Source organism: Bradyrhizobium sp. LeoA1Lang (assembly GCF_055413685.1).
Window position 1 is genome coordinate 111,252 of the sequence record NZ_JBVAPG010000002.1, and the last position, 46,582, is coordinate 157,833.

Sequence of the window (46,582 nt, forward strand, 5' to 3'; positions counted from 1 at the left end):
GATCGGGAACCGATGGCAAAACTACCTCTGTACAAGCCCTTGATGCCGCAGCTCCCGCTGTTGCCGCCCAAGGGGTTCCACTGTTAGAAAATGATACGACGCGTCGGACAAGGCTGCCGGGAGCCCTCGCCGCGTCGCTCTCTCACAAGCGGCAGCGCATGGATTATTTCGCCCAGCAACTCATCAACGGTCTCGTGCTCGGCTCGATCTACGGGCTGATCGCGATCGGCTACACCATGGTCTATGGCATCGTCGGCATGATCAATTTCGCCCATGGCGACATCTTCATGATCGGCGGTTTCATCGCGCTGATCTCATTTTTGGTGCTGGTCTCGCTCGGCCTCACCGCGATCCCGCTGGTGCTGTTCGTCGTGCTGCTGGTGTCGATGGCGATCACCGCGCTCTATGGCTGGACGGTGGAGCGCATCGCCTACCGGCCGTTGCGGCATTCGTTCCGCCTGGCGCCGATGCTCTCAGCCATCGGCATGTCCTTCGTGCTGACGAATTTCTCGCAAGTCGCGCAAGGCGCGCGCGTCAAACCGGTGCCGCCGATCATCACCGGCGGCTACACGCTGCATGAGGGCGCAAGCGGCTTCGTGGTGCAGCTCTCGAATATCCAGATCATCGTCGTGCTCGCCACCGTGGTGCTGCTCGCGCTGTTCACCTGGCTGGTGTCGCGCACGCGGCTCGGGCGCGACATGCGCGCCTGCGAGCAGGACCAGACCATGGCGGCGCTGCTCGGCGTCGACGTCGACCGCACCATCTCCATGACCTTCGTGATCGGCGCCGCGCTCGCCGCCGTCGCCGGCATGATGTACCTGCTCTATTACGGCCTGGTCGATTTCTTCATGGGCTTCGTCGCCGGCATCAAGGCCTTCACCGCCGCGGTCCTCGGCGGCATCGGCTCGCTGCCCGGCGCGATGCTGGGGGGACTTGCGATCGGGCTGATCGAGACGTTCTGGTCGGCCTATTTCTCGGTCGAGTACAAAGACGTCGCCGCCTTTTCGATCCTGATCGTGGTCTTGATCTTCCTTCCGACCGGCCTGCTCGGCCGGCCTGAAGTCGAAAAAGTCTGACGGGCAGCCGCGTGGCCGCGTCAACGCTCGAGAAGAAACCGGCGTCGCGCGCGAGCGGCGCCGCCTTCATCCTCAAGAAGGCCACGATCAGCGCTCTCGTCGCGCTGGTGCTGTTCTCGCTGATGATCGGCGTCCGCACCGAGGCCGGCCCGCAGGGCGGGCTGATCTACTGGACGCGGTTCGGCGATCTCGCCGCCATCGTCGCCGCCGTGTTCGGCGGCAGCATCGTCATCGAGCTGCTGCGGCAATGGTGGGGCCCCGCCGACAAGGTCCGTGTCGTTCCACCAGCGGTGCAACATGCGCTGTCGCTCGCCGGACGTCTGATCGCGCCGGCGCTGCTGATCTTCACCTTCATGGTGCCGGTGATCTTCTATGATCAGCGCTACATCCTCGATCTCGCGATCCTCGTGCTCACCTATGTGATGCTCGGATGGGGATTGAACGTGGTCGTCGGCCTCGCCGGCCTGCTCGATCTCGGCTATGTCGCCTTCTACGCCGTCGGCGCCTATTCCTACGCGCTGCTCGCCACCAATTTCGGACTGTCGTTCTGGGTCTGCCTGCCGCTCGCCGGCATCCTCGCGGCGTTCTGGGGCGTGCTGCTCGGCTTTCCCGTGCTCAGATTGCGCGGCGACTATCTCGCGATCGTGACGCTGGCCTTCGGCGAAATCATCCGCCTCGTCATCATCAATTGGCAAAGCCTGACGGGAGGACCGAACGGCGTCTCCGGCATCCCGCGGCCGACCTTGTTCGGCATTCCGCTCACGCCAGGTGAAGACGGGCTGGCGGCGCGGCTTGGCATCGAGTTCTCGCCGACGCACCGCATCGTCTTCCTGTTCTACGTGATCCTGGCGATGGCGCTGCTGACCAACTGGGTGACGATCCGACTGCGCCGCCTGCCGATCGGCCGCGCCTGGGAGGCGTTGCGCGAGGACGAAGTCGCCTGCCGCGCGCTCGGCATCAACACCACCACGACCAAGCTCACGGCCTTTGCGACCGGCGCGATGTTCGGTGGCTTTGCCGGCGCGTTCTTTGCGACGCGCCAGGGCTTCATCAGCCCGGAATCCTTCACCTTCCAGGAATCCGCGCTGGTGCTCGCCATCGTCGTGCTCGGCGGCATGGGCTCGCAGCTCGGCGTGGCGCTGGCTGCGCTGGCGATGATCGGCGGCTTCGAGCTGTTCCGCGGCCTCGACCAGTACCGCATGCTCGTGTTCGGGATGGCGATGGTGCTGTTGATGATCTGGCGGCCGCGCGGACTGATCGGCCATCGCGCGCCGACCGTCTATCTCGAGCGCAACCAGGCGATCTCCTCCGACCTCGTCAAGGAGGGGCATGGATGACCATCCTCTCCGTCAACGGCCTGTCGATGCGGTTCGGCGGCATCGTCGCCGTGAACAATCTCTCCTTCGATGCCGGACGGCGCAAGATCACCGCGCTGATCGGTCCGAACGGCGCCGGCAAGACCACCGTCTTCAACTGCATCACCGGTTTCTACAGGCCGAGCGGCGGCTCGATCGCCCTCACCCATGACGACGGCAAGACGATCCAGCTCGAACGTCTCAACGATTTCCGCATCTCCAAGCAGGCGCGTGTGGCGCGCACCTTCCAGAACATCCGCCTGTTCCCCGGCATGACTGCGCTGGAGAATCTGATGGTGGCGCAGCACAACGCACTGATGCGCGCCTCCGGCCTGACCTTCCTCGGCCTGATCGGCGCACCATCCTGGCGCAGCGCGGAAGCACGCGCGATCGAGCTGGCGCGCACCTGGCTTGTGCGCATCGGCCTGCTCGACCGCGCCGACGATGCCGCCGGCAACCTCCCCTACGGCGACCAGCGCCGGCTCGAGATCGCGCGCGCGATGTGCACGGAGCCTGCGCTGCTCTGCCTCGACGAGCCGGCCGCCGGCCTCAATGCGCGCGAGAGCGCCGCGCTAAGCGAGCTGCTGCTCTCGATCCGCTCGGAACTCGGCACCTCGATCCTCTTGATCGAGCACGACATGTCCGTGGTGATGGAGATTTCCGACCACGTCGTGGTGATGGATTACGGCGTCAAGATCGCCGAGGGAACCCCAGCGGCCGTGCGCGACGATCCCAAGGTGATCGCCGCCTATCTCGGCGCCGACGAGGAAGAAGCCATCGCCGTCATGGAGAGCGGCACGTGATCGCGCGTTCCGATAGAACCTCGCCCTGCAAAGTGCCCGTGGCCGATTGTTCTCTCTCCCCGTCATGCCCGGGCTTGTCCCGGGCATCCACGCAGTTTCTACGGCGCGGCCAGAAGAACGTGGATGGCCGGGACCCGGCTACGCCACGGCTTCGCCGGGTACTCGAGTGTTGGTCCGGCGAAGCGATAGCGAAGACGGGCAAGCCCGGCCATGACGGTTGCGAGGGCATCCGATGAGTTCCACGACTCCCCTCCTCGCGATCCGCGGCCTGCGCGCCGCGTACGGCAAGATCGAAGCCCTCAAGGGCGTCGATCTTGAGATCAATGCCGGCGAGATCGTTGCGCTGATCGGCGCCAATGGTGCCGGCAAGTCGACGCTGATGATGACGATCTTCGGCAAGCCGCGCGCCCGCGCCGGCGCGATCGAGTTCGATGGCGATGACATCACCGGCGTGCCGACGCACGAGATCGCGCGGCTTAGGATCGCACAGTCGCCCGAGGGACGCCGGATCTTTCCGCGCATGAGCGTCGCGGAAAACCTGCAGATGGGCGCTGACGTGACCGAGTGCAGCGAAGCGGAACGCGCGGCCGCGCTGGAACGCGTGTTCACGCTGTTCCCCCGGCTTAAGGAACGCGTCAACCAGCGTGGCGGCACGCTCTCCGGCGGTGAGCAGCAGATGCTGGCGATCGGCCGCGCGCTGATGAGCCGTCCGCGCCTGTTGATGCTGGATGAGCCTTCGCTCGGCCTCGCGCCGCTGATCGCACGCCAGATCTTCGACGCGATCCGCACCCTGAACCGCCAGGATGGCCTGACCGTCCTGATCGTCGAGCAGAACGCCAACCACGCGCTGAAACTCGCCCATCGCGGCTACGTCATGGTCAACGGCCTGATCACGCTGTCCGGAACCGGCAGCGAGCTGTTGCAGCGGCCGGAGATCCGCGCTGCCTATCTGGAAGGCGGACGGCGGGGCTAAGCCTTTTGGACCCCATCCTGCGGCAAGATGCTGCGAAGGGACCGTGCATTTGCCTGAAAAATGCCGATGACTTCACGGCAAATTCAGTCGACAATGCCTTCGGTTTCGCATCCGGCGGCGCGCCGGATGCCTCCCTTAAGCGATGACCACGGGGACTCCAGATGAAATCACTCAAGCTGATCGGCCTGGCATTCGGCGCATCGCTCGCACTGTCGGCGAGCGCATTCGCGCAGGACATCACCATCGCAGTGGCGGGCCCGATGACCGGCTCCGAATCCGCGTTCGGCCGGCAGATGAAGAACGGCGCCGAACAGGCGGTTTCCGATCTCAATGCCGCGGGCGGCGTGCTCGGCAAGAAGCTCAAGCTCGAGGTCGGCGACGATGCCTGCGATCCCAAGCAGGCGCGCTCGGTTGCCGAGAAGCTTTCCAGCGCGCGCATTCCCTTCGTCGCCGGTCATTTCTGCTCGTCGTCGTCGATCCCGGCCTCCGAGGCCTATGCCGACGGCAACACGCTGCAGATCACGCCAGCCTCGACCAACCCGCTGTTCACCGAACGCAAGCTCTGGAACGTCGCACGCGTCTGCGGCCGTGACGACCAGCAGGGCCTGGTCGCCGCCGAATACATCATCAAGAATTTCAAGGGCAAGAACGTCGCGATCTTGAACGACAAGACCACCTACGGCAAGGGCCTCGCGGACGAGACCAAGAAGGCGCTGAACAAGGCCGGCTTCCAGGAGAAGATGTTCGAGTCCTACAACAAGGGCGACAAGGATTTTAACTCCATCGTCTCGCGGTTGAAGCGCGACAATATCGATCTCGTCTATGTCGGCGGCTACCACCAGGAGGCCGGCCTGATCCTGCGCCAGATGCGCGACCAGGGCCTGCAAACGGTGCTGATGGCGGGCGATGCCATGAACGACAAGGAGTTCGCCTCGATCACCGGCCCCGCCGCCGAAGGCACGCTGTTCACCTTCGGCCCCGATCCCCGCAACAAGCCGACCGCGAAAGCCATCGTCGAGAAGTTCAAGGCCAAGAACATCGATCCCGAAGGCTACACGCTCTACACCTATGCCGCGATGCAGGTGTGGTCGCAAGCGGTCGCCAAGGTCGGCTCGACCGATCCGAAGAAAGTGATGGACGCGATCAAGGCCGGCGAGTGGGACACCGTGCTCGGCAAGATGGCCTTCGACGCCAAGGGCGACATCAAGGCGATCGACTACGTCGTCTACAAGTGGGACGCCAAGGGCAACTACACCGAAGTCAACCCGAAGGGGTCGTAGGGCTCACGGACTGCTCGCCGCAACTACCGCCGTCATTCCGGGGGCGCGTAGCGCGAGCCCGGAATCCATCGGGCAGCATGCGCAAGTGGCAAAATGGATTCCGGGCTCGTCCTTCGGACGCCCCGGAATGACAATGCGCATAATGCCCGAGCCATGCAAAAATTGCCCGTCGTGCAAATCACCAAAAGTCTGTCCAGCCCTCGCGCAAAAAACATTCCGCTTTCGCCGTCGGGCAAATCAGTGATTTAACTCCGCGCGTCTCACGGCGGATGAGGGGCGGCTCGCGATCGTCACGAACGTTGCGGTGAGATGCGGTGGACGCGATGCGTGCGACTGACGAGCGCATGTGACGCGGACGGCGAAGTCGTGTGGTCCTGGCGCCCCGACGCTGGCGCTAAGTTTTTCGTGCGAACTTTCTTCGCGCGAGAAGTGACGGTGGCAAAAGAGCCCGGTCACCGGGGGAGAGCACGAAGTAAGCCGTAACACCATCGCGCAGGGAAAGCCGGAATGCTTCGGTTGAACCTGTGGTCCTACCCCCGTGCTTTTTGTTGCACGGGACCCACGGGTGCAACCAGCACCCGGCTTTCCCTGTGCCCTCTTGTTCGATGAGAGGGCGGAAAGTAACGCAAAGCTCGGACGCAATGCGCCGCGAGAACGCGGACTCGTATCTCTCACCATACTCCACTGTCATGCCCGCGAAGGCGGGCATCCAGTATCCGGCGGCCTCTCGGCTTAAGCACCGCCGCCTCTGGAATACTGGATCGTCCGCCTTCGCGGACGATGACAGCGGAGACGCTGTTTGACATTTAAATCGGAACTCTCCGCCCGTCATTGCGAGGCGCGCAGCGCCGCGGCAATCCATTGCCTCAGCAAGTGGCGAGATGGATTGCTTCGCTCCGCTCGCAATGACGCCACGAAAACCGGCCCGATCAAACCGCCGCGCGCACCGCAACGGCAGCAACCGCCTGCCGCGCGTTCTCGATGGCGCGCATCAGGTCGTTCGGACGGAACGGCTTCTGCAGGCAGACCACGTTCGACAGGTCCGGCGCTTCAGCGACGAAATCCAGCGCCGTCATGCCGGAGATCGCGACGATGGGGAAATCCGGCTGGCGGTCACGCATCATCGACATGAGGTCGAGACCGCTCTTGCCCTGCAGGAAGATGTCGATGATCGCAAGATCGAATTTGGCCGTTTCGAACGCCTTGATTCCCTCCGCGGCGGATGCCGCCTCGACAATCTCGAAACGATTGACGCGCAGCACAATCGCGATCATCGCGCGCACGTCGGATTGGTCGTCGACAACGAGAACTCGGGCCATGAAAACCCCCGGGACCGGCTGCGGGAAGCCTAATCGTGGAAAACGCTATGCAGTAGGTGATCAGGCGAATTATCTATCCTGTCAGTAAAGAGGTGGTTACCTCAATTGGATACGGGCGCCCGGTTCAATTCCCTGCCGGTAGCAGATAACCTTGGATCGATTTCGAGCGATTGGTTTTGTCGCACCAAAGCGACGCATAGCGGGTCTATCGGACTTTGATTTCTGCCTTCCCCAGGCCAGTGGCGACAGCCTCCCTCCCCACCGGCACGGATGGAGCGGCCGGATGTTCCACTTTGTGTGGACAGCCCGCGCGCGGGTTTGACGTGATCCCCTGTCTTGCGTTCGATACCGCCTTCCAGGAGACCATCAGTGCTCAAGGGTAACGACCGCAGCTTCTTCCTTTCGACCATGCCGGCCTCGCGCGGCGACCGCAACGTGGCGCTGGCGGTGGTCGTCGTCTCGGCCGTGCTGTTCGCTATTGCGATACCATTCGCCGGGATGCCGCTGACGCCGGTGCCGGCCTTCGTGGCGAGCTACCAGTCCGCGCTGGCGATCAACGATCTCATCACGGCGGTGTTGCTGTTTTCGCAGTTCGCCATCCTGCGCTGGCGGGCGATGCTGCTGCTCGCGAGCGGGTATCTCTTCACCGCCGCGGCCGCGGTCACCCACGCGCTGACCTTTCCGGGCCTGTTTGCGCCGGCGGGCCTGTTCGGCGCCGGTTCGCAGACCACGGTCTGGCTCTTCATGGTCTGGCACGGCTTCTTCCCGCTGATGGTGCTCGGCTACGCGCTTTCGAAGGGAGACGACGGCGCCCGGATCCGCGGCTCGACGATGTCGGCGATCATGGGCAGCGTCGCGGCGGTTGTCGTCGCGATGGCACTGTTCGCCTGGATCGTCACCGCCCAGCACGACCGCCTCCCCGTCCTCTTGAGCGGCGGACACTACACGCCGGTCATGATCGGCGTGGTCTCGACGGTGCTGTTCCTCTGTGCCGCCGCGATTGGCGCGCTGTGGTTCCGGAAACCGCATTCCGTCATCGACATCTGGCTCATGGTCGTGCTGTGCGCCTGGCTGTTCGACATCGCGCTGTCGGCCATGCTCAACGTGGCGAGATTCGATCTCGGTTTCTATGCCGGGCGCATCTACGGATTGTGCGCCGCCAGTTTCGTGCTCGCAGTGTTGTTGATCGATAATGTCGCGCTGCAGGCGCAGATGTCGCGGCTTTTGGGTGTGGTCCGCCGCCAGGCCGCCACCGAACGCGACCACCATGCCGAACGCGAGCGGCTGTTCAGCGCGGTCGTGGAATCCTCCAACGACGCCATCATCACCAAGTCGCTCGACGGCACCATCACCGCCTGGAATCCGGCTGCGGAGCGCCTGTTCGGCTATCCGGCAGCCACGGCGGTCGGCCAGCATATCGATATCATCGTGCCGCCCGACCGTCGCGGCGAAATCGACGACATCCTCACGCGGATCGGGAGCGGCGAAAAGCTGGCGCACTATGAGACGCAGCGGCTGCACAAGAGCGGCAAGCCGATCGACGTCTCGCTCAGTGTCTCACCACTGCTGTCGGCGACGGGCGAGATCGTCGGCGCGTCCAAGATCGCGCACGACATCACCGAAAGCAGGCGGACGCAGAAGGCGCTCAACCAGGAGATCGAAGAGCGGCAGCGCATCTTCGAGACCTCGCAGGATTTCCTGTCGGTGACCGACAAGCAGGGCAATTTCGTCCAGGTCAGTCCGAGCGCCAAGACCATTGTGGGCTACGATCCTGCCGAGATGGTCGGACGTTCCGCGGTCGAGTTTGTTCATCCGGACGATCTCGAAAATACCCGCAACGAGATGCGCGCCGGCCGGCGCGGCCAGAGCAAGCGCGGTTTCGAGACACGCCTGATCCGCAAGGACGGCGAAGTGGTGTCGCTCAACTGGTCCGCAACCTATTCGGAGCCGGTCAAGCGCTATTTCTTCATCGGCCGTGATCTCACCGAGAAGCAGGCCGCCGAAGCGCAGATCCGGCAGGTGCAGAAGATGGACGCGGTCGGCCAGCTTACCGGCGGCGTCGCCCATGACTTCAACAACATCCTGACCGTCATCACCGGCACCATCGGCATCCTGGAAGAAGCGGTCTCCGACCGGCCCGACCTCGTCGCCATCGCCCGGCTGATCGACGAAGCCGCCGAGCGCGGCGCCAACCTGACCAAGCACCTGCTCGCCTTCGCCCGCAAGCAGCCGCTGCAGCCGGTCGATGTCGATATCAATGCGCTGATCCTGGAGGCGGCGAAGCTGCTGCGTCCGACGCTCGGCGAGCATATCGAGGTCACGCCGATGCTGGCCGAGGACGCCTGGACGGCAATGGTCGATCCGAACCAGCTCACCGCGGCAATCCTCAATCTCGCGCTGAATGCGCGCGATGCCATGCCCCGCGGCGGCAAGCTGGCGCTCGAAAGCCGCAACGTCTATCTCGACGAGGGCTATGCCAGCATGCACAGCGAGGTCACGGTCGGCCATTACGTCATGGTCGCCGTCAGCGACAGCGGCACCGGCATTCCCACCCATCTTCTGGAAAAAGTGTTCGATCCCTTCTTCACCACCAAGGAAGTCGGCAAGGGCACCGGGCTCGGCCTTTCAATGGTGTTCGGCTTCGTCAAGCAGTCGGGCGGGCACATCAAGATCTATAGCGAGGAACGCCACGGCACCTCGGTCAAGATGTATCTGCCGCGCGCGACCGGCCTCGCCCAGACCGTCGTGGAAGCGCAGCAGTCCGCCAATGTCCAGGGCGGAAATGAAGTCATCCTGGTGGTCGAGGACGACGCGCTGGTGCGCAAATATGTCGTGACCCAGATCACAAGCCTCGGCTACGCGACGCTCGAGGCGGCCAATGCCGCCGAGGCGCTCAACATCATCGATACCGGCGCGCCGATCGACCTCCTGTTCACCGACGTCATCATGCCCGGCGCCATGAACGGACGTCAGCTCGTCGACGAGGCGCTGAAGCGGCGGCCTGGGCTCAAGACGCTGTACACGTCGGGCTACACAGAGAACGCGATCGTCCATCACGGGCGGCTCGATTCCGGCGTGCTCTTGCTGGCGAAACCCTACCGCAAGTCGGAGCTTGCCAAGATGATCCGGCTCGCGCTCGGCAGTTGATGCGTCATGCCTGGCCGCTATATCAATCAATAGGACGAGAAGAGGACGCGCGCTTTGAAAAATCTCCTCACCGACATCGCAGGCGTCCGTGTCGGCCATGCCGACGACGCCTCGATCGCCTCCGGCGTCACCGCGATCATCTTTGACAAGCCTGCCGTGGCGTCGATCGACGTGCGCGGCGGCGGCCCCGGCACGCGCGACGACGCACTGCTGCAGCCGCACAATACCGTCGATGCGGTGGACGCGATCGCGCTGTCCGGCGGCTCCGCCCTCGGCCTCGATGCTGCCGGCGGCGTGCAGGCCTGGCTTGCCGAGCAAGGCCGGGGTTTGCGGATTCGCGAGGCCGTGATCCCGATCGTGCCCGGTGCGATCTGCTTCGATCTCTTGAACGGCGGCAACAAGGCGTGGGGACGGTTCCCGCCCTATCGCGATCTCGCCTATGCCGCGGCGGCTGCGGCCGGCAGCGATTTCCGGCTCGGCAGCGTCGGCGCCGGCATGGGCGCGACCACGGCCAACCTGAAGGGCGGACTGGGATCGGCGTCGGCGCGAACCGATGACGGCGTGACAGTTGCCGCACTGGCCGTCGTCAATGCGGTCGGCGCCGTCACGGTCGGCGACGGCCCGTCGTTCTGGGCCGCCCCTTTCGAGGTCGACGGGGAATTCGGCGGGCGTGGTCTGCCGGCCGCATTCACGCCTGATATGTTGAAGGCGCGGCTGAAGGGCGGGCCGGCGGCGACATCCGGCGAGAACACCACGCTGGTCGTCGTCGTGACCGACGCCACGCTGACAAAATCACAGGCCAAGCGGCTGGCGATGATCGCGCAGACCGGCATGGCGCGGGCGATCTATCCGGTGCATGCGCCGCTCGACGGCGACGTGGTGTTTGCCGCGGCGACCGGCGAGAAGCCGATCGATCCTTTGTTCGGCCTCACCGAACTCGGCATGCACGCCGCCAACACCGTGGCCCGCGCGATCGCGCGTGGCGTCTACGCGGCGACAGCGCTGCCGTTCGCCGGCGCGCTGCCGAGCTGGCAGGACCGGTTCGGCTAGACCTGTGATGCAAACCGGGAGCTTACGCGCTGACCGAGAGCGAGGCCCAGGCCTGCGCCGAGATAGGGCTGGCCTGCCGCTGCTCCAGTTGGTCGACGGCCTGCCGCTGCACCAACTGGTCGATGGAATTGTAGGACGAGGTGGCAGCCCGCGCGGCCGACGAGCTCGCAGCCGAGGTCGCCGTCACCTTCGATCCGTCGGCATAGGTGGTCGTTGTCGTGACCGATCCATCGCTGTTGGTAACCGAAGCGCTGGTGCCGTCGAGCGCCTGCATCAGCGCATCGGCACTGCCGCCACCCCCGCCACCGTGATGACGAACGTGGGAGCCACGACCGGAGCCGCCTTTCAAAGCCGAGGACATCTCGTCGAGAGTGACGTTGCCGTCGCCGTCCTTGTCCAGCTTGGAGAACACGTCATCGGCCTTCGCCAGATTGGTCCCGCCGGCGCCGAGCGCATCCTCGAATTCGGATTTCGTGATCTTGCCGTTGCCGTCGCCATCGATCTGCCCGAACAAATCCTTCAGCGCATCCGAGCGACTCTTGGTCGAGGCAGCCGTGCCGGTCGATGCCTGGCTCTGCGCATCGAGCAGCGCGCTCATCGTCTCCGGGGCGATCGGCGCAGAGCTGCTGCCGGCCGATCCGGAACTCGGGGCCGCGCCGGTCGGCGCCGTCGTCGCGCCGGAAATATCGAAGATGTTGCCGGCGTCCTGGGTCAGGCCGGTGGACTTTGCCTGCGACGTCTTCGACGACGTCAGCGACTTCAGGAGATCGATAGCCGACGACGCAGCGCCAAGGGCGAACAGCATGAGAGGGAACTCCGACAATACAGCGTGAGCGGCGGCCCAACACCTGCACGGCTAGCGAGCAAGCGCCGTGCCATGGCGAAAAGCCCTTTAAAATCGGCATTTCGTGCACACAAACGGGTTCGCGGCAGCCGGCAATTGCTGCCGCCGCGGCAGTTTTTTCCTGCCCGCGACTTCCCTCCTGTGCATTGCCCGCTACCGGCATGCATGTTAGGCGGAACCATCCCGCTTGCTACAGAGATGCCTTCGGAGAGCGTCCATGTCCCAGCCCTTCACGCCACGTCCGCTGGTGATCGCGCCGTCGATCCTTGCCTCGGATTTCTCGAAACTCGGCGAAGAAGTCCGCGCCGTCGACCAGGCCGGCGCCGACTGGATCCATCTCGACGTCATGGACGGGCATTTCGTGCCGAACATCTCTTATGGCCCCGATGTCATCAAGGCGATGCGCCCGCACACCAAGAAGATCTTCGATGCGCATTTGATGATCTCGCCCTGCGATCCCTATCTCGAGGCGTTCGCGAAGGCCGGCTGCGACCACATCACGGTGCATGCGGAGGCCGGCCCGCATTTGCATCGTTCGCTGCAGGCGATCCGCGGGCTCGGCAAGAAAGCGGGCGTCTCGATCAATCCGGCGACGCCCGTGAGCGCGATCGAGCATGTGCTCGACCTGATCGACCTTGTGCTGGTGATGTCGGTCAATCCGGGATTTGGCGGCCAGGCCTTCATCCGTTCGTCGCTCGGCAAGGTCAGCGACGTCTGGGCGATGACCGCCGGCCGGCCGATCGACATCGAGGTCGACGGCGGCGTCGCGCCCGATGTGTCGGGAGAGCTGGCAGCCGCCGGCGCCAATGCGTTCGTCGCCGGCTCAGCCGTGTTCAAGGGCGGCACGATGGAATCGTACAAGGCCAACATCTCCGCGATCCGCAACGCGGCGGCGCTGGCGCGCGGCGAAGCGATCTAGCTTTCCCGTGGCGGGCGCACCACGGTGACCGTGCACGGCGCCTCCGACGCCACTTTCGCCGAGACGCTGCCGAGCAGCGTCCGCAGCATGGAGTCCTGTCGCGCGCCGATCACGATGTGATCGACCTGATTGGCCTCCGCGAATTCCAGGATCGCCGCCGCGGGATCGATCGCCTCCAGCACATGCACCGACAGCCGGTTCTCGTCGAGCTTCAGCGACGACGCCCAGTGCCGCAGCGCGACCAGGCGGTCGACATGCTTGTTGTTGCCCTTCTCATCCAGTGTCCGGTCGATGCTGACGAGGCCGAGCTTGAGCACGTTGACGCATGCGAGCCGGGCCTGCGGCAGTGTCCCAAGAATTCGCTGCGCGGTGACGCGCAAGGCGTCGTTCAGCGGGCCCGAGGTCTCCATGGTATCGATCGCAACCACCAGGATCGGGCTCGACGCCAGTTGCACGGCGACGTCGGACTTCGGCTGCGGCTGCCACGCCCCGCGGTTGAAGCGGCGGCGCATCACCGTCGCGAACGGATCGCGCTCGCGCCGCTCCGCGCGCGCCGTCAGCTTGACCTGGTCGGGGTTGCCGAGATCGAAGGCGACCTGCGAGGCGGTCGGATAGCGCCAGGCGGGCTCGATCTCCAGGCATCGCAGGACGATCTCCTGCAGCCAGGGCGGATAGTCGCCCCTGAGCTTGCGCGGCGGATAGGGATCGCGCCACAGCCGCCGACGCATGCCGCGCAGCGTTTCGCTCTCGCCGAACGGCCGCACCCCGGTGGTGAAGAAATACAGGAGCACGCCGAGCGAAAACAGATCGCTGCGCGGATCGTCGCGCACCCCGAGCAGGCGCTCCGGCGCCATATACGGCGCGGTGCCGTAAGGCAGGCGAAATTCTTCCTGCAGCAGATCGGGCAGATGTTCGTGATGCGACAGGCCGAAATCGATCAGCACCGTCTCTCCGCTCTCGCGGAACATGATGCTGCTCGGCTTGATGTCGTGATGGATGACGTTCTGCCGATGCAGCGCCGACAGCCCAGCGGCGATCTTGATCCCGAGCCCCCTCGCCTCCTCGTAAGCGATCGGCAGATCGTCCAGCCGCTTGTACAGCGTCTGGCCCGGGATGCGTTCGATCACGACATAGGCCCGGCGCGCGAAATCGCCGGTGCCGAAGCAGGCCGGCACATGCGGCCCGGACAATCGCGGCAGGATCATCTGCTCCATCTCGAAGCTGACGATGGCGGCGGGATCCTCACCTTCCGAGACCCGCGGGACCTTCATCAGCAGCGGCACGTCGATGCCCGGATGGGTGACGCTCCACAGCGTCGCCATGCCGCCGCGATGCACGCACTCGCCAATGGTGAAGCCATCGATGACGGTGCCCGGCTGCATGAAAATTGTCGCCATCTGCTATCGGCCGACAAACAGGCGATCGGCCAGCCAGCCCGGCAGGCCATTCTCGCGAATCAGGGTTGCCGCCGCCTCGATATCATAGGGGGCACGACAGTAGGTGACCTCCCGCCTCTCGGTGTCGAACATGGAGAAGGCGGCTGCGGGAATGCCGTCGCGGGGCTGGCCGACGGAGCCGAGCACCGCAAGCCAGCGCCGGCCCACCAAAAGCTGCACGGGTACGCTCGTCGTCGGCACAAAGCTCGTCATCTTCGCCGTCGACGACATCGAATAGAGCGCGGGACGGTGGATATGGCCGCAAAAGGTGACTGGAGCATCCGCAGCCATCATGCTGCGCGCAGCGTCCGACGCGTCGCGCACGTAGCGCCATCTGGTCGGATTCGACGCCTCGGAATGGACGTAGAGGCGGTCGTCCTCCTGCTGCTCCAGGGGCAGTTCGGCGAGGAAGCGCCGCTGCGCCGCGCTGAGCTTGCCACGGGTCCACTCGATCACCGCCTGGGCTTCGGCGTTCATCGCGTCGTTGTCGATGCCGATGGCGCTGTCATGGTTGCCGCGAACGGCGATCGCGCCGTCCTCGACCAGCCCCATAACGGTGTCCACGGTCCATTCGGGGTCGGCGCCATAGCCGACGAAATCGCCGAGAAGGATGAACTTCTCCGCGCCTTGCGCACGCGCAGCCTCAAGGCAGGCACCAAACGCCTGCCGATTGCCGTGGATATCCGCAAACAGCGCGAGCCGCACATCATCCTCCCCAGCCAATCCTGGCGGGCCCAACCACATCTGTCTTGATGGATATCAAACACGAGCGAAAGTCGCCCGCAAATGGACCGGGAGAATCGGTCGCGAAACTACGTGTTAGCGCTTAGGACAGGCTTCGAGCCCGCGGAACAGCAGTGCCAGCAACGCGTCGGTGCGCTCCTGCAGGTCCGGATCACCCCATTCGTCGGCATGGGCCGGGTGATGAAGGCTTCTCGTCGCCTCGAAAATCGCGCGGGCCGCTGTCTTGGGATCCTTGACCTCGAACACGCCCTGCTCGACGCCATCGGACAGGATATGCGCGATCTGATCGGTCAGGCATTCCTTGTGGCCCTTGACCACAACACAAGCCTCGCGCGCCAGCGTCAGATAGGTGCGGAACATCTCAGGATCGTCGGCAAACCTGGCTTGTTTGGTCGCGAACAGCGTGCGCAGCCACCGGTCGAGCCGGGCCTGCGCAGGGCCGGTACCCACTGCGATCTCCTGCAGCGGGGCCTTGGCCCGGTCGAGCCAGCGTTTTGCCACCGCCTCACGGAGCGAAGCCTTGCTTGGGAAGTGCCGGTAGACACTGCCGTGGCTCACATCGAGCGCACGAGCAACGTCCACCACGGTCGCCTTGGCGAGCCCGTAGCGACGCAGGACGTCCTCGGTGACCTCCAGGATACGTTCAGGGGTCAAGACGACTGCTTCGTTCATGGCTCCACCCTATCCCCAGCTATTGGGCATTTCCACTCCGGCGGTCAGGCGCATCGCAAAACGGCCTGGCCGGTCGTTAAGGCAATCCTATTCCAGTTAGCGGGCCAATTTCTCCGCTTGGGCCGCCAAGTGGCGAGCCACCTGCTGATTGAGCCAGCGCTGGATCTGTTCAGTCAAATGCAAAATCTCGATCGTCATCATCGTAGTCTCCGGCAAGTCCGTGGCCGGCGCTTTGGCCTGAAACCGGTACTCGTACTCTTCCGGATCAAGCCTTTCGCGGCCGCGAGCCACGGGGCGCCCCATCCGGCGTCCGAAGGTGGATATAGCATGTCTGACTGACAGATTACAATATCTGTTACTCAATAACCCGTGATTGACGTTTGTCAGGTGCGGAACCCAGCTAGCCGAGTCCCCGCCGGGCGGCCCGCCTCCCTGAGACGGGCCTCATCAGTATCCAGAGACCTATTGCTCGTCCTTCGGCGGCATTCGCGGCGGCAGCAGCGGGGTAAATGACACACCGTCACCGGGTCCTGGGGCCGCCGTCAGCGCCCCGCCGGTCGAGGGATCGCCACCCGACGTCTCGATCACGGCGCTCGGGGTGATGTATTCCCTGGCCGCCGCGATCAGGCCGCCCTCGCCGGTGCCAAAATCCGCGGCCCGCCCGCCCTGGGGACGGCCGGCGGCAATCTCGGTGATGGCCTTGTCGGTCTTCTGCGCCAGCGAGTCGCTGTAGGGGATGCGGTAGGCTCTGGGGATGGCGCTCGGCCGGTTGTCTTCGTCGAGGGTCTCGACCCAAAGATAGATCGAGCCGGGGTCGCCCTCCAGCGAGTGCGGCTCCACGATGCGTGCTTGCAACAGCTTGAACGAGGCCGGCAACCTGTCGACGCTAGCCCAGCCCAGCAGGCCGCGCACGCCCATAAAGCTCGCAATATAGAATGCGCTGGTCACGACGACCGCAATCGCCTTGGCCGACCAGGGCAAGCGTGCATAGACCAGGATGACGAGCAATAGCGCGCCGATCAGCGCATAGCTGATCGAGAGCGTGAGGATGACCGACTGGAGATTGTTCACGGGCGAGACATCCTGACGCCTGTCTTCGGATCGAGATCCGCGCCGTTTGCGCGCACGTTGCGGAACGTCTCCATCAATGATTTCTGCCGCTGCTGGACGTCGACCACCTTGCCTTCGGCATCGACCCAGAAACGCAGCGCGGTTTTCTCATCGCCGGTGTGATCGAGCGTCAACTTGTTGTCGAAGATCACCTGGGCGGTCGGATTGAGCTTCTGCACCTTCACGCTGACCGGAACTGGCTGCCCGGTCGTCGCCTGGAAATGCGAAATATTGACGGTGTATTCGCCGGGGATGATGCCGCGCACGGTGACGATCTCCTCGCGGATTGGCGACGGAATCTTCTTGCCGTTGACGATGATGAAATCGTTGGCGCCGCCACGATCGTCGCGGTCGAGCGTGAGGAAGCCGGCTTCGCGGCGGCGATACCAGGCGATATTGCCCGCGGGATCCTGCACGAAGAGATCGAAATCATCGGGATGATTGTCGGGCCAGTCCATCGTGATGATGAACTCGGCCTTGGAGTCGATCTTGCCCTCCTTCGACTCCGGCGAGACCGCAAGCAACGCGAGGAAGAACAGGAAGGCGACGACCTGCAGCGCCTTGAACAGCATCACGCCGAGCGGATCGAAATGTTCCTCCCGCGGATAGAGGCCGAACTCATCCATCATGATGGTGTTCCAAGGCCGGGGTGACGTGCGTCTCGGTCAACATGACGGCATCGGAAAACACCCGCTGGGTGGCGGCATCGAGCATGTAGTATTGGATCCTGACGAGGATCGATCCGATCAGGCCGGCCAGCGTCGTGTACATGGCTACCGCCATGCCGTCGCTCATCAGCCCCATCGACGATCGCATCGCGACCTTGTCGGCGGCATCGAGGGTTGCGATCGGCGCCAGCATGATGATGAAGCCGATGATGGTCCCGAGCAGCCCGAGCTTCATCAGCGTATCGGAAACGAAGGCGCCGAAGGCGTTGGAGCCGCGCAGCCGGTCCGCCAGCGACCTGAGCAGCAATGTCTGATCGATGCGGCCGGTGGTCTGCGCCGCGGCCTTCTTCACCAGGTTGCGGATGTGGTCGCTGACGAGCCCTCCAGGCAGAGCGCGCGCATTCTCGTCGAGCCTCCTCGCGGCGCCGGGAGTGGACAGGATCGCGCGGCAGCGTCTGGCCGCCTCGCCTTCGCGCGCGATCGCTCGCGTCCGCCAGAAACAATGGAGGCAGGTGATGACGTAGAGAACGGCGATCAGGCTCGAAATGTAGGTGCGATCCGAGGTGACCATGAGATGCAGCAACCCGTATCGCCACAGCAGCACGGCGGCGAAGATCGAAAGCCCCGTGAAGATCATCCATAGCAACAGGACACTTCGCTCCGAAGTATCCTTGCCGGGCAAGGTGGTCTCGGCGCCAACCGTGGCACTCATGCAGCTTTGCTCCCTGAGGGCGGCCAAGAGCGACGGCCCGCAAACGGTCCCCGGCTTTGTTAATCCGAGGCGGCAGCTTGCGTCCAAAGACATATGCCTGCGGTTCGCTGGGAAAATTTCCCGAGCTTCTCCTCACCCGCCATCTTGCAATTGGCGCCGAATAGCGGTGCTGTTACGCTCCAGATTGTTGTTTCGACGCGTTTTCTTCACGCGAATCGGTGTCCACTTCGCTCGAAAACGCTCTAGAAGCCGCGGAGTGATCGCATGCGCCTCGTGCTCCAGCTCGTCGCCCGTCTGCTCGTCATCGTCATCTTGTGTCTGGGAGGCGCGACCGTTTGGGCGACGATCGACGCCTATCACAGTGTCGACCGCGCCACGGCCGCATCCGCCGAACGGGTCTCGCAAGCGCTGGAAGCGCTCTACTGGCGCGAATTGCTGTTGCGCGGCAACAGGACACGCGAACACCTTTTGCCGGTACCGGAATGGCGCACCACTCAGACGATGAGCCTGATTTCGCCGGGCGTCTGCGTCCAGTTTGAACCGAAGGGCGAGTTCGAGAATCCGCTTTGCGGCCAGAGCAAAGGGATCGGCGCATCTCCACCGCACTGGTTCGCAGCCGCCGTGGAGACATTCCTTGGCGACCACGCCGCGGTCGCCCGGCCGATAAGTGCGCGCTCGACCACTGCAGGCACGGTCACGGCCATCGCCGATCCTGACGCCGCGATATCGCTCGCCTGGCAGCACATCCTCGACAACGTCCACGTCGCGCTGCTGATGGCGGTGGCCATCGCCCTGCTTGCCTCGCTCGCGATTGCGCATGCACTGGCTCCGGCGCAGTTGATCGTTACCGCACTGCAGCGCATGGCGAACGGTCAATATCGAACATCGCTTCCGCGCTTCCGCTCGATGGAACTTGCCATGATTGGGCAGGCCGTCAGCGACCTCGGAGATCGCCTCGCGCAGGCCACGGAAGAACGGGCCGTCCTGACCCGCCGGCTGCTTGAAATCCGCAGCGACGAGCGGCGCGTGCTTGCGCGCGAACTGCACGATGAGTTCGGACAAAATCTCGCGGCGATCCTGGCCTTCGCCAACACGATCGAAGCGGCCAGCGCGCAGGAGCAGGACCGAGGCGACGTCGCGCAGGATGCGCGGATGATCTCGCAGGCCACGCTGCACATCATGGCTTGCCTGCGCGGCACGCTGAACCGCCTGCGCCACCCGCCCGCCGAGGAACTCGGGCTGGAGGCGAGCCTCATCAACCTCGTTGATAGCTGGCGATCGCAGCACGCAACGCAGCCGATGATCCAGCTCGACCTCAAAGGCGATTTCGCCGACGTGCGAGGCGCCGTCGCCGCGACCGCCTACCGTGTGGCTCAGGAATGCCTGACCAACTCGTTGCGCCACAGCGCGGCGCGCGAGATCGTGCTGCGGATCGAGCGGCGGACGGGCGCGGAAAATGCGCTGCTGGTTCGCGTCGAGGACGACGGCGGCGGCGATGCCGCCAAGGTGGCGCAGTCCGTCGGCTTCGGCCTGACCGGAATACGCGAGCGAGTAACCGCTCTCGGCGGTTCGCTGTCGATCGCGCGTGCAAGGCGCGGCCTGAGCGTCGCCGCCACGATCCCGCTCGCCGCCTGATGCCGGCGCCGAAGACCCATGGCATTTCGATCCTGCTTGTCGACGACCATCCCGTGGTCCGGCAAGGCTATCGGCGCGTCCTGGAGCATCAAGGCGACTTCCGGGTGGTCGCTGAGGCCGACAACGCAGCCGACGCCTACCGCGCATTCAAGACCCACGCCCCTGATGTCGTGGTGATGGACATCTCGATGCCGGGTGCCAGCGGGCTCGAAGCTATCAGGAACATCCGCCAGCGCAGCCCTGCCGCACGCATTCTCGTGTTCAGCATGCACAGCGAGGCAGCGCTGGTGAAGGCCGCCTTCAGCGCGGGGGCAAGCGGCTATGTCACCAAGAGCAATGAACCGACTGTGCTGATCGCGGCGATCCGTTCGGTGGCGCGTGGCGAACATGCGATGAGCGATGACGTGGCCCATGCCCTGGCGATGGAAAGCCTGACTCCGTCAGGATCAGTCCTTGACCAATTGGGGGAGCGGGAGATCGAGATCCTGCGACAATTGGCAGCCGGCTCGACCACGGAGCAGATCGCCGCAAACCTCAATCTCAGCATGAAGACGGTTCAGAACTATCACTACCTGATCAAGACCAAGACCGGCATGCGGACCGATGCGCAGCTCGTCCGCCTCGCCGTCGAGTGCGGGTTGACCAGCCTTTAGAGCAAGCAATCCATCGCGCGATGCGAGGGCATGGATGGCTGTCGTCATCGCTCGGCTTGACCGGGCGATCCAGTATTCCACAGACGCCAGTGCTTGAGCCGAGAGGCCGCAGCGTACTGGATTCCCCGACGGAGCCTGTCATCGGGCTCGCCGAAGGCGAGACCCGGTGGCGGGGAATGACAGGACGTCGTGGATCAGATCAACCCGCTCGTGCGCCGAGAGTCCCATTTTCCTCGTCCGGAAGGCTCGAATCGGTGGCCTCTACGGGATCGATTTGCTAAAGCACGGCGTAAAAAATAACCGGCCGGGAGCTCGTTTGCCGACCCTGCCCGCACCTCGGAGTTTTCAATGATCCCCCGCTACACCCGCCCGGAGATGGCCGCGATCTGGGAGCCGCAGACCCGCTTCAAGATCTGGTTCGAGATCGAGGCGCATGCGGCTGATGCGCTAGCAGAACTCGGCGTCATTCCCAAGGAGGCGGCGAAGACGATCTGGGCCAAGGGCAAGGACGCAACCTTCGACGTCGCGCGGATCGACGAGATCGAGCGGGAGACCAAGCACGACGTCATCGCCTTCCTGACCCATCTCGCTGAAATCGTCGGCCCCGAGGCGCGCTTCGTGCACCAGGGCATGACCTCCTCCGACGTGCTCGATACCTGCCTCAACGTGCAGCTCACCCGTGCCGCGGACCTCCTGCTCGCCGACATCGACAAGGTCCTGGCCGCGCTGAAGAAGCGCGCCTTCGAGCACAAGATGACGCCGACCATCGGCCGCTCCCACGGCATCCACGCCGAGCCGGTGACCTTCGGCCTCAAGCTCGCCTACGCCTATGCGGAATTCTCCCGTGCCCGGGCGAGGCTCGTCGCCGCCCGCAAGGAAGTCGCGACCTGCGCGATCTCGGGCGCAGTCGGCACCTTTGCGCAGATCGACCCGCGCGTCGAAGAGCATGTCGCCAAAGCCATGGGGCTCGAGCCGGAGCCGATCTCGACCCAGGTGATCCCGCGCGACCGCCATGCGATGTATTTCGCGACGCTGGCCGTGATCGCCGCCTCGATTGAGCGCCTGGCAGTCGAAATCCGTCACCTGCAGCGTACCGAGGTGCTGGAAGCCGAGGAATTCTTCTCGGAAGGGCAGAAGGGTTCGTCGGCAATGCCGCACAAGCGCAACCCGGTGCTGTCGGAGAACCTCTCCGGCCTGTCGCGAATGGTGCGGGCCTATGCAGTGCCCGCACTCGAGAACGTCGTGCTCTGGCACGAACGCGACATCTCGCATTCCTCCGCCGAGCGCATGATGGGCCCGGACGCCACCGTGACGCTCGACTTCGCGCTGGTCCGCCTCGCCGGCCTGGTCGAGAAGCTCCTGGTCTATCCGCAGAACATGCAGAAGAACCTCGATCGCCTCGGCGGCCTCGTGCATTCGCAACGGGTGCTGATCGCGCTGACGCAAAAGGGCGCGAGCCGCGAGGACGCCTACAAGTTCGTGCAGCGCAACGCCATGCCGGTCTGGCGCGGCGAAGGCGATTTCCTGACGCTGCTCAAGAAAGATCCGGACGTGAAGAAATATCTAAGTGACGCTGAGATCGAGGAGCAGTTCGACCTCGGCTATCACCTCAAGCACGTCGACACGATCTTCAAGCGCGTGTTCGGGGAAGCCTGACCCCGGCCCAGAGCCCTTAGCCTGGCGCTCCGTCGACCATGCGGGCGGCGACGCGATCGCGGCGCATGAAGTGGTGCCAGGCGACGGCGGCGATGTGAATTCCGATCAGCGCCAGCAGCACATAGGCGAAGTAGATGTGCCTGACCTCGTAGGCCTGCGCCGCGGCCCGATCAGGCGAGGTGATCTGCGGCACGTGAAACAGCCCGAACCAGTCCGAATAATTGGGCGTCCGGGCCCCGGAATGTGCCCAGCCCAGCACCGCCACCAGGATGGTGACGGCATAGAGCGCGAAATGGCTGACCCGGGCGGCGATCCGGTGCCAGCGCAACGTATCCTCCGGCAGCGCCGGCGTCGGGTTGACGCCGCGCCAGACCAGCCGAAGCAGGGTCACGAGCAGCACGACATAGCCGATATCGGCATGGATCGAGCGATAGAAGAAGCGGTCCGGGCGAGCGGGGATATGGTTCATCCACCAGCCGAATCCGATCATGCCGATGATGGCGACCGCAAGCACCCAGTGGAATCCACGCGCAACGCTGCCCCAGCTCGATGTCGTGTTTCGGATCATGCGCCCGGCCCCATCGGCTTCGAGTTCGTCGCCGCCGCTTTACCGCGCTGCAGCGCCGCGCCCTGATAACGCTCCGGTCCGATCAAGGCGATTTGAATCGTTCCAGAATCTCCACCCGGGCCTGGGACCGAGCCGCAAGGCCGGCGGTGCCCTCAAATCAACTGAATCGTAACGCTGAAATGGGATAAGGTTAAATCGTGGCGGCGCCCCCAACCATTCTGGTATTCGATTCCGGCCTCGGCGGGCTGACGGTATTGCGCGAGATCGTGCGCGCCCGGTCTGACGCGCATTACGTCTATGTCGCCGACGACGCCTTCTTTCCCTATGGCCACCATGGCGAGGACGAGATCATCGCGCGCGTGGTGCCGCTACTCGGCGAATTGATCGGGAGACACACGCCCGATCTGGTCGTGATCGCCTGCAATACCGCCTCGACGCTCGTCATGTCACACCTGCGGGACGCCTACGACCTGCCATTCGTCGGAACCGTGCCGGCGATCAAGCCGGCCTGCGCCAGTTCGAAGACCAAGCGCGTGTCCGTGCTGGGCACCAAGGGCACCGTCAAGCGCGAATATACGAAAAAGCTGATCCACGATTTCGGACAGGGCTGCGAGGTGACGCTGGTCGGCTCGGGCGAGCTCGCTTGGCTGGCGGAAGCGGCGCTGAGCGGTCAGGATGTCAGCGACACCGATATCGCCGCTGAACTGGCCCCCTGCTTTGTCGACGGCGCGGCACGCACCGACACTGTGGTACTTGCCTGCACGCATTATCCCTTGCTGCTGGATCGCCTGGTGAAGCTTGCGCCATGGCCGGTCGACTGGATCGACCCGGCGCCCGCCATCGCGCGACGCGTCTCCGATTTGCTCGGCCCGCCCGGCGATAGCAGAGACGAGGCCGGCGCCGAAATGCTCTTCACGTCCAACCGCCCGCATAGGCTGAGCCGGGCGTTGATGCCGTTTTTCGGCGGCCGCGTCCCGGCCTGAGGCCGCATACCCGTTTTGGCTAGCCGAATTGCCGGCCGACCATTTGCCCGATTTTCGCGAAAACGGCCTCGAGCTGTGCGGTGGTCGGCGAACCGCCCTGCGTATAGGCCGAGATCAGCACCGGTCCGCCTCCCCGAGGCCAAACCACCGCGATGTCGCCCGCAGCATCCTTGCCATTGTTGCCCGTCTTGTCGCCGACCTTCCAGGGCTTGGGCAAACCACCGCGAAGGCGGTTGTTTCCGGTTTTGCAGTTCAGCATCCAGTCCGTGAGGCGTTCGCGCGACGCCGGTGACAGTGCCTCGCCAAGCACGAAATGGCGCAGATTGCCGGCCATCGCTGCGGGCGTGGTCGTGTCATCCGGATCGCCGGGCGGAGAGCGATTGAGCTCAAGTTCATAGTGATCGAGGCGCGAGACTGTATCGCCCGTATCGCGCCAAAAAGCAGTGAGCGCAGCGGGACCGCCGATCCGCGCCAGCAGCAGATTGGCGCAGGTATTGTCGCTGAGCTCGACCACAGCCTTGCACATGTCGGCGACCGACATCGCTCCGCTCGACAGGTTCTGCCTTGCCGCCGGTGCATAGTGGAGAAGATCGGCGGCACGGTATCGCACCACGTTCTCAAGTCGGTCTTCGCCACGATCGATGCGGGCAAGGACGCACGCGGCGAGCGAGGCCTTGAATGTGCTGCACATGACGAAGCGCTCGTCAGCTCGCCAAGTGATCTTGACGCCTGTGGCGACATTCTCGGCATAGAGGCCGATCCGCCCACCCGTCTCGCGCTCATAGGCTTCAAACGGTGACGGCCGCTCCTGCGCTCGCACGGGCGAGATGGCCAGACACGACAAAGCGGTCAGCAACGAGCGTCTGGTGAAAATCATCGGGGGGTCCTTTGAATGGGCTTCTTTCGGGTGGCATCCGTTGCCTCGCACACCAAAGAGACGTGACGCCAAAGCAAGCAGTCAAGCACTCGATGCGTACTGATTTTGTCTTTATGATATCGGTGATCGAATAGCGCGCCCTCAACACAAGCTGTGGAGATCCGCTTTGATTTCACCGAAGCCAACTCCCCTCAACCGGCTGCGACAGCAATGGCGAGAGAAGCGCCCGTCCTTCGGCGCGATTGCCACGATCCCGAGCATCCAGACCGTGCAGATCATGGCGCAGTCGCTCGACTGGATCATTGTTGACCTCGAGCACGGCCCGATCGATCTTGGCACCGCGCACGCGATGATCGTGGCAACCTCCGGCACATCATGCGTGCCAATGGCGCGCATTGCCGCCAACGAGCCCTGGCTCGCCAAGGCGCCGATGGACATCGGTGCACTCGGCATCAATTTCCCGATGATCTGCAGCCGCGCCGAGGCCGAGAAGGCCGCGCGCAGCGTGCGGTATCCGCCCAAGGGTGACCGGCTGTGGGGACCATTCCACGCGCCGTTCCGCTGGGGCGTCTCTATGCCGGAGTACATGGCTACGGCCGATGACGACATGATCTGCATGATCACGATCGAGCATGTCGAAGCGGTCGAACGGATCGACGAGATCATGGCCACTCCCGGCATCGACATCGCCGTGATCGGGCCCGGCGACCTCGCCACCTCCATCAACAAGCGCGGCCTTCCCGATGATCCCGAAGTGGTGGCGCTGATGCAGCGCGCCGAGGAAGGCATCCTCAAGAGCGGCGTGCCGATCGGCGGAGTGGCGCGGTCCGCCGAACAGGCCAACGCGATGATCGAGCGCGGCTATGTGGCGCTCGCGCTGGGCTTCGACTGGTCGCTGCTCCAGCGCGGCATTGCCGCCAGCTTTGCAGCAATCAGGCGCTAGGGTTGCTTCTCCCGCCATGAGCCGGCTGCCAGGGTCGCCGTGATCGCCGGCGGTGCGGCGGGACGCCACACCCATCCCGGCGCCGAAACCGGCTATGTGCTGGAAGGCCGTTGGTTCATGCTCGGTTCAGGGCTGGCGAGCGCATATACCGGCTCGCCAGCCTTTTATTGAATCTGGAACACCCGGCGGAGTAATGCGCGGAACGGCCCGAAAAATCTCAATCCCGCGCTGTTTCATCGCCGATCTGATGCGTGCGTCGCTCGACATCCCCTTCGTGTCGCTCACGCGCCTCCTGAACATCAGGAACCTGGTGGATGCCCGCGCAGAGGCGGCCCGTCCGGCCGGCTGGGCAGCGATCTTCGTGAAAGCCTTTGCCTTGGTCGCGAAGGACGAGCCGGCCTTGCGGACGCTCTACGTCAAATGGCCGTGGCCCGGCTTCTACGAGCTGCCGCGCAGCGCCGCTACCGTCGCAATCGCCCGCGTCGTGGACGGCGAGGATTGTGTGCTGCCGCAAAAGATCGGTACCCCTGAGATCAAGCCGCTCGCGGAGATCGATGCCTTGATCCACCACGCCAAGGAGGCGCCGGTCGAGGAAGTGGCGGCGTTCAGAAAGGCGCTGAGGGCGTCCGGGCTGCCGCTGCCGCTGCGCCGCCTGCTCTGGTGGATCGGGCTGAATTCCGGACGCCAGCGCGCCAATTATTTCGGCAGTTTTTCCGTAACGTCGGTGGCGGCCATCGGTCCCGGGGAACTGCACGCCGTCACACCGGGGCCGTTCATCCTCAGCTATGGGGTGGAGGAGGACGGAACGATCAGCGTGGTGCTGCGCTGGGACCACCGAATCACCGATGCCGCCCTTATCGCCCGGACGCTGTGCCGGCTGGAACAAGTGCTGAACGGCGAAATAGCAGCGGAGTTGCGAGCCGATCGGCAGCAAACCGACAGAGTGGTTTCCGGCAATTGCGACCTGATGGCACTAAATAGCCGCCTCTTTCGTTGACAGGACGGCCATCTTTCCCCTAAAAGCCCTCTGCTCGCGGGCCGGTTTCGGCCCGCGAAGCGTTTCGCGACCCGTGGTTCGTCCTCGAGCTTTCGAGGCGGACCTGTCGGCACCGGCCAAATGGCAGGCTGCACAGGAGGGCGCGTTTCCTCAAATCCAACTTTGACCTGAAGAGGACGCGATGACAAAGCGCAGTGAGGCGAAATACAAGATCGATCGCCGCATGGGCCAGAATATCTGGGGCCGCCCGAAGAGCCCTGTGAATCGCCGCGAATACGGCCCTGGCCAGCACGGCCAGCGCCGCAAGGGCAAGCTCTCCGACTTCGGCGTGCAGCTCCGCGCCAAGCAGAAGCTTAAAGGTTATTACGCCAATATTTCCGAGCGCCAGTTCCACGGCATCTATGTCGAGGCCGGCCGCCTGAAGGGCGACACCGGTGAGCACCTGATCGGCCTATTGGAGCGCCGTCTCGACACCGTCGTGTATCGCGCCAAGTTCGTGCCCACGATGTTTGCCGCGCGCCAGTTCATCAACCACGGCCACATCAAGGTGAACGGCCGTCGCGTCAACATCGGCAGCTACCGGCTCAAGCTCGGCGACGTGATCGAGGTCAAGGAAGCCTCCAAGCAGCTCGTGACCGTGCTGGAAGCCGCGCAGCTTCCCGAGCGCGACGTGCCCGACTTCATCGAGGTCGATCACGGCAAGATGACCGCGAAGTTCATCCGCATTCCCGGCCTGTCTGATGTGCCGTTCCCGGTGCAGATGGAGCCGCATCTGATCGTCGAATTCTATTCGCGCTGATCGGACGGAATGTTCGAGGTATCGAAGGCCCCGGGATCCCGGGGCCTTTTTGTTTGGGCACCAAATTGGTATTATAGTTTCAACCATGACCCGATTACTCGAAGAAGCGTTTAGTACGGTTGCCAACCTGCCAGATGCAGAGCAGGACGAGCTCGCGCGCGCCATGCTGGAGCTTGCGGGCGTCGATCAGCCGCCCATTCAGTTGACACCCGAGGAAGAAGCCGATCTGGCGGAAGCTAACGCCGAGATTGCGCGCGGCGACCTCGCCTCCGCCGACGAAGTACGAGCCATGTGGGCAAAGCACGGGCTGTGAACATCCGCTACACGCGCCGTGCGCTTGCGCAAGTCGATCAAGTCCTCACCTACATCGAAGCATGATCACCTCAAGGCGCGGTTCATGTTCGTGACCGGATCGCGGCGCTCGTCGCACTGTTGCAAGAGCATCCCCGTGCAGGCCGTGCAACGAGCCGTCCTAACGTCCGTCGTCTTCCGGTGAACCCCTATCCTTACCTAATTGATTATCGCGTGACCGCGACCGAAATTATCATTATGCGGTTTCGTCACGCCGCCCGGCGACCGATCGGCTGACAGGTGATTTGCGCTGCAATTTACCGGCGCGACGACGTCACGGAGCAATAAGGAAAGTCCATGTCTTACACCCCTGCCCCGCGCGATCCCAAGGCTCCGCCCGTTCGCATCAATCTCTTGTCCGACACCCAGACGCGCCCGACGCCCGGGATGCGGGAGGCGATGGCGCGGGCGGAAGTTGGCGACGAGCAGATCGGCGATGATCCGACCGTGAACCTGCTCTGCGCGCGCGTTGCCGACCTGCTCGGCAAGGAGGCCGCGGTGTTCATGCCCTCGGGCACCATGTGCAACGTCGCCGCGACGCTGGCTTATTGCCGGCCCGGCGACGAGATCCTGGCGCATGCGACCGCCCATATCATCGCCCGCGAAGGTGGCGCGCATGCCGCGCTCGGCGGCTTCCAGATCACGCCGCTGCCGGGCGACGACGGCCAATTCGCGCCGGAGACATTCCGCGCGGCACTGCATCCGCGTTCACGCTACCAGCCTCCGCAGGTGCTCGTCAGCGTCGAGCAGACCGCCAATATCGGCGGCGGCACGATCTGGAAAAAGTCTGCGCTCGACGAGATCGTCGGTATCGCCAAAGCCCATGGGCTCGCCACCCATATGGACGGCGCGCGGCTGCTCAACGCCTGCGTCGCTACCGGCATTTCCGTACGCGACATGGCGAAGGGTTGGGATTCCGCTTGGATCGATTTCTCGAAGGGACTGGGCGCGCCGATCGGCGGCGTGATCGCAGGCAGCCGCGATTTCATCGATGAAGTCTGGCGCTGGAAACAGCGCCTCGGCGGCTCCATGCGCCAGGCCGGCATCTGCGCTGCCGCCTGCATTTACGCGCTCGACCATCATGTCGACCGCCTCGCCGACGATCACGCCAATGCAAGAGCACTGGCGCGCGGGCTGTCGCAGATCGACGGCATCGAGGTGCAAGAGCCCGAAACCAATCTCGTCTTCTTCAAGCCCGATGGTGCGGGTGTCTCCAGCGACAACATGGTCGCCGAACTGGGCAGGCGCGGCGTTCTGCTGGCGATGATGGACGGTCGCATCAGGGCCTGCACACATCTCGATGTGACGGCCGGCATGATCGAGGAAACGGTCAGCCTGGTGCGGGAAATCGTGCGCGGAGCGTAGACCTGTAGCCCGGATGGAGCGCAGCGAAATCCGGGACAGTCTCCCGGATTGCGCTTCGCTCCATCCGGTCTACGAAACCCTACGGCTCACCGTCCCATCGCCTGATAGATCAGCGTCTTCAACTGCAACTGAATCCGCCCGCGCTGCGAAGGCGTCTGCACCATGAAGATCCCGAACATGTCGTCCTCGGGATCGATGAAGAAGAAGGTGCCGGCGACGCCGTCCCAGCGGTATTCGCCTGTGGGCCATGACGTGCCCGGCGGCACCGAGGTGCGCACGGCAAAGCCAAGGCCAAAGCCGCTGTTCGCGCCGGGGTAATAGCGATCATCGCGCGCGATCTTCGTTTCCGGCCCGATGTGATCCTTCGTCATCAAAGCGATCGTCTCCGGCCTCAGATAGCGCCGACCGTCGAAAGTGCCGCCGTTCAACAACATCTGCGCAAACCGCGCATAGTCGCCGATGGTGCCGACCATGCCGGCGCCGCCCGACTCCCATTTGCGCGGCTGCATGGGATCGCTGACCATGGTGGCCGGGCCGAGCGCGCGATCGTCCGGCATTGGCTCGGCGATGCGAGGCCGCTTCGCGGGATCGGCGACGTAGAAGGCGGTCTCGTTCATCCCGAGCGGATCGAGCAGCCGCTCCTTTTCGAATTGGTACAGCGTCTTTCCCGAGATAACCTCGATCACGCGGCCGAGCACATCGGTGGAATGCCCATAATCCCAGAGGGTGCCGGGCTGCTCGGCGAGCGGCAATTTCGCGATCCGCTCGGCGAATTCGGCGTTGGTCCAGTCGCCGTTGAAAAGGTTCGCATCCGCGTAGAGCTTTCGTACCGTGCTGTCGTCGAAGAAGCCATAGGTCAAACCGGAAGTATGGCGCAGCAGATCCTCGATCGTGATCGGACGCTTGAGCGGCTCCAGCGCAAGCGTCGTACTGCCGTTCTCCGCTCGCTGGTCGACGCCGACCTTCATATCCGCGAATGCCGGGATGTATTTCGACACGGGGTCGTCGAGCGCGAGCTTGCCGTCCTCCACCAGCATCATTGCGGCCACCGACGTGATCGGCTTCGACATCGAATAGAGGCGGAAGATGGTATCCGCGCTCATCGAAAACTGAGTGGCGACGTCGCGGACGCCGAAATTCTCGTCATAGACCGGCTTGCCGTGCTGCTGGATCAAGAGGATAGCGCCCGGAATCTTGCCGGTCACGATCTCGTTCTTGATGTAGTCGCTGACGCGCGCGAGCCCCGCGGCGGAAAAGCGGTGCGCGCCGGTGGCCGGAGATTCCGCGCGGGCGCCACATCCGGCGCCGACCAAAAGCGCGAGCGCCGCCACGAGAACGAGGCGGCGCGACAAAGCTTCAGTCCTCCATTGCTTCATAGACCAACTGCTTCAGCGTCCGCTGGATACGTTGCCGCTCGGTCGGCGTCTGCTCCAGGAGCACGAAGAACATATCCTGCTTGCGGTCGATCACGAAATAACAACCGCTGGCGCCGTCCCATTTCAGTTCGCCAAGCGAACCAGGCGGCGGCGGCTTCGCGTTGCCGGGATCGGTCCGAACCGCAAGGCCAAGCCCGAAGCCAAAGCCATCGCCGGGAAAATAGAAGTAGTCCCGCCCGACTCCGGAGCCAGGACCGACATGGTCGGTCGTCATCAGCTTGAAAGTCTCGGGGGTCAGATAGGTCCGGCCCTCGAACGTGCCGCCATTGAGCAGCATCTGCGCAAACCGGGAGAAATCCGCCATGGTGGAGACCATGCCGCCACTGGCAAACTCCATTTTCTTGACAACTGTCGGGTCGTTCTCGCGGCCGACCCGGAAATTGCTGTCATTCGGCATCGGCTGCGCCAAAAGCTTCTGCTTCTCCGGATCGGTGACGAGGAAGCGAGTGTCATTCATGCCGAGCGGATCGAGCAGCTTCTCCCGCTCGATTTCGAGCAGCGGCTTGCCGGACACGATCTCCATGATGCGCGCCAGCACGTCGGTGGAGTGACCATATTGCCAGAGCGCACCCGGCTGATTGTGCAGCGGCAGCTTGGCAATCCGCTCGGCAAATTCGGCAAGATCGAAATCGCCGGCATAGAGATTGGAGGATGCATAGGCCTTGCGCACCAGGCTGTCGCCATAGAAGCCATAGGTGATGCCGGAGGTGTGACGCATCAGGTCGAGCACGGTCATCGGCCGGTCCGGCGGCACCAGTTCGAGCGTCTTGCTGCCGTCCTCGTTCTTCTTCTCGACACCGACCTTCACATTGGCGAAGGACGGGATGTATTTCGCGACCGGATCATCCAGCTTGAACTTGCCCTCCTGGAGGAGCTGCACCGAGACAAAGGCGGTGATCGCCTTCGTCATCGAAAACAGGCGGAAGATCGTCTTGTCGGTGATCGGCGCCTTGCTCACCACGTCCTGCACGCCGAAGGACTGGTGATAGACCGGCTTGCCATGCTGCTGGATCAGGACGATCGCGCCCGGGATCTTACCGGTCGCGACTTCGTTGTCGAAGAACGCTCCGATCTTCGCAAGCTTGTCCTGGTTGAAATGCGCGCCTGCAGGAATATCGAAGGTTCCTTCCGCACCAGCGGCAGGCCATGCAGCAAGCATCAGCGCGCCTGTCGCCAGCACGCGCAGCAACTTAAATGAATTCATTTGGACCCCTCCCGAATTCGGCCGAGAGTGTAGCGGCGGCGCCTCAACCAGCACAAGGGCCGTCAAGACCGGCCAAAGCCTGCTGATGCAGCCGAGCGCTGGCCTCCGAGAAGCAGCAGAAGATCACCCGGTTGACCGCCGGCGCTTGGCTAAGTCCCTCCGCGATCGCCCCGACCGAAATCCCGGCGGCACGGTCGGCGGGGAAGCGATAGACGCCGGTCGAAATGGCGGGAAATGCCAGCGAAGCAAGCCCGTTCGCCTGACAGAGCTCGAGCGCGCGGCGATAGCAGGAGGCGAGCAATCCATCCTCGCCCTGACCGCCGCCGTGCCAGACCGGCCCGACGGCGTGGATGACATGCCGGGCGGGAAGCCGATAACCGTGTGTGATCTTGGCATCGCCGGTTGCGCAGCCGCGCAACGTACGGCACTCGACCAGCAATTCGGGTCCGGCGGCGCGATGGATCGCACCATCGACACCGCCTCCGCCCAGAAGGGACGAATTGGCTGCGTTGACGATGGCGTCAACGCGCAAGGTGGTGATGTCGGCAACGATGACCTCAAGGCGCGCGTTGCCGAGCTGGCGCGCCATCAGGCTCAGGCGGCGGCGCCGACCGGAACGCCCTTATCGGCGAAAAGCTGCTGCAACTCGCCGGCCTGGAACATCTCGCGGATGATGTCGCAGCCGCCGACGAACTCGCCCTTCACATAGAGCTGGGGAATGGTCGGCCAGTTTGAATAGACCTTAATGCCGTCGCGCAGCTCGGCGGACTCCAGCACGTTCAAGCCCTTATAGCCCACGCCGATGTGGTCGAGGATCTGCACCACCTGGCCCGAGAAACCGCACTGCGGAAATTGCGGCGTGCCCTTCATGAACAGCACGACGTCGTTCGACTTCACTTCGTTGTCGATGAATTGTTCGATGCTCATTTTCGTTTCCCTTTGGGGCTCCGCCCCTTGCGGCATTGCTGGTGGGCCGGCTCGACCCGCTTACCCCGCGACTGGATATATATGTAGCCCAAACCGTTGTGCATCCAAAGCAAAATGGCGGTGAGCTGGCATGCATGAGGCCCTTTTCGGGCGGCGGCCGGGCCTCGGGCCCATAGTCTGACGACACTAATATCATGACCGCGAGAGGCTTTTTTCCCGAACGGGAGCCCCTATCTAGGACGGACTCCCCGTCGGGAACCAGTTTGGTATAGCAACGTTCTCTCCTGCATTTCGGAGACACCCGTGACGAAACCAGCATCCGCTGCCGCCACCCTTGCGCCACCCTCCCCATCACGCGCTTCTGATTCCGGTCCCCTGTCCCAGGATCTGGCGGAGGCGTTTCTCGCGGTGCGGGATGAAACCGAACGCCGGGCCGCTCCCCTGTCCGCGGAGGACCAGCTGATCCAGTCCATGCCGGACGCGAGCCCGGCAAAGTGGCACCGCGCCCATACCACCTGGTTCTTCGAGCAGTTTCTGCTCGGGGAGCACCAGGACGGCTACAAGCCCTTCCATCCGGACTACGCCTATCTCTTCAATTCCTATTATGTCAGCGCCGGCCCTCGCCATGCCCGCGCCCAGCGCGGTCACCTGACCCGGCCAAGCGCCGACGAAGTCACCGCCTATCGCCGCCATGTCGACGATGCCGTGGTGAAATTCTTCAAGGCCGCGGGCGAGGAGAAACTGACAAAGCTGGTGCCGCTGGTCGAGGTCGGCCTCAATCATGAACAGCAGCATCAGGAACTGATGTGGACCGACATCCTGCACGCCTTCGCGCAGAACCCGATCCCGCCGGCTTACGATCCGGCATGGCGCTTCCCGGCCTCGCAGCGCGGCGGCGAGGAATGGGTGACGCTGAACGAGGGTATCCACACCATTGGGCATCCAGACGACAGCTTTCATTTCGACAATGAAAAGCCGGCCCATCGCGCCCTGATCGGCCCCGGCAAACTGGCGCGAAATCTTGTGACCAACGCCGACTGGCTCGCCTTCATCAAGGACGGCGGCTATTCGACAGCGACGCTGTGGCTGATGGACGGTTTTGCAACCGTCGAAAAGGAAGGCTGGGAGGCGCCCGGCCACTGGCGCAACGTCGACGGCCAATGGCAGATCGTGACCTTGGGCGGCCTGCAGCCGATCGACCCGGCAGCTCCGGTATCCCACGTCAGTTACTACGAGGCCGACGCCTTCGCCCGCTGGGCCGGCAAACACCTGCCGACCGAGATGGAATGGGAGGTCGCCGCGCGCGCCGGCCAGCTCAACGACGCCTTCGGCATCGTCTGGCAGTGGACCCGCTCCGCCTATTCACCCTATCCGGGCTACCGGGCAATCGAGGGCGCGCTCGGCGAGTACAACGGCAAGTTCATGGTCAATCAATTGGTGCTGCGCGGTTCCTCGCTTGCAACTCCGAGCGGTCACAGCCGTATCACCTATCGCAACTTCTTTTATCCGCACCACCGCTGGCAATTTACGGGATTACGGCTCGCAGATTACGCCTGATCGGTTCTCAAGCATGATCCGGAAAGGCGGATGCCGGTTTTCCGAAACGATCATGCGCAAAAACAACCAAAAATCATAGCGCGCGGGAAGGCGCGTTCAGGAGAGTATCATGAATGTGCATGCCCGCGCTTTAGCCAAGGCCTATGCCTTCGACGAACAGACCGCAGCCTTTGCCGAAGATGTCATCGGACATCTCGCGCAACATCCCAAGCACCTGTCGCCCAAATATTTCTATGACGCGATCGGCTCGGAGCTGTTCGAGCAGATCACGGTGCTGCCGGAATATTACCCGACCCGCACCGAACTCGGCATCTTGCGCGATCGCGGGGCCGAGATCGCCGCGATCATCCCTGCGGGCGCGGCGCTGGTCGAGTTCGGCGCGGGCGCGACCACCAAGGTGCGCCTGTTGCTCGAGCACTGCGAATTCAGCGCCTACGTGCCCGTCGACATCTCCGGCGATTTCCTGAACGCGCAAGCGGAAGGCCTGCGCAAGGACTTTCCCGGCCTCCGCGTCTATCCGGTCGCGGCCGATTTCACCGCCCCGTTCACGCTGCCGGCCGAGATCGCTGAGATGCCGAAAGTCGGCTTCTTCCCGGGATCGACGATCGGCAATTTCGAGCCGCAGGAAGCCACCGATCTCCTGCGCACCGCGCGTGAAATCTTAGGTGCGGGCGCGCAGATGATCATCGGCGTCGACCTCGAGAAGGACGAGCGCGTGCTGTACAACGCCTATAATGATTCAGCCGGTGTCACCGCGCGCTTCAATCTGAATGTGCTGGTGCGCATCAACCGCGAGCTCGGCGGCAATTTCGATCTCTCCGCCTTCTCCCATCGCTCGATCTACAACCGCGACCGCCACCGGATCGAGATGCACCTGATCAGCCGCAAGGCACAGAGCGTACGGGTCCTCGGCAACACCTTTTCATTCCGTCCCGGCGAGAGCATTCACACCGAGAACAGCTACAAATATTCGCTGGAGCGCTTCACGGAGCTGGCCCGAAGCTCGGGCTGGACCGTCCGGCAGTCCTGGACCGACGCGGCAAAGATGTTCTCGGTTCACGCGCTGGTGGCTTCGGAATGAGATTCCGAAGCCGAGCGCAGCGACACGGATTCCCATACCGCGACCGCGATCAGGATTGCAGTCGTAAGGAGCGAGAGCCATAGCGGCGACAGCTCGCTTGCGAACCAGCTCAGCGCGAGCAGCGCGACGATGCCGACGATGTGGGAGAGCTGCAGGAAGCCCCTGATCGAGAGCTTGAACAGGATCGTCCCGACCAGGAACAGAAGCGGGCCGCCGATCGTGCTCAAGATCGTCTTGAGATCGGAATGGCCGCCGGGATGCTTCAGCACCAGCTCGTCCGACACCGCCGTCAGGATGATGCCGGCGACGATCGGCATGTGCAGATAGGTGTAGGCGAGGCGCGCCAATTTCCCTGATTCGGCCGATGTCGAAATCAGTTCGGAACCGGCCTCGGCGCCTTTGTGGAAATAGATCCACCACATCGCGATGCTGCCGACCAGCGAGGACACGAAGGCCAGCACGATCTCGGTGGTCCAGCTCAGCTCGGCAAAGGTCGCGCCGTTGACGACAACAGCCTCGCCGAGCGCGATGATGATGAAAAGGGCGCAGCGCTCGGCCATATGGCCGCCTTCGACCGCCCAAGCTTCGAGCGAGGACGGCCCCAACCCCGGAATCCAGAACCGCGCCGCCGGCGAGACATATTCGATCACGACCGCGATGATCCACAGCCATAGCCTGGACTCACCCTCGGCAAGGCCGCCGAGGATCCAGAACACGGCAGACGTGGAGAGCCAGGCCAGGATGCGGATGGCATTGTGGCGCACCGCCGTCCAGTGACGCGGCGTGGAGACGAACCAGAACGCGGTACGCCCGACCTGCATCACCACATAGGCGATGGCGAACCACAGGCCGCGGCCTTCAAAGGCCGTCGGGATCGTGGTCGACAGCACGAGGCCGCCGAGCATCATCAGGAACAAGAGAATGCGGACCGGCGTCAGCTCCGGATTGAGCCAGTTGGTCACCCAGGCCGTGAAGACCCAGACCCACCAGACCGCGAGGAACAGCAGCGTGACCTGGACCGCGCCGATTGGCGTGAAATGATGGAGCAGCGTGTGCGAGATCTGCGTGACCGCGAACACGAACACCAGATCGTAGAACAGCTCGGCATAGGTGACGCGGCTATGCTGATGTGGCGCGACGACGCGAAACATCGCGCCGCGTCGATTCTCCGCAGCCATCGGTGCCCCCTTGCGAGATGATCAGGCCTCGGGCCCGCCAGGCACCCCGGTCTGCAGCGCCAATGCGTGCAGTATGCCGCCCATCTGTCCCTTGAGCGACTGGTAAACGATCTGGTGCTGCTGGACACGGGACTTGCCGCGGAAGGATTCCGAGATCACCGTTGCCGCGTAATGGTCGCCGTCACCGGCCAGGTCGCGGATCGTCACCACGGCATCGGGAATGGCTGCCTTGATCATGGATTCGATATCGCGGGCGTCCATCGGCATCCCAGTACACCTCCATTTCGACGTTCAAATCGCGGCCGACACGGCCGGCCACGCGGAGCAAAACCTAGCGCTTGCGCTCTTCTAGGTCATCCTATCAGGCACTATATACCGCTTCCAATCGTTTTAGCTGCATCATTCGGTCACAACGAACTGACCAAAAAAGGCGCAGAATCATGAAACTCCCAGGTCCCGACCATCCGATCACGATTACCCCCAACCCCAAGCGCATCCGCGTCCGGGCGGGGGATATCGTCATCGCCGACTCCACCCATGCGCTGACCCTGAAGGAAGCGAGCTATCCCGCCGTGCAATACATCCCGCGGGACGATGCCAACATGGCCCTGCTCTCCCGGACCGAGCGCACCACGCATTGCCCCTACAAGGGCGATGCAAACTATTTCAGCATCAATGCCAACGGCAAGACGCTCGAAAATTCGATCTGGACCTATGAGACGCCCTTCCCGGCGATGACGGAGATCGCGGGACACCTGGCGTTCTATCCGGACAAAGTCACGATCGAGGAAGTGGCGTAGAGCGAAAGTGATTGCTTGCCCTGGTACTGAGACGTGGATGCCCGGGACAGGCCCGGGCATGAGGATGCGGCTACGCTCTGAATATCGTGAGCCCGAGTATCAGGAGTACCAGGAAGATCACGACGAAAATATAGAACAATACCCGCGCGATATCGGCGGAGGCTGCCGATATGCCGGTGAAGCCGAGCAAGCCGGCAATAATCGACACCACAAGAAAAATCAGCGCCCATTTAAGTAACGTCATCGCCCTCTTCTCCAGCTTCTTCGCGGGAGTAACCTCAGGCGATAGCGCGAGTTCCACAGCGATGGGCGGCGAATCGCTCGCCGCCCGCTTCGCCCTGCTGGTTTTCCCTATCGTCCCATGCGTCCGGGAGAACCAGGCGTCACGATGTCATCGTCCGGCATGCCGTTCGGCGACAGGCCGGTCCCCGTTGTGCCCGGCGACGTATAGGGCGTGCTTGGCTGGTTGAGGGTTGGATTGGGCGTGGTGGACGTTCCGCCGGTGCCCATTCCGGTCGTGGAGCTTGATTGTCCGCCGGGCGCCGACGAAATTCCCGCCGATCCCGGATTGGTCGGCACAGCCGCCGGCGGTGGCGCACTGCCAACGCCAGACGAAGCACCGGCCTGCGCTCTCCCGGCGCCGATGCCGCCACCTGACGCTTGCGCGAAGGCGGCTGATGACGCCGTCATCAATGACATCGCGATGACGGCCGATAGATGCAATTTGTGTCGCATGGTAATTCTCCGTATGGCATGCGGCCGCACCAACGTCCGCTGAATCGCGTCGTTCCGTTGCTCACGCAAGCGCGAGATCACATCGACGTTTTCGGCAGCTAATGATTGGGCCTTGCCCAATCCGGTTCCGGGTTGCAACATCACAACCGATCACCTCTCAGAGGGGGCGCCTATGAGCTCGATCTCCCACACCATGGCGACGGCGGAGGCTCACGCAGCACCGAAAGTAAAAGCGCGTAACGCCGCGCTCGATCGCGCCCGAACTTTCCTGACGCTGGTCGTGCTGTTGCACCACTCTGTGATTCCCTACACGCATTTCGGACACACCGATCCAAAATCGTGGATCGGCTTCGACATGGTCGTGCTCGCCACTGACAGCTTCTTCATGGCGATGTTCTTCTTCCTGTCGGGACTGTTCGTGTGGCCGGGGCTGGCTCGGAAAGGACCACTGCAATATCTGCTCGATCGCCTGGTTCGACTTGGCCTGCCCTTCGTGGTCTGCGCGTTCACGCTCATCCCGCTGGCCTATTACCCCATCGCGCTGCGCCAAACTCCGGATCTGAGCTTTTCCGAGTTCTGGTGGAAAACCATCACCGTGGGGCCATGGCCGAGCGGCCCGATCTGGTTTCTCTGGATCTTGCTCGCCTTCGACCTCGTCGCGAGCGCGGCATATAAGCTGTCACCCAAAGTCATCGATCCGATCAATCGCCTGTCGCTCAAGGGGCATGAGCAGGCCACCCTGTTCTTCGTGGTCATGCTCGCGGTCACCGCCGTGCTCTACATTCCGGGACGCGTTCACTTTGGGGCAGGGAGCTGGTTCGAGTTCGGACCGTTCTCGGTCCAGCACGGCCGCGTGCTGCTCTATGCGACCTACTTCTTTTTTGGCGCAGGCATAGGCGCCATGTATCTGGATCGCGGTCTGCTGGCTGCAGACGGCCGGCTTGCAAAGAGTAGCTGGGGTTGGGCGGTCGCGGCGCTGGTTCCGTATTGCCTGATGTGGGTGCTGATCTACATCAAGCGCGAAATCCTCGGAAATCCGGTACGGCTGCCGGACTGGTATGAGGCGACCTACGGTCTCTTCTTCGCTTGCTTCAGCGTCGCCATCATGTTCGTGATCCTGGCTTACTTCCTGCGATTCAAGCAATCCGGCTGGAGCATCCTCGATCCGATGCAGCCTGATGCCTATGGCATGTTCCTGGTGCACTATCCGATCGTGCTCTGGCTGCAATATTGGATGTTCGATTTCAATTGGCCGGCGATCGTGAAGGCGGCCATCGCGTTTGTGCTGACGGTGCTGCTGAGCTGGGCGGCGACAGCGGCGCTGCGGAAGATTCCAGGCGCGACCCACGTGCTGTGAAGGCCCTCGTCTTCTCCGCCGTCATGGCGAGGAGCGACAGCGACGAAGCAATCCATGCCTCCGCAAGTGGCGACATGGATTGCTTCGCTTTGCTCGCAATGACGAGGGAGCCCGAGCGACTACGCCGCCTTGCCGCTCATATAGGCCGGCAACCAGCGCTCGAACGCCTCGTTCAGCGTCGTGATCGCCACCGGCGTTTCGCCCACGATTGAGATCGCGTCGCCGCCGGTGGTGCCGATGCGCGCGCAGGGCATCCCGCACCCCCGCATCTTCGCAAGCACACGGCCGGCGTCCGCCTCGGGTACGGTGACGATGTAGCGCGCCTGATCCTCGCCGAACCAGTAGGCATGCGGCACCAGCGCCGTCGGCGCCGCGAGCAGTCGCGCGCCGATGCCGCTTGCGATCGCCATCTCGGCGAGCGCGATCAACAGCCCGCCGTCGGAGATGTCATGCACCGCGGTCGCCGTGCCAGCGTGGATCATGCCGCGCACGACATCGCCGTTCCGCTTCTCGGCGGCGAGATCGACCGGCGGCGGCGCGCCTTCCTCGCGGCCGCAGATGTCGCGCAGATAAGCGGACTGGCCGAGCCAGCCATGGGTCTCGCCGATCAGGAGGATCGCCTCGCCTTCCGCCTTGAACGCGAGCGTCGCGGACTTGGTGAAATCGTCGAGCATGCCGACGCCGCCGATCGAGGGCGTCGGCAGAATGGCGCGGCCGTTGGTCTCGTTGTAGAGCGAGACGTTGCCGGAAACGACCGGGAAGTCCAGCGCGCGGCAGGCTTCCGAAATGCCCTGCAGGCAGCCGACGAACTGGCCCATGATCTCGGGCCGCTCAGGATTGCCGAAATTGAGATTGTCGGTGATCGCGAGCGGCTTGCCCCCGACCGCGGTGATGTTGCGCCAGGCTTCGGCCACTGCCTGCTTGCCGCCTTGATAAGGATCGGCCTCGCAATAGCGCGGCGTCACGTCGACGGTCATCGCCAGCCCCTTCGGCCCATCCTGCACGCGGACCACAGCCGCATCGCCGCCGGGGCGCTGCACGGTGTTGCCCAGGATGACGTGATCGTACTGCTCCCAGACCCAGCGCTTCGAGCAGAGATCGGGCGCGCCGATCAGCTTCTCCAGCGCCTGCGGAATGCCAAGCGGCGCCTCGACATCGCGCGCATGGATCACCGGCTGCGCGGCGGAAGCCGTGTGCGGGCGATCATAGAGCGGCGCCTCGTCGCCGAGTTCCTTGATCGGCAGATCGGCCATGACGTCGCCGCCGTGCTTGACCACGAAACGCTTGGTTGGCGTGGTGTAGCCGACCACAGCGAAATCCAGGCCCCATTTGCGGAAGATCGCCTCGGCTTCTTGCTCCTTCTCGGGCTTGAGCACCATGAGCATGCGCTCCTGGCTCTCCGAGAGCATCATCTCGTAGGCGCTCATGCCGGTCTCGCGGGTCGGCACCGCGTCGAGATCGAGGTCGACGCCGAGATCGCCCTTGGCGCCCATCTCGACCGCCGAGCAGGTGAGCCCCGCCGCGCCCATGTCCTGGATCGCGATCACGCAGCCCTTTTCCATGATCTCGAGGCAGGCCTCGAGCAACAGCTTCTCCGCGAAGGGATCGCCGACCTGCACGGTCGGCCGCTTCTCCTCGGAATTGTCGTCGAATTCGGCCGAGGCCATCGAGGCGCCATGAATGCCGTCGCGCCCGGTCTTCGAGCCCAGATAGACGATCGGCATGTTCACGCCGGAGGCGGCCGCGTAGAAGATCTTGTCGGCGTCGGCGAGACCGACCGCCATCGCGTTGACCAGGATGTTGCCGTCATAGCGGGTATGGAAGCGGACTTGCCCGCCGACCGTCGGCACGCCGAAGGAATTGCCGTAGCCGCCGACGCCGGCGACCACGCCGGAGACGAGATGCCGGGTCTTCGGATGCTCGGGCGCGCCGAAACTCAGCGCATTGAGGCAGGCGATGGGGCGCGCGCCCATCGTGAACACGTCGCGTAAAATGCCGCCGACGCCGGTGGTCGCGCCCTGATAGGGCTCGATATAGCTCGGGTGGTTGTGGCTCTCCATCTTGAAGACCACGGCCTGGCCGTCGCCGATGTCGATCACGCCGGCATTCTCGCCCGGCCCCTGGATCACCCAGGGCGCTTTCGTGGGCAGTCCGCGCAGGTGGATGCGCGAGGACTTGTACGAGCAGTGCTCGTTCCACATCGCCGAGAAGATTCCGAGCTCGGTGAAGCTCGGCACCCGCCCGATCAATTTCAGGATGCGCTCATACTCGTCCGGCTTGAGCCCGTGGGCGGCGACAAGTTCGGGGGTGATCTGGGGCTCGTTCATGGGTCCCTTATTAGGTAGATCGGCGGTGCGGGCAAAGGCCTTTTATGGCGCTTTTCCGCCCTGTCCAGAGCTTTGCGGCGGTGGCCGCGGGCTTTGCGGCCGGCCGCGGGCTTGCGAATTTGCAGAAACGGACAGGATCGGATTTAAGGACCGGAACTCAATTTTGAAAGCCCGCGAGCGTGAACGACCTTTCCAAGACCGCATTCCTCCGCCGCCCGGACCTGCATGTCGCGACCGAGGGCGAATTCAAGGGCTGGCGCACCTGGATCCGGGACAGCTTCGAGAGCCATGTCGGCCCATTCTGGCACCGGATGGATGAGAACGGCCGCGTGCAGTGCGCCTTCCGGGTGGAGAAGAAGCACCTCAACGGGATGCGCAACGTCCATGGCGGCTGCTTCATGGCCTTTGCGGATTACTGCCTGTTCGCGATCGCCTCGGCCGAATTGGAAGGCCCGGGTGTGACGGTGGCATTCTCGTGCGAATTCCTCGACGCGGCCCGCGAGGGCGAGCTGGTCGAATGCACGGGCGAAGTGACCCGCGCCGGCGGCTCGCTGATCTTCCTGCGCGGCATGCTGAAAGCGGGTGAGCGCTCGCTATTCACCTTCTCCGGGACGATCAAGCGGGTGAAGCTGAAGGCGCCGCCTGAGGCCAGCGCATAGCTCCCCACCTTTCCTTTTTGCGTGCCCAGGCTAAGACTGGCTCCAGCGCGCCAATGCGCCGGGAGCAACAGGTGCCGAAGAGCACATCAAGGACGGGTAGCGTGACGGCTGCCGTGGAAACGCCTGCGCTGTCAGCCCTGGAGCGGCCGCACCATCGCTGGCAGGATTATGCGTTGCTGCTCGCGCTCGCCTGCTGCTGGAGTTCGACTTATCCCTTGACCAAGATCGGTCTCGGCTCGATCCCGCCGGTCACCTTCATCTCGGCCCGCTCCCTGATTGCGGCGCTGTTTCTGCTGGTGATCCTGCGCATCCGCGGCCTTCGCATTCCGACCGACGCCAAGGCGTGGAAGCTGTTCGCCTTCCAGCAGACCATCAACTCAACGATCCCGTTCCTTGTCATCACCTGGGCGCAGCAATACGTGGCGGCAGCGCCCACCGTGGTGCTGGCCTCGACCACGCCGATTTTCGCCTTCCTGATCACCTGGGCCATCACGCGGCATGAGCCGGCCACGCTGTTGAAACTCACTGGGGCGATCCTCGGCCTTGCCGGCACCGCCGTCATCATCGGCCTCGATGCGCTCAGCGGCCTCGGCAGCGAGATCTTTGCCGAGATGGCGATCCTGCTCGCCACCATCTCGTTTGCGTGCGCCACGATCTTCGGCCTGCGCCTGTCCGATTACGACCCGATGGTGGTTGCCGCCGGCTCGCTGTTGTTCGGCGGCCTCATACTGCTGCCGGCCGCCATCATCGTCGAACATCCCTGGACCCTGCATCCGACGCCGCAAGCGCTCGCTGCCGTCAGCACCATGGGCATCTTCTCCAGCGCAATCGGCCTGATGCTGTTCTACATGTGCCTCGCCCGGCTCGGCACGCTAACCACCAATGCCCAAGGCTATCTGCGCATCCCGATCGGCGTCGGCCTGTCGGTGGTGCTGCTCGGCGAAGCCGTACCCTCGAACCTCGCCGTCGGGCTTGTGCTCGTCATGGCAGGGGTCGCAGCGATGACCGTTCCGGGTGACCGCTACAAGCTCGCCCTGAACTGGCTGCGGGCGCGGCTGACGGGCGCGTAGAGTGGGCAAAGCGCAGCGTGCCCACCATCTAACGGTGTGCTCGCAATGGTGGGCACGCTTTCGCTTTGCCCACCCTACAACTTCGCCGCGAGTTCTGATTCAAATTTCAAACAGCTCTCCGCTGTCATCGTCCGGCTTGACCGGACGATCCAGTATCCCAGAGGCGGTCGTGCTTGAGCCGAGAAGCCCCCGGATACTGGATGCCCCGCCTTCGCGGGGCATGACGGTGGAGTATGAGGAAGCAACAGTTCGCATTCTCGCGGCATGATTTGCCCGAGGTTTGCATCTCGTTCCACCCTCTCATTGAACAGAGGGCGCAGGGAAAGCCGGGTGCTGGTTGCACCCGTGGGTCCCGTGCAACAAAAAGCACGGGAGTAGGACCACAGGTTCAACCGAAGCATTCCGGCTTTCCCTGCGCGATGGTGTTACGGCTTACTTCGTGCTCTCCCCGGTGACCGGGCTTTTTTGCCACCGTCGCTCTGCTCAACGAGCAAAACTTAGCGCCAGCGTCGGGGCGCCAGGACCACACGACTTCGCCGTCCGCTGATGTCACGCTCGTCAGTCGTGACACCCGCGTCCACCGCATCTCACCGCAACGTTCGTGACGATCGCGAGCCGCCCCTCATTCGGGTGAGACGCGCGGAGTTAAATCACTGATTTGCCCGACGGCGAAAGCGGAATGTTTTTCGCGCGGGGGCTGGACGGGGCAAATCACGTTGATTGGCTTAAGGAAAATCGCGCGAATGATACGATGCCGTCGTGCCCGTCTTCGCTATCGCTTCGCCGGACTGACATTAGAGTGCCCGGCGAGGCCTCGGCGTAGCCGGGTCCCGGGCATCCACGTCCCTTGCCTCCGTGCACGAGAGAGAACGTGGATGGCCGGGACAAGCCCGGCCATGACGGAGGAGAGGGTTGCGCAATGTGTCCTCCAGTCATTCCGGGGCATCGCGAAGCGATGAGCCCGGAATCCATTTCTCCGCTTGCGCAAGTGGACGAATGGATTCCGGGGCGCGCCCCGGAACGACGGCGGAGTTTGAGGCTCGGGAAGTGGTGGGTTACGCTTCGCTAGTTAGCTAATCCGCCTTACGATTCTGCGAACTCGGCTGACGGGCGCGTGGTCCAGCCACGCCTTTTCACGCGGAGAGCTGCTTCTCGGCGATCGCGAGCCACTCGGACTGGGCGTTGCGCAGATATTTCGGCGCGCGCCGCATCTGGATCAGCAGCTCGTTGAAGACGACGCGCGCCTCGGCGGTACGGCCGGCCGTGCGCAGCAGCAGGCCGTAGCGGACCCGCGCCTCCGCGCCAGGGAAGTAGGCCGAGACCGCATGATATTCGTCGAGCGCTTCGTCGATCCGCCCTATTTCGGCAAGCGCGCGGGCATAGAGCAGATGGCCCTCGGCGGATTCGAAATCCGGCCATTGCTGCTTCAATTCGTCGAGCGTAGCCAGCGCGTCGGCCGGCCGATTGCAGGCGAATTGCGCCTGCGCTTTGCCCAGAGCGAAGGCGGGATCGTGGCCCATCGGCAGCTTGAGGATGTCGTCGTAGTGGCGCTCGGCTTCCTCGAACCGCCCGATTTTCGCGCACTCTGCGGCTAGCGCTGCACGGTTTGCGACGGTGTCCGTCACAGCCAATCGATCGGACAGTTCGCGATATTTCTTTTCCGGGTCGACACGATTGGCAATGCGCTGACGCGCCCGCCGCGCGTCCGGCCCCTGATACCATTCCGGTATCAGCTCAACCACGATGTAGGCCAGCGCGCCAATCAGCGGTACCATGAGAATGATGAACGCCCAGGGCTGCAAACGGCCAGTACGCGAGGCGTGATAGATCAGCGAGATATCGAGCAGCAAAATAACCAATGCAACAGGCATGGCGACTTCCGGGATAAATGAACGGATCGTCTCAAATCGCCTGACTGATAGACCGGCAGGCCCGACCAGACAATCCCCGGTTGTCGCTTCTGCGCTTTCAATGTGAAGGACTGATAGCTCGACGGGGAGAAAAAGGCGAAGTCCCACACGTGCCTGAAGCCTGTACTTTGGGGATGTATCGAAGTCCCGCCAGAGGGCCTCGATTATTGAACCGCGCTATTGCAGGCTGACCAAGGTCAGATCGACGAACCACGACTGCGGTGAGACGAACCCCTTGACCTTCGGGCTCATCGCACGCGGGTTGAGATCGTGCACGATGTAGAGCCACGGAGGGTTGTCGACGAGCCGTTCATGCGCCTTGCGATAGGCAGCTGCGATCACCTTGGGATCGGTGGCCTCGGAGATCGTCTTGAGCGCATCGTCGAATTCAGAGTCCTTCCACTGCTCGAAATTGAACCCGTTCGGTGAAAAATTCTCGGACGAAAAGTAGCGCGCCATGATCCCGGCATCGGAGGAAGGCGACGAGATATTGAGCCCCATCGCCCCCTGTAGCGTGGGGCTATCCGGCGTCGCCCGCGCGGCGGTCAACAGAACCTGCCATTCGATCACATCGAAGGCCACGTTCACACCGCACGCCTCTTTCAGGTTTTGCTGCAGGAATTCGTTCATCGGCAAAGGCAGCATCTGGCCCAGGCCGTGTGAAAACTGTGCCTCTGCTATTATTCTCCAGTGAATCGGCGGGGGACGAGCGATGGCGGGATTCGTAGAGGGGGTTGATCGCGGACAGAGCACGTTGTTCCCTGCACTGCTCGACGATTACGTGGCCGAGGACAATCCGGTGCGTGCGGTTGATGTGTTCGTCGACGGGCTCGATCTGGATAAGCTCGGCTTCGTTGGCGTCCAGCCACACGACACGGGGCGCCCCGGTTACCATCCCGGCATGATGCTCAAGCTCTACATCTATGGCTACCTCAATCGCGTGCCGTCGAGCCGACGCTTGGAGCGGGAATGCCAGCGCAATATCGAGATGATCTGGCTGACCGGGCAGTTGGCGCCGGACTTCAAGACCATCGCGGACTTCCGCAAGGACAATAGCAAGGCCATTCGTGAGGTCTGTCGCGAGTTCGTCGCGCTGTGCCGCAAGCTTGATCTGTTCAGTGCAGCAAGCGTCGCCATTGACGGATCAAAGTTCAAGGCTGTCAATGCGCGGGACAAGAACTTCACCGAGGCCAAGATGAAGAGGCGCCTGGAGCGGATCGACGAGAGCATCGCCCGCTATCTCTCGCAGCTCGAGACCGCCGATCGGCACGGCGACGCGGTGCCAGAGGCGAAGGTTGAGCGGTTGAAGGGCAAGATCGAGAAGCTCAAGGAGGAGATCGTTCGGCTCAACGCGATCAATGCGGAGATGATGAAGAGCGAGGACAAGCAGATCTCGCTGACCGATC

General features: G+C 63.6%; 45 protein-coding genes and 2 pseudogenes. 26 read left to right on the forward strand and 21 right to left on the reverse strand.

Going from position 1 to position 46,582, the window contains the following annotated elements:
- The first annotated feature begins 158 nt into the window (after window positions 1-158).
- The 5 genes from ACZYOF_RS01340 to ACZYOF_RS01360 all read left to right on the forward strand — a co-directional run bounded on the left by ACZYOF_RS01340 (window position 159) and on the right by ACZYOF_RS01360 (window position 5,487).
- The gene (locus ACZYOF_RS01340; protein ID WP_394565922.1) at window positions 159-1,076 is read left to right on the forward strand and encodes an ABC transporter permease subunit; all 918 of its coding nucleotides are present in this window, start codon (window positions 159-161) and stop codon (window positions 1,074-1,076) included.
- Between the two features lie 11 nt (window positions 1,077-1,087).
- Complete coding sequence (gene livM / locus ACZYOF_RS01345) at window positions 1,088-2,413, forward strand: high-affinity branched-chain amino acid ABC transporter permease LivM (RefSeq protein WP_463714520.1); 1,326 nt, start codon at window positions 1,088-1,090, stop codon at window positions 2,411-2,413.
- A complete protein-coding gene (locus tag ACZYOF_RS01350) occupies window positions 2,410-3,234 on the forward strand; it encodes an ABC transporter ATP-binding protein (protein ID WP_463714521.1) in 825 nt (274 codons plus the stop codon). The genes livM and ACZYOF_RS01350 overlap by 4 nt, the downstream gene beginning before the upstream one ends.
- 232 nt (window positions 3,235-3,466) lie before the next feature.
- A complete protein-coding gene (locus ACZYOF_RS01355; protein WP_463714522.1) occupies window positions 3,467-4,207 on the forward strand; it encodes an ABC transporter ATP-binding protein in 741 nt (246 codons plus the stop codon).
- A 161-nt stretch (window positions 4,208-4,368) separates the two neighbouring features.
- Entirely contained in the window at window positions 4,369-5,487 is a 1,119-nt protein-coding gene (locus tag ACZYOF_RS01360) for a branched-chain amino acid ABC transporter substrate-binding protein (protein WP_463714523.1), read from the forward strand.
- A gap of 929 nt (window positions 5,488-6,416) precedes the next feature.
- On the opposite strand, the gene ACZYOF_RS01365 is transcribed toward ACZYOF_RS01360, so the two are convergent.
- Window positions 6,417-6,806, reverse strand: a complete 390-nt coding sequence (locus tag ACZYOF_RS01365) for a response regulator (RefSeq protein ID WP_394565925.1) — start codon at window positions 6,804-6,806, stop codon at window positions 6,417-6,419.
- Window positions 6,807-7,214: 408 nt separating this feature from the next.
- Between ACZYOF_RS01365 and ACZYOF_RS01370 the strand changes: the two genes are divergently transcribed.
- Window positions 7,215-9,953, forward strand: coding sequence for a PAS domain S-box protein (locus ACZYOF_RS01370; RefSeq protein ID WP_463714558.1), 2,739 nt, complete (start codon window positions 7,215-7,217; stop codon window positions 9,951-9,953).
- A gap of 54 nt (window positions 9,954-10,007) precedes the next feature.
- Entirely contained in the window at window positions 10,008-11,003 is a 996-nt protein-coding gene (locus ACZYOF_RS01375; RefSeq protein WP_463714524.1) for a P1 family peptidase, read from the forward strand.
- 22 nt (window positions 11,004-11,025) lie between these two features.
- Here ACZYOF_RS01375 and ACZYOF_RS01380 read toward each other — a convergent pair whose 3' ends face one another.
- Entirely contained in the window at window positions 11,026-11,808 is a 783-nt protein-coding gene (locus ACZYOF_RS01380; protein WP_463714525.1) for an EF-hand domain-containing protein, read from the reverse strand.
- 256 nt (window positions 11,809-12,064) lie between these two features.
- On the opposite strand from ACZYOF_RS01380, the gene rpe reads away from it, so the two are divergent.
- Window positions 12,065-12,766, forward strand: coding sequence for a ribulose-phosphate 3-epimerase (rpe, locus tag ACZYOF_RS01385; protein ID WP_463714526.1), 702 nt, complete (start codon window positions 12,065-12,067; stop codon window positions 12,764-12,766).
- On the opposite strand, the gene ACZYOF_RS01390 is transcribed toward rpe, so the two are convergent.
- The 6 genes from ACZYOF_RS01390 to ACZYOF_RS01415 form a co-directional block, all read right to left on the reverse strand.
- Complete coding sequence (locus ACZYOF_RS01390) at window positions 12,763-14,163, reverse strand: protein kinase domain-containing protein (protein WP_463714527.1); 1,401 nt, start codon at window positions 14,161-14,163, stop codon at window positions 12,763-12,765. The two genes, rpe and ACZYOF_RS01390, sit on opposite strands and share 4 nt — an antisense overlap.
- A 3-nt stretch (window positions 14,164-14,166) precedes the next feature.
- Complete coding sequence (locus ACZYOF_RS01395; protein WP_463714528.1) at window positions 14,167-14,907, reverse strand: metallophosphoesterase family protein; 741 nt, start codon at window positions 14,905-14,907, stop codon at window positions 14,167-14,169.
- A 114-nt stretch (window positions 14,908-15,021) separates the two neighbouring features.
- Window positions 15,022-15,618, reverse strand: coding sequence for a TetR/AcrR family transcriptional regulator (locus ACZYOF_RS01400; RefSeq protein ID WP_463714529.1), 597 nt, complete (start codon window positions 15,616-15,618; stop codon window positions 15,022-15,024).
- Window positions 15,619-16,080: 462 nt separating this feature from the next.
- A complete protein-coding gene (locus tag ACZYOF_RS01405; RefSeq protein WP_130580218.1) occupies window positions 16,081-16,689 on the reverse strand; it encodes a hypothetical protein in 609 nt (202 codons plus the stop codon).
- Window positions 16,686-17,357 carry a hypothetical protein gene (locus ACZYOF_RS01410; RefSeq protein WP_463714530.1) on the reverse strand — a complete coding sequence of 224 codons (672 nt, stop codon included), beginning with the start codon at window positions 17,355-17,357 and terminating at the stop codon, window positions 16,686-16,688. The genes ACZYOF_RS01405 and ACZYOF_RS01410 overlap by 4 nt, the downstream gene beginning before the upstream one ends.
- The gene (locus ACZYOF_RS01415) at window positions 17,347-18,108 is read right to left on the reverse strand and encodes a MotA/TolQ/ExbB proton channel family protein (RefSeq protein ID WP_282531998.1); all 762 of its coding nucleotides are present in this window, start codon (window positions 18,106-18,108) and stop codon (window positions 17,347-17,349) included. The genes ACZYOF_RS01410 and ACZYOF_RS01415 overlap by 11 nt, the downstream gene beginning before the upstream one ends.
- Before the next feature lie 264 nt (window positions 18,109-18,372).
- Between ACZYOF_RS01415 and ACZYOF_RS01420 the strand changes: the two genes are divergently transcribed.
- The 3 genes from ACZYOF_RS01420 (at window position 18,373) to purB (ending at window position 22,052) form a co-directional block, all read left to right on the forward strand.
- Window positions 18,373-19,743, forward strand: a complete 1,371-nt coding sequence (locus tag ACZYOF_RS01420; RefSeq protein WP_463714531.1) for a sensor histidine kinase — start codon at window positions 18,373-18,375, stop codon at window positions 19,741-19,743.
- Window positions 19,743-20,396, forward strand: coding sequence for a response regulator (locus ACZYOF_RS01425; protein WP_463714532.1), 654 nt, complete (start codon window positions 19,743-19,745; stop codon window positions 20,394-20,396). Before ACZYOF_RS01420 ends, ACZYOF_RS01425 begins: the two co-directional genes overlap by 1 nt.
- 348 nt (window positions 20,397-20,744) lie before the next feature.
- A complete protein-coding gene (purB, locus tag ACZYOF_RS01430; RefSeq protein WP_282531995.1) occupies window positions 20,745-22,052 on the forward strand; it encodes an adenylosuccinate lyase in 1,308 nt (435 codons plus the stop codon).
- Window positions 22,053-22,068: 16 nt separating this feature from the next.
- Here purB and ACZYOF_RS01435 read toward each other — a convergent pair whose 3' ends face one another.
- Window positions 22,069-22,620, reverse strand: coding sequence for a cytochrome b (locus tag ACZYOF_RS01435; protein ID WP_130580223.1), 552 nt, complete (start codon window positions 22,618-22,620; stop codon window positions 22,069-22,071).
- Between the two features lie 197 nt (window positions 22,621-22,817).
- On the opposite strand from ACZYOF_RS01435, the gene murI reads away from it, so the two are divergent.
- The gene (murI, locus tag ACZYOF_RS01440; RefSeq protein WP_463714533.1) at window positions 22,818-23,603 is read left to right on the forward strand and encodes a glutamate racemase; all 786 of its coding nucleotides are present in this window, start codon (window positions 22,818-22,820) and stop codon (window positions 23,601-23,603) included.
- A 19-nt stretch (window positions 23,604-23,622) separates the two neighbouring features.
- Here murI and bla read toward each other — a convergent pair whose 3' ends face one another.
- A complete protein-coding gene (bla, locus tag ACZYOF_RS01445) occupies window positions 23,623-24,480 on the reverse strand; it encodes a class A beta-lactamase (protein ID WP_463714534.1) in 858 nt (285 codons plus the stop codon).
- A gap of 169 nt (window positions 24,481-24,649) precedes the next feature.
- On the opposite strand from bla, the gene ACZYOF_RS01450 reads away from it, so the two are divergent.
- From ACZYOF_RS01450 to ACZYOF_RS01480, 7 genes and pseudogenes are all read left to right on the forward strand, one after another.
- Complete coding sequence (locus ACZYOF_RS01450) at window positions 24,650-25,423, forward strand: HpcH/HpaI aldolase family protein (RefSeq protein ID WP_463714559.1); 774 nt, start codon at window positions 24,650-24,652, stop codon at window positions 25,421-25,423.
- A 39-nt stretch (window positions 25,424-25,462) separates the two neighbouring features.
- Window positions 25,463-25,555: pseudogene (locus tag ACZYOF_RS01455) on the forward strand (cupin domain-containing protein); the annotation flags it as partial.
- Between the two features lie 61 nt (window positions 25,556-25,616).
- Window positions 25,617-26,420 (forward strand): acyltransferase, encoded by an 804-nt coding sequence (locus tag ACZYOF_RS01460; RefSeq protein ID WP_463714535.1) that lies wholly within the window; start codon window positions 25,617-25,619, stop codon window positions 26,418-26,420.
- A gap of 181 nt (window positions 26,421-26,601) precedes the next feature.
- The gene (rpsD, locus tag ACZYOF_RS01465) at window positions 26,602-27,219 is read left to right on the forward strand and encodes a 30S ribosomal protein S4 (protein ID WP_463714536.1); all 618 of its coding nucleotides are present in this window, start codon (window positions 26,602-26,604) and stop codon (window positions 27,217-27,219) included.
- An 85-nt stretch (window positions 27,220-27,304) separates the two neighbouring features.
- A complete protein-coding gene (locus ACZYOF_RS01470; protein ID WP_463714537.1) occupies window positions 27,305-27,532 on the forward strand; it encodes a hypothetical protein in 228 nt (75 codons plus the stop codon).
- Between the two features lie 89 nt (window positions 27,533-27,621).
- A pseudogene (locus ACZYOF_RS01475) lies at window positions 27,622-27,807 on the forward strand (type II toxin-antitoxin system RelE/ParE family toxin); the annotation flags it as partial.
- Window positions 27,808-27,867: 60 nt separating this feature from the next.
- Window positions 27,868-28,935: a threonine aldolase family protein gene (locus ACZYOF_RS01480; protein WP_463714538.1), complete on the forward strand. Its 1,068-nt coding sequence runs from the start codon at window positions 27,868-27,870 to the stop codon at window positions 28,933-28,935.
- 86 nt (window positions 28,936-29,021) lie between these two features.
- Here the strand turns inward: ACZYOF_RS01480 and ACZYOF_RS01485 are convergent, their stop codons facing one another.
- From ACZYOF_RS01485 to grxD, 4 genes are read right to left on the reverse strand one after another with little or no spacing between them, the layout of a single operon-like run.
- Window positions 29,022-30,311, reverse strand: a complete 1,290-nt coding sequence (locus ACZYOF_RS01485) for a serine hydrolase domain-containing protein (RefSeq protein WP_463714539.1) — start codon at window positions 30,309-30,311, stop codon at window positions 29,022-29,024.
- Window positions 30,292-31,575: a serine hydrolase domain-containing protein gene (locus ACZYOF_RS01490; protein WP_463714540.1), complete on the reverse strand. Its 1,284-nt coding sequence runs from the start codon at window positions 31,573-31,575 to the stop codon at window positions 30,292-30,294. The genes ACZYOF_RS01485 and ACZYOF_RS01490 overlap by 20 nt, the downstream gene beginning before the upstream one ends.
- Window positions 31,576-31,618: 43 nt before the next feature.
- On the reverse strand, window positions 31,619-32,164 hold the full coding sequence (locus ACZYOF_RS01495) for an O-acetyl-ADP-ribose deacetylase (RefSeq protein ID WP_463714541.1): 546 nt from the start codon (window positions 32,162-32,164) through the stop codon (window positions 31,619-31,621).
- Between the two features lie 5 nt (window positions 32,165-32,169).
- Window positions 32,170-32,502: a Grx4 family monothiol glutaredoxin gene (gene grxD / locus ACZYOF_RS01500; protein WP_028166390.1), complete on the reverse strand. Its 333-nt coding sequence runs from the start codon at window positions 32,500-32,502 to the stop codon at window positions 32,170-32,172.
- A 303-nt stretch (window positions 32,503-32,805) separates the two neighbouring features.
- Here grxD and egtB point away from each other — a divergent pair, with 303 nt between their 5' ends.
- Window positions 32,806-34,059 (forward strand): ergothioneine biosynthesis protein EgtB, encoded by a 1,254-nt coding sequence (gene egtB, locus ACZYOF_RS01505; RefSeq protein ID WP_463714542.1) that lies wholly within the window; start codon window positions 32,806-32,808, stop codon window positions 34,057-34,059.
- A gap of 109 nt (window positions 34,060-34,168) precedes the next feature.
- Window positions 34,169-35,140, forward strand: a complete 972-nt coding sequence (gene egtD / locus ACZYOF_RS01510; protein ID WP_463714543.1) for an L-histidine N(alpha)-methyltransferase — start codon at window positions 34,169-34,171, stop codon at window positions 35,138-35,140.
- Here the strand turns inward: egtD and ACZYOF_RS01515 are convergent.
- Window positions 35,116-36,318, reverse strand: coding sequence for a low temperature requirement protein A (locus ACZYOF_RS01515; protein ID WP_394565939.1), 1,203 nt, complete (start codon window positions 36,316-36,318; stop codon window positions 35,116-35,118). The genes egtD and ACZYOF_RS01515 overlap by 25 nt on opposite strands.
- 21 nt (window positions 36,319-36,339) lie before the next feature.
- Window positions 36,340-36,585: a BolA/IbaG family iron-sulfur metabolism protein gene (locus ACZYOF_RS01520; RefSeq protein ID WP_028166386.1), complete on the reverse strand. Its 246-nt coding sequence runs from the start codon at window positions 36,583-36,585 to the stop codon at window positions 36,340-36,342.
- Window positions 36,586-36,758: 173 nt separating this feature from the next.
- Here ACZYOF_RS01520 and ACZYOF_RS01525 point away from each other — a divergent pair, with 173 nt between their 5' ends.
- Complete coding sequence (locus tag ACZYOF_RS01525; RefSeq protein WP_463714544.1) at window positions 36,759-37,118, forward strand: DUF427 domain-containing protein; 360 nt, start codon at window positions 36,759-36,761, stop codon at window positions 37,116-37,118.
- Window positions 37,119-37,188: 70 nt separating this feature from the next.
- On the opposite strand, the gene ACZYOF_RS01530 is transcribed toward ACZYOF_RS01525, so the two are convergent.
- Together ACZYOF_RS01530 and ACZYOF_RS01535 are read right to left on the reverse strand one after the other, a co-directional pair.
- A complete protein-coding gene (locus tag ACZYOF_RS01530; RefSeq protein ID WP_028166384.1) occupies window positions 37,189-37,362 on the reverse strand; it encodes a DUF1328 domain-containing protein in 174 nt (57 codons plus the stop codon).
- A 107-nt stretch (window positions 37,363-37,469) separates the two neighbouring features.
- Window positions 37,470-37,853: a hypothetical protein gene (locus ACZYOF_RS01535; protein ID WP_463714545.1), complete on the reverse strand. Its 384-nt coding sequence runs from the start codon at window positions 37,851-37,853 to the stop codon at window positions 37,470-37,472.
- Between the two features lie 172 nt (window positions 37,854-38,025).
- On the opposite strand from ACZYOF_RS01535, the gene ACZYOF_RS01540 reads away from it, so the two are divergent.
- Entirely contained in the window at window positions 38,026-39,210 is a 1,185-nt protein-coding gene (locus ACZYOF_RS01540; RefSeq protein ID WP_463714546.1) for an acyltransferase family protein, read from the forward strand.
- A 119-nt stretch (window positions 39,211-39,329) separates the two neighbouring features.
- On the opposite strand, the gene purL is transcribed toward ACZYOF_RS01540, so the two are convergent.
- Entirely contained in the window at window positions 39,330-41,537 is a 2,208-nt protein-coding gene (gene purL / locus ACZYOF_RS01545) for a phosphoribosylformylglycinamidine synthase subunit PurL (protein WP_463714547.1), read from the reverse strand.
- A 179-nt stretch (window positions 41,538-41,716) separates the two neighbouring features.
- On the opposite strand from purL, the gene ACZYOF_RS01550 reads away from it, so the two are divergent.
- Window positions 41,717-42,196, forward strand: coding sequence for a PaaI family thioesterase (locus tag ACZYOF_RS01550; protein WP_463714548.1), 480 nt, complete (start codon window positions 41,717-41,719; stop codon window positions 42,194-42,196).
- 71 nt (window positions 42,197-42,267) lie between these two features.
- Window positions 42,268-43,266: a DMT family transporter gene (locus ACZYOF_RS01555; protein WP_463714549.1), complete on the forward strand. Its 999-nt coding sequence runs from the start codon at window positions 42,268-42,270 to the stop codon at window positions 43,264-43,266.
- A 1,133-nt stretch (window positions 43,267-44,399) separates the two neighbouring features.
- On the opposite strand, the gene ACZYOF_RS01560 is transcribed toward ACZYOF_RS01555, so the two are convergent.
- Both ACZYOF_RS01560 and ACZYOF_RS01565 read right to left on the reverse strand, forming a co-directional pair.
- Window positions 44,400-45,137, reverse strand: coding sequence for a tetratricopeptide repeat protein (locus ACZYOF_RS01560; protein ID WP_463714550.1), 738 nt, complete (start codon window positions 45,135-45,137; stop codon window positions 44,400-44,402).
- Window positions 45,138-45,353: 216 nt separating this feature from the next.
- A complete protein-coding gene (locus ACZYOF_RS01565; RefSeq protein WP_463714551.1) occupies window positions 45,354-45,821 on the reverse strand; it encodes a hypothetical protein in 468 nt (155 codons plus the stop codon).
- A gap of 67 nt (window positions 45,822-45,888) precedes the next feature.
- Here ACZYOF_RS01565 and ACZYOF_RS01570 point away from each other — a divergent pair.
- Window positions 45,889-46,582 (forward strand): transposase (locus tag ACZYOF_RS01570; protein WP_463714552.1); only part of this gene is annotated, 694 nt, incomplete at its 3' end.

What these genes read in the sequence shown, in the direction of transcription:
- ACZYOF_RS01340 (WP_394565922.1), top strand. Translation starts at nt 159, where the DNA reads ATGGATTATTTCGCCCAGCAACTCATCAACGGTCTCGTGCTCGGCTCG.
- ACZYOF_RS01350 (WP_463714521.1), top strand. Translation starts at nt 2,410, where the DNA reads ATGACCATCCTCTCCGTCAACGGCCTGTCGATGCGGTTCGGCGGCATC.
- ACZYOF_RS01355 (WP_463714522.1), top strand. Translation starts at nt 3,467, where the DNA reads ATGAGTTCCACGACTCCCCTCCTCGCGATCCGCGGCCTGCGCGCCGCG.
- ACZYOF_RS01360 (WP_463714523.1), top strand. Translation starts at nt 4,369, where the DNA reads ATGAAATCACTCAAGCTGATCGGCCTGGCATTCGGCGCATCGCTCGCA.
- ACZYOF_RS01365 (WP_394565925.1), bottom strand. Translation starts at nt 6,806, where the DNA reads ATGGCCCGAGTTCTCGTTGTCGACGACCAATCCGACGTGCGCGCGATG.
- ACZYOF_RS01370 (WP_463714558.1), top strand. Translation starts at nt 7,215, where the DNA reads ATGCCGGCCTCGCGCGGCGACCGCAACGTGGCGCTGGCGGTGGTCGTC.
- ACZYOF_RS01380 (WP_463714525.1), bottom strand. Translation starts at nt 11,808, where the DNA reads ATGCTGTTCGCCCTTGGCGCTGCGTCGTCGGCTATCGATCTCCTGAAG.
- rpe (WP_463714526.1), top strand. Translation starts at nt 12,065, where the DNA reads ATGTCCCAGCCCTTCACGCCACGTCCGCTGGTGATCGCGCCGTCGATC.
- ACZYOF_RS01390 (WP_463714527.1), bottom strand. Translation starts at nt 14,163, where the DNA reads ATGGCGACAATTTTCATGCAGCCGGGCACCGTCATCGATGGCTTCACC.
- ACZYOF_RS01400 (WP_463714529.1), bottom strand. Translation starts at nt 15,618, where the DNA reads ATGAACGAAGCAGTCGTCTTGACCCCTGAACGTATCCTGGAGGTCACC.
- ACZYOF_RS01410 (WP_463714530.1), bottom strand. Translation starts at nt 17,357, where the DNA reads ATGATGGATGAGTTCGGCCTCTATCCGCGGGAGGAACATTTCGATCCG.
- ACZYOF_RS01415 (WP_282531998.1), bottom strand. Translation starts at nt 18,108, where the DNA reads ATGAGTGCCACGGTTGGCGCCGAGACCACCTTGCCCGGCAAGGATACT.
- ACZYOF_RS01420 (WP_463714531.1), top strand. Translation starts at nt 18,373, where the DNA reads ATGCGCCTCGTGCTCCAGCTCGTCGCCCGTCTGCTCGTCATCGTCATC.
- ACZYOF_RS01425 (WP_463714532.1), top strand. Translation starts at nt 19,743, where the DNA reads ATGCCGGCGCCGAAGACCCATGGCATTTCGATCCTGCTTGTCGACGAC.
- purB (WP_282531995.1), top strand. Translation starts at nt 20,745, where the DNA reads ATGATCCCCCGCTACACCCGCCCGGAGATGGCCGCGATCTGGGAGCCG.
- ACZYOF_RS01435 (WP_130580223.1), bottom strand. Translation starts at nt 22,620, where the DNA reads ATGATCCGAAACACGACATCGAGCTGGGGCAGCGTTGCGCGTGGATTC.
- bla (WP_463714534.1), bottom strand. Translation starts at nt 24,480, where the DNA reads ATGATTTTCACCAGACGCTCGTTGCTGACCGCTTTGTCGTGTCTGGCC.
- ACZYOF_RS01460 (WP_463714535.1), top strand. Translation starts at nt 25,617, where the DNA reads ATGCGCGGAACGGCCCGAAAAATCTCAATCCCGCGCTGTTTCATCGCC.
- rpsD (WP_463714536.1), top strand. Translation starts at nt 26,602, where the DNA reads ATGACAAAGCGCAGTGAGGCGAAATACAAGATCGATCGCCGCATGGGC.
- ACZYOF_RS01470 (WP_463714537.1), top strand. Translation starts at nt 27,305, where the DNA reads ATGACCCGATTACTCGAAGAAGCGTTTAGTACGGTTGCCAACCTGCCA.
- ACZYOF_RS01480 (WP_463714538.1), top strand. Translation starts at nt 27,868, where the DNA reads ATGTCTTACACCCCTGCCCCGCGCGATCCCAAGGCTCCGCCCGTTCGC.
- ACZYOF_RS01485 (WP_463714539.1), bottom strand. Translation starts at nt 30,311, where the DNA reads ATGAAGCAATGGAGGACTGAAGCTTTGTCGCGCCGCCTCGTTCTCGTG.
- ACZYOF_RS01490 (WP_463714540.1), bottom strand. Translation starts at nt 31,575, where the DNA reads ATGAATTCATTTAAGTTGCTGCGCGTGCTGGCGACAGGCGCGCTGATG.
- ACZYOF_RS01495 (WP_463714541.1), bottom strand. Translation starts at nt 32,164, where the DNA reads ATGGCGCGCCAGCTCGGCAACGCGCGCCTTGAGGTCATCGTTGCCGAC.
- grxD (WP_028166390.1), bottom strand. Translation starts at nt 32,502, where the DNA reads ATGAGCATCGAACAATTCATCGACAACGAAGTGAAGTCGAACGACGTC.
- egtD (WP_463714543.1), top strand. Translation starts at nt 34,169, where the DNA reads ATGAATGTGCATGCCCGCGCTTTAGCCAAGGCCTATGCCTTCGACGAA.
- ACZYOF_RS01515 (WP_394565939.1), bottom strand. Translation starts at nt 36,318, where the DNA reads ATGGCTGCGGAGAATCGACGCGGCGCGATGTTTCGCGTCGTCGCGCCA.
- ACZYOF_RS01520 (WP_028166386.1), bottom strand. Translation starts at nt 36,585, where the DNA reads ATGCCGATGGACGCCCGCGATATCGAATCCATGATCAAGGCAGCCATT.
- ACZYOF_RS01525 (WP_463714544.1), top strand. Translation starts at nt 36,759, where the DNA reads ATGAAACTCCCAGGTCCCGACCATCCGATCACGATTACCCCCAACCCC.
- ACZYOF_RS01530 (WP_028166384.1), bottom strand. Translation starts at nt 37,362, where the DNA reads ATGACGTTACTTAAATGGGCGCTGATTTTTCTTGTGGTGTCGATTATT.
- ACZYOF_RS01535 (WP_463714545.1), bottom strand. Translation starts at nt 37,853, where the DNA reads ATGCGACACAAATTGCATCTATCGGCCGTCATCGCGATGTCATTGATG.
- ACZYOF_RS01540 (WP_463714546.1), top strand. Translation starts at nt 38,026, where the DNA reads ATGAGCTCGATCTCCCACACCATGGCGACGGCGGAGGCTCACGCAGCA.
- purL (WP_463714547.1), bottom strand. Translation starts at nt 41,537, where the DNA reads ATGAACGAGCCCCAGATCACCCCCGAACTTGTCGCCGCCCACGGGCTC.
- ACZYOF_RS01560 (WP_463714550.1), bottom strand. Translation starts at nt 45,137, where the DNA reads ATGCCTGTTGCATTGGTTATTTTGCTGCTCGATATCTCGCTGATCTAT.
- ACZYOF_RS01565 (WP_463714551.1), bottom strand. Translation starts at nt 45,821, where the DNA reads ATGCTGCCTTTGCCGATGAACGAATTCCTGCAGCAAAACCTGAAAGAG.